This window comes from Rhizobium sp. R339, from assembly GCF_002211395.1.
Classification (GTDB): domain Bacteria; phylum Pseudomonadota; class Alphaproteobacteria; order Rhizobiales; family Rhizobiaceae; genus Rhizobium.
Window position 1 is genome coordinate 672,387 of record NZ_LOKV01000023.1, and the last position, 46,725, is coordinate 719,111.

39 protein-coding genes and 1 tRNA gene are annotated in these 46,725 nt (G+C 57.6%); 32 read left to right on the forward strand and 8 right to left on the reverse strand.

Features of this window, described 5'->3' with window-relative positions:
• Positions 1-126 precede the first annotated feature (126 nt).
• The 5 genes from ATY76_RS22545 (at position 127) to ATY76_RS33785 (ending at position 10,267) form a co-directional block, all read left to right on the forward strand.
• On the forward strand, positions 127-576 hold the full coding sequence (locus ATY76_RS22545; protein WP_088676901.1) for a phasin: 450 nt from the start codon (positions 127-129) through the stop codon (positions 574-576).
• Between the two features lie 131 nt (positions 577-707).
• Positions 708-784 (forward strand) — tRNA-His (locus ATY76_RS22550).
• Between the two features lie 677 nt (positions 785-1,461).
• Positions 1,462-9,408, forward strand: a complete 7,947-nt coding sequence (locus ATY76_RS22555; protein WP_088676902.1) for a M10 family metallopeptidase — start codon at positions 1,462-1,464, stop codon at positions 9,406-9,408.
• 205 nt (positions 9,409-9,613) lie between these two features.
• Positions 9,614-10,051: a DUF4174 domain-containing protein gene (locus tag ATY76_RS22560; protein WP_088676903.1), complete on the forward strand. Its 438-nt coding sequence runs from the start codon at positions 9,614-9,616 to the stop codon at positions 10,049-10,051.
• A gap of 48 nt (positions 10,052-10,099) precedes the next feature.
• A complete protein-coding gene (locus tag ATY76_RS33785) occupies positions 10,100-10,267 on the forward strand; it encodes a hypothetical protein (protein WP_088676904.1) in 168 nt (55 codons plus the stop codon).
• Here the strand turns inward: ATY76_RS33785 and ATY76_RS22570 are convergent.
• Both ATY76_RS22570 and ATY76_RS22575 read right to left on the reverse strand, forming a co-directional pair.
• Positions 10,264-11,145, reverse strand: coding sequence for a LysR family transcriptional regulator (locus tag ATY76_RS22570; RefSeq protein ID WP_088676905.1), 882 nt, complete (start codon positions 11,143-11,145; stop codon positions 10,264-10,266). The genes ATY76_RS33785 and ATY76_RS22570 overlap by 4 nt on opposite strands.
• Entirely contained in the window at positions 11,142-11,456 is a 315-nt protein-coding gene (locus ATY76_RS22575) for a putative quinol monooxygenase (protein ID WP_088676906.1), read from the reverse strand. The genes ATY76_RS22570 and ATY76_RS22575 overlap by 4 nt, the downstream gene beginning before the upstream one ends.
• Positions 11,457-11,625: 169 nt before the next feature.
• Here ATY76_RS22575 and ATY76_RS22580 point away from each other — a divergent pair, with 169 nt between their 5' ends.
• The 8 genes from ATY76_RS22580 (at position 11,626) to ATY76_RS22615 (ending at position 20,337) form a co-directional block, all read left to right on the forward strand.
• Positions 11,626-13,122 carry a CoA-acylating methylmalonate-semialdehyde dehydrogenase gene (locus tag ATY76_RS22580; RefSeq protein ID WP_088676907.1) on the forward strand — a complete coding sequence of 499 codons (1,497 nt, stop codon included), beginning with the start codon at positions 11,626-11,628 and terminating at the stop codon, positions 13,120-13,122.
• 273 nt (positions 13,123-13,395) lie between these two features.
• Positions 13,396-13,878 (forward strand): iron-responsive transcriptional regulator RirA, encoded by a 483-nt coding sequence (gene rirA / locus ATY76_RS22585; RefSeq protein WP_088676908.1) that lies wholly within the window; start codon positions 13,396-13,398, stop codon positions 13,876-13,878.
• Positions 13,879-14,215: 337 nt separating this feature from the next.
• Positions 14,216-15,811 carry an ABC transporter substrate-binding protein gene (locus ATY76_RS22590; protein WP_088676909.1) on the forward strand — a complete coding sequence of 532 codons (1,596 nt, stop codon included), beginning with the start codon at positions 14,216-14,218 and terminating at the stop codon, positions 15,809-15,811.
• An 88-nt stretch (positions 15,812-15,899) separates the two neighbouring features.
• Complete coding sequence (locus ATY76_RS22595) at positions 15,900-16,904, forward strand: ABC transporter permease subunit (RefSeq protein ID WP_088676910.1); 1,005 nt, start codon at positions 15,900-15,902, stop codon at positions 16,902-16,904.
• Between the two features lie 9 nt (positions 16,905-16,913).
• The gene (locus tag ATY76_RS22600) at positions 16,914-17,804 is read left to right on the forward strand and encodes an ABC transporter permease subunit (protein ID WP_088676911.1); all 891 of its coding nucleotides are present in this window, start codon (positions 16,914-16,916) and stop codon (positions 17,802-17,804) included.
• Entirely contained in the window at positions 17,804-18,820 is a 1,017-nt protein-coding gene (locus ATY76_RS22605) for an ABC transporter ATP-binding protein (protein ID WP_088676912.1), read from the forward strand. Before ATY76_RS22600 ends, ATY76_RS22605 begins: the two co-directional genes overlap by 1 nt.
• The gene (locus tag ATY76_RS22610; protein WP_088676913.1) at positions 18,817-19,770 is read left to right on the forward strand and encodes a peptide ABC transporter ATP-binding protein; all 954 of its coding nucleotides are present in this window, start codon (positions 18,817-18,819) and stop codon (positions 19,768-19,770) included. Before ATY76_RS22605 ends, ATY76_RS22610 begins: the two co-directional genes overlap by 4 nt.
• Positions 19,771-19,797: 27 nt before the next feature.
• The gene (locus tag ATY76_RS22615) at positions 19,798-20,337 is read left to right on the forward strand and encodes a gluconokinase (protein ID WP_088676914.1); all 540 of its coding nucleotides are present in this window, start codon (positions 19,798-19,800) and stop codon (positions 20,335-20,337) included.
• On the opposite strand, the gene ATY76_RS22620 is transcribed toward ATY76_RS22615, so the two are convergent.
• The 3 genes from ATY76_RS22620 to ATY76_RS22630 all read right to left on the reverse strand — a co-directional run bounded on the left by ATY76_RS22620 (position 20,327) and on the right by ATY76_RS22630 (position 23,200).
• Complete coding sequence (locus tag ATY76_RS22620; protein WP_088676915.1) at positions 20,327-21,574, reverse strand: FAD-binding oxidoreductase; 1,248 nt, start codon at positions 21,572-21,574, stop codon at positions 20,327-20,329. The genes ATY76_RS22615 and ATY76_RS22620 overlap by 11 nt on opposite strands.
• Before the next feature lie 73 nt (positions 21,575-21,647).
• A complete protein-coding gene (locus tag ATY76_RS22625; RefSeq protein WP_088676916.1) occupies positions 21,648-22,151 on the reverse strand; it encodes an isoprenylcysteine carboxylmethyltransferase family protein in 504 nt (167 codons plus the stop codon).
• Complete coding sequence (locus ATY76_RS22630) at positions 22,148-23,200, reverse strand: 3-oxoacyl-[acyl-carrier-protein] synthase III C-terminal domain-containing protein (protein WP_088676917.1); 1,053 nt, start codon at positions 23,198-23,200, stop codon at positions 22,148-22,150. Before ATY76_RS22630 ends, ATY76_RS22625 begins: the two co-directional genes overlap by 4 nt.
• A gap of 173 nt (positions 23,201-23,373) precedes the next feature.
• Here ATY76_RS22630 and ATY76_RS22635 point away from each other — a divergent pair, with 173 nt between their 5' ends.
• From ATY76_RS22635 to ATY76_RS22645, 3 genes are read left to right on the forward strand one after another with little or no spacing between them, the layout of a single operon-like run.
• Positions 23,374-23,910, forward strand: a complete 537-nt coding sequence (locus ATY76_RS22635) for a tetratricopeptide repeat protein (protein WP_088676918.1) — start codon at positions 23,374-23,376, stop codon at positions 23,908-23,910.
• A gap of 43 nt (positions 23,911-23,953) precedes the next feature.
• Positions 23,954-24,559: an RNA polymerase sigma factor gene (locus ATY76_RS22640; protein ID WP_088676919.1), complete on the forward strand. Its 606-nt coding sequence runs from the start codon at positions 23,954-23,956 to the stop codon at positions 24,557-24,559.
• Complete coding sequence (locus ATY76_RS22645; protein ID WP_088676920.1) at positions 24,556-25,359, forward strand: Fis family transcriptional regulator; 804 nt, start codon at positions 24,556-24,558, stop codon at positions 25,357-25,359. Before ATY76_RS22640 ends, ATY76_RS22645 begins: the two co-directional genes overlap by 4 nt.
• Positions 25,360-25,381: 22 nt before the next feature.
• Here the strand turns inward: ATY76_RS22645 and ATY76_RS22650 are convergent, their stop codons facing one another.
• Positions 25,382-27,307: an EAL domain-containing protein gene (locus tag ATY76_RS22650; protein ID WP_088676988.1), complete on the reverse strand. Its 1,926-nt coding sequence runs from the start codon at positions 27,305-27,307 to the stop codon at positions 25,382-25,384.
• Between the two features lie 676 nt (positions 27,308-27,983).
• Here ATY76_RS22650 and ATY76_RS22655 point away from each other — a divergent pair.
• The 16 genes from ATY76_RS22655 (at position 27,984) to ATY76_RS22725 (ending at position 45,150) form a co-directional block, all read left to right on the forward strand.
• The gene (locus tag ATY76_RS22655) at positions 27,984-29,084 is read left to right on the forward strand and encodes a galactose oxidase (RefSeq protein WP_141105034.1); all 1,101 of its coding nucleotides are present in this window, start codon (positions 27,984-27,986) and stop codon (positions 29,082-29,084) included.
• A gap of 1,148 nt (positions 29,085-30,232) precedes the next feature.
• Positions 30,233-30,943 (forward strand): hypothetical protein, encoded by a 711-nt coding sequence (locus ATY76_RS33365; protein ID WP_141105035.1) that lies wholly within the window; start codon positions 30,233-30,235, stop codon positions 30,941-30,943.
• Positions 30,944-31,087: 144 nt separating this feature from the next.
• A complete protein-coding gene (locus tag ATY76_RS22660; RefSeq protein WP_245310021.1) occupies positions 31,088-32,383 on the forward strand; it encodes a Gfo/Idh/MocA family oxidoreductase in 1,296 nt (431 codons plus the stop codon).
• Entirely contained in the window at positions 32,380-32,865 is a 486-nt protein-coding gene (locus tag ATY76_RS22665; protein WP_088676923.1) for an acyltransferase, read from the forward strand. Before ATY76_RS22660 ends, ATY76_RS22665 begins: the two co-directional genes overlap by 4 nt.
• A gap of 224 nt (positions 32,866-33,089) precedes the next feature.
• Entirely contained in the window at positions 33,090-34,193 is a 1,104-nt protein-coding gene (locus ATY76_RS22670; RefSeq protein ID WP_088676924.1) for a DegT/DnrJ/EryC1/StrS family aminotransferase, read from the forward strand.
• Entirely contained in the window at positions 34,190-35,785 is a 1,596-nt protein-coding gene (locus tag ATY76_RS22675; protein ID WP_088676925.1) for an oligosaccharide flippase family protein, read from the forward strand. Before ATY76_RS22670 ends, ATY76_RS22675 begins: the two co-directional genes overlap by 4 nt.
• Positions 35,786-36,397, forward strand: a complete 612-nt coding sequence (gene hisH / locus ATY76_RS22680; RefSeq protein ID WP_088676926.1) for an imidazole glycerol phosphate synthase subunit HisH — start codon at positions 35,786-35,788, stop codon at positions 36,395-36,397.
• The gene (locus ATY76_RS22685; RefSeq protein WP_245310023.1) at positions 36,397-37,152 is read left to right on the forward strand and encodes a HisA/HisF-related TIM barrel protein; all 756 of its coding nucleotides are present in this window, start codon (positions 36,397-36,399) and stop codon (positions 37,150-37,152) included. Before hisH ends, ATY76_RS22685 begins: the two co-directional genes overlap by 1 nt.
• The gene (locus ATY76_RS22690) at positions 37,145-38,305 is read left to right on the forward strand and encodes an N-acetyl sugar amidotransferase (protein WP_088676928.1); all 1,161 of its coding nucleotides are present in this window, start codon (positions 37,145-37,147) and stop codon (positions 38,303-38,305) included. The genes ATY76_RS22685 and ATY76_RS22690 overlap by 8 nt, the downstream gene beginning before the upstream one ends.
• Entirely contained in the window at positions 38,295-39,653 is a 1,359-nt protein-coding gene (locus ATY76_RS22695) for an oligosaccharide repeat unit polymerase (RefSeq protein ID WP_088676929.1), read from the forward strand. Before ATY76_RS22690 ends, ATY76_RS22695 begins: the two co-directional genes overlap by 11 nt.
• A gap of 8 nt (positions 39,654-39,661) precedes the next feature.
• Entirely contained in the window at positions 39,662-40,753 is a 1,092-nt protein-coding gene (locus tag ATY76_RS22700; RefSeq protein WP_088676930.1) for a glycosyltransferase, read from the forward strand.
• Positions 40,750-41,343: an acyltransferase gene (locus ATY76_RS22705; RefSeq protein ID WP_088676931.1), complete on the forward strand. Its 594-nt coding sequence runs from the start codon at positions 40,750-40,752 to the stop codon at positions 41,341-41,343. The genes ATY76_RS22700 and ATY76_RS22705 overlap by 4 nt, the downstream gene beginning before the upstream one ends.
• Positions 41,340-42,182: a class I SAM-dependent methyltransferase gene (locus ATY76_RS22710; RefSeq protein ID WP_039618038.1), complete on the forward strand. Its 843-nt coding sequence runs from the start codon at positions 41,340-41,342 to the stop codon at positions 42,180-42,182. The genes ATY76_RS22705 and ATY76_RS22710 overlap by 4 nt, the downstream gene beginning before the upstream one ends.
• 9 nt (positions 42,183-42,191) lie before the next feature.
• The gene (locus tag ATY76_RS22715) at positions 42,192-43,142 is read left to right on the forward strand and encodes an SDR family oxidoreductase (RefSeq protein ID WP_088676932.1); all 951 of its coding nucleotides are present in this window, start codon (positions 42,192-42,194) and stop codon (positions 43,140-43,142) included.
• Positions 43,139-44,311 carry a glycosyltransferase gene (locus ATY76_RS22720; RefSeq protein ID WP_088676933.1) on the forward strand — a complete coding sequence of 391 codons (1,173 nt, stop codon included), beginning with the start codon at positions 43,139-43,141 and terminating at the stop codon, positions 44,309-44,311. The genes ATY76_RS22715 and ATY76_RS22720 overlap by 4 nt, the downstream gene beginning before the upstream one ends.
• Positions 44,312-44,373: 62 nt before the next feature.
• Entirely contained in the window at positions 44,374-45,150 is a 777-nt protein-coding gene (locus ATY76_RS22725) for a glycosyltransferase family 2 protein (protein WP_039618044.1), read from the forward strand.
• A gap of 5 nt (positions 45,151-45,155) precedes the next feature.
• Here ATY76_RS22725 and ATY76_RS22730 read toward each other — a convergent pair whose 3' ends face one another.
• A complete protein-coding gene (locus ATY76_RS22730) occupies positions 45,156-45,980 on the reverse strand; it encodes a Wzz/FepE/Etk N-terminal domain-containing protein (protein ID WP_088676934.1) in 825 nt (274 codons plus the stop codon).
• Between the two features lie 212 nt (positions 45,981-46,192).
• Positions 46,193-46,725 (reverse strand): polysaccharide biosynthesis protein (locus ATY76_RS22735; RefSeq protein WP_141105036.1); only part of this gene is annotated, 533 nt, incomplete at its 5' end.

Here is a 46,725-nt window from a genome sequence, read left to right on the forward strand (position 1 = left end):
TTTCGGCCGGAAAGGTTAACGACTTGTGCGTCGCACAAAAAATGTTGCAATGCACAATAAACTATCCTATATAGACGTCATTCGATGATCACAGGCAGCGACTGCCTCAACCCAAAGGAATGCGACATGGCTACCATAAAGACCGATGACGTTTTTTCAATCGCTTCTTTCGACCCGTCCAAGCTCGCGGAATCCTTCCGTGAATTCGCCGAAAAGGGCGCCCAGCAGTCGAAGGACGCCTATGCCAAGCTGAAGACCGCTGGCGAAGAAGCCGGCAAGACCCTCGAGGCCACCGTGCAGACGGCACAGGCCGGCAGCGTCGAACTCGGCCTGAAGGCGATCGACATCCTGCGCGTCAATTCCGAGAACTCGCTGTCGCACTTCGAAGCGCTGCTCGGCGTCAAGTCTGCCGCCGAATTCTTCGAACTGCAGACCGCCTTCATCCGCAAGCAGGCCGAACTCACCGTCGAGCAGGCGAAGTCGATCCAGGAAACCACCAAGCAGGTTGCCGAAAAGCTCGCAAAGCCCTCCAAGGACGCCGCCGAAAAGGCCATGGCTTCCTTCAAGGTTGCCTGATCGGTCTTGACCGAGCAAAGACAAAAGGCTGGACCTCGCGTCCAGCCTTTTTGTATATTGGCGAGGAATTTGGACTTGAATTCATCGCCAAGTCCTCGTATGTGACCCCCATCGCGCCGAGCGCGGTTTATGCGGTTGTAGCTCAGTTGGTTAGAGCGCAGGTTTGTGGCACCTGAGGTCGGAGGTTCGAGACCCCCCAACCGTACCATTCTCCCCACGTCAGTTCCTTATCAGGCAGATCGTTTCAACGAATGTCATTTCGCACGCTAATCCTCTCTCTAGGTATTTAACTGTATCGGTAGCGATCCTGTCCCGAGGTTGGATTGTTTTGCCAAAGGGGGTGGGGCGCCTCTGAAAAGGAACGCCGTTTCAACGGCAAATTTGCTGCTTATTTGCCACATCCACTCGAACATTTGCGAAGTGCAACCCGCGCGTATGGTGCCATGCTGCGCTGTGGGCTAAATGTCCGGAAGCAGTAGCAATGAGGTCGACAATTGCGACAATCCACCCAGCAAAATCGCGGAAAATGCGAACAACGAAGCCGATCGCGCGGCATGAGAGACGGGACAACTTCGGCGGCGTCGAGCCAATGCGGGCCTGCCTTTCCGATATCACCGAGTCTCAGGCTTATTAAATTTCAGCAGATGACTGTAACCGCAATTTAAGTGCCGTCGTGGCAAGCAATTGGGGGGCGGATGCGAGATAAAGAATATTGGACTATGTTATCTGGCCTTCAGCATCGGTTGCATATGAAGCGATCCATCGGTGGTTGCGAACGTCAAACACCTGAAGCGGAATAAAGCTTTTAGTTGAATTATCCTCTGATTTGGAGCAGGGGAAATGGGCATTAGACGCGGCGGAATGAAATAGGCAAAAGGGGATTTTATGTCGGGCATTTTTACCGCCACGAAGAACGTGTACTTGACAGGGGATAAGAAAGTTGACGGGCTTTTCAGCGGTGTTGCCTGGGACGGTACGATAACCTATGCATTTCCCACAGTTTCGACTTCGTACTTCTATAGCGGAGAAAAAGATTACAGTTTCTCTGCGATTTCTTCGGATCAGCAGGCCACAGCCTTGTTTTTCATGGAGCAATCCTACGGGAACACGGCAAATGACGGCTTTTCGGTAGAAGGGTTTACAAACGCCAACTTTGAGGCCGGGAGCGCCGATACGGCAACTATCAGGTTCGCTCAGTCATCGGATCCCCTTCTTGATACAGCGTGGGCCTATTATCCGGATCCTGGCTTCAGCGGCGGCGATGTCTGGTTCGGGACAGGATATGCCGGCACGGAATCCGACTATCGCTATCCGGAGTTCGGCAACTATGCGGGACATACGTTGGCACATGAGTTGGGTCACGCTCTGGGGCTGAAACACGCTCACGAACCGGATTTTTTTTACAATCCGACGGTCGTTCCGAGCGCCTACGATTCAGTCGAATATACGATCATGACCTACCGCACATATGTCGGCGATAATACGAGCGGCGGGTACACGTATGAAGCTGACGGCGCGCCACAAACCTTTATGATGCTCGACATCGCCGCCTTGCAGAAAATGTATGGAGCGGATTACACCACGAACAGTGGCGATACCGTCTATAAGTGGAATCCGGACGAGGGCATCACCTATGTCGACGGGGTTGCGGCGATCACGCCCGATGCCAACCGGATCTTCGCGACAATCTGGGACGGCGGCGGCATCGACACCTATGATTTGAGCGCTTATACCACCGCCCTCAAAATCGACCTGCGAGCAGGCGGGTATTCGGTCTTTTCCCAGAGACAGTTGGCTGATCTGTGGGGCGGTCCGAACAACGGCTATGCCCGCGGCAATATTTTTAACGCACTCCTTTTCAATGGCAATGTTGCGTCCTTGATCGAGAATGTTCAGGCGGGCTCGGGCAACGACAACATTGTCGGCAACGAGGCGAACAATACGCTTTGGGGCAATGCGGGAGATGATTCGCTCTATGGTGGCATTGGCAACGACACGCTGATCGGGGGTGTTGGTTCCGACTGGATGGTGGGCGGAGCGGGCAACGACCTCTATGTCGTCGACGATAGCTTCGATTTTGTGATCGAGAGTTGGAATGAGGGGACGGACACCGTCGAGACGGCGCTTTCAGGCTATACGCTTCGCAGCAATGTCGAGACCCTGACCTATACGGGATCTGCCAGCTTCACCGGCACCGGCAATGCGCTCGCCAACACGATCACCGGCGGCGCAGGCGATGACACGCTGGATGGCGGGGCCGGTGCGGACAGCTTGATCGGTGGCGACGGCAACGACACCTATGTGGTCGACAATGCCGGCGACATCATTACAGAAGCTGCGGGCGTCGACACTGTTCGCACGACACTGGCGAACTATACGCTTGGCGGCGACCTCGAGAATCTTAACTACATCGGCACGGGAGCTTTCATCGGAACAGGCAATAGCCTCGCTAACACGATCAGGGGCGGTGCAGGTGCCGATACCCTGGACGGAAAGGCCGGAGCAGACATACTGATCGGTGGTGCGGGCAATGACACCTATATTGTCGATGACGTTGCCGACATTGTCACCGAAGGGCTGAACGAAGGAAGCGATCTGATCAAGACGGCGCTGTCTTCCTATGCCTTGACCAATATTGCCAATGTCGAAAACCTGACCTTCACCGGCACCGGCGATTTCCTCGGAACTGGAAACAACCTCACCAATACGATCACCGGCGCCGCCGGCAACGACACGCTGGACGGCGGCGCCGGTAACGACATGCTGATCGGTGGTGCTGGCAACGACCTCTATCTAGTCGACAGTGCGAGCGACGTGATCTACGAGGCGGTCAGCGCCGGCACCGACGAAATCCGCACGGCTCTTACAAGTTATATGCTCGGCAACAATGTCGAGATTCTGAGCTATACGGGATCCGCCAACTTCACCGGCATCGGCAACGCCCTGGCCAACACGATCATCAGCGGCGCCGGCAATGACTTTCTAAATGGCGGGGCAGGTGCGGACAGCTTGATCGGGGGGGCTGGCCACGACACCTATATCGTCGACAATGCCGGCGATATCGTCACCGAAGCTGCCGACGAGGGAACCGATACGGTTCGCACGACATTGGCAAGCTATACGCTTGGCAGCGATGTCGAGAATCTCACCTATACCGGCACGGTCGCCTTTGCCGGAACAGGCAATGATCTCGACAACACGATCCAGGGCGGGGCAGGTGCCGATACCCTGGACGGAAAGGCCGGGGCAGACATGCTGATCGGCGGTGCGGGCAACGACACCTATATTGTCGATAACATTGACGACGTGGTCACCGAAGGGCTGAATGCAGGCACCGATCTGATCAAGACGGTGCTTTCAAGCTATACGCTCGGCAACAATGTCGAGAACCTGCAATATACGGGATCGGCCAGCTTCACCGGCACCGGCAACGCGCTCCTCAACACGATCACCGGCGGTGTCGGCAACGACACGCTTGACGGCGGCATCGGCAATGACGCGCTGAACGGCGGCGCCGGCAACGACACACTGATCGGCGGGGCCGGTTCCGACACGATGTCGGGCGGGAAGGACGACGACATCTATGTGGTCGATATTGCGACCGACGTGGTGATCGAGAATGTGAATGAAGGGACGGACACGGTCCAGACGGCGCTTGCCAGCTATATGCTCGGCAACAATGTCGAGAACCTGACCTACATCGGCTCCGCCAGCTTCACCGGCACCGGCAATGCGCTCGTCAACACGATCACCGGCGGCGCCTTCAATGATACGCTGAATGGCGGGGCCGGTGCGGATACCCTGATCGGCGGTGAGGGCAACGACACCTACATCGTCGACAATGCCGGCGACATCGTCACCGAAGTTGCCGACGAGGGGATCGATACGGTTCGCACGACATTGGCAAGCTATACGCTTGGCAGCGACGTCGAGAACCTCACCTATACCGGCACGGTCGCCTTTGCCGGAACAGGCAATGATCTCGACAACATGATCACCGGTGGTGTTGCCGCCGATACGCTTTCCGGCGGCGTCGGCAACGATACGCTGAATGGCGGGGCCGGGGCCGATCGTTTGATCGGTAGTGATGGTGACGACATCTATATCGTCGACAATGCCGGGGACCTCGTCACCGAGAACGCCAATGCAGGGACCGACACGGTTCGCACGACCCTGAGCGCCCACACACTGGCGGCCAATGTCGAGAACCTCACCTACATCGGAACGGCAGCCTTTACCGGGGCAGGGAATCTGCTCGACAACGTTATCACAGGTGGTGTTGCTGCCGACAAGCTTATGGGCGCTGCGGGCAACGACACACTGATCGGTGGGGCCGGTTCCGACACGATGCTGGGTGGGATTGGCGACGACATCTATGTGGTCGACATCGCGACCGACGTGGTGATCGAGAATGTGAATGAAGGGACCGACACGGTCCGGACGGCGCTTTCAGGCTATACGCTCGGCAACAATGTCGAGAACCTGACCTATACCGGATCCGCCAACTTCACCGGCACTGGCAATGTGCTTGATAATACGATCACCGGCGGCGCCGGCAACGACACGCTGAATGGCGGGACCGGTGCGGACAGCTTGATCGGCAGAGCGGGCAACGACACCTATATCGTCGACAATGCCGGCGATACCGTCACCGAAGCTGCCAATGAGGGAACCGACACGGTTCGCACGAACCTGGCGAGCTATATGCTGGCCGACAATGTCGAGAACCTGACCTTTGCCGGCATAGGGACATTCGCTGGTACCGGTAATAGTCTCGACAACACGATCACGGGTGGGGCTGCCGCCGATACGCTTTCCGGCGGCGCCGGCAATGACACGCTGGATGGTGGAACCGGCGCGGACAGCTTCATCGGTGGTGATGGCGACGACACATATATCGTCGACAATGCCGGCGACCTCATCACCGAAGCCGCTGATGAAGGGACCGACACGGTTCGCACGACAGTGGTGAACTATACGCTTGCCGACAATGTCGAGAACCTTACCTTTACCGGCATGGCAGCCTTTACTGGGACAGGCAATAGCCTCGCTAACACGATCAGGGGCGGGGCAGGTGCCGATACCCTGGACGGAAAGGCCGGGGCAGACATGCTGATCGGCGGAGCGGGCAATGACACCTATATTGTCGATGACGTTGGCGATGTGGTCACCGAAGGGCTGAATGCGGGAGGCGACCTGATCAGGACGACGCTTTCTTCCTATGCCTTGACGAATATTGCCAATGTTGAAAACCTGACCTTCATCGGCACCGGCGATTTTAGCGGGACTGGAAACAGCCTCGTCAATACGATCACTGGCGGCAGCGGCAACGATCTTCTGGACGGCGGCGCCGGCAACGATACGCTCACCGGCGGTGCAGGCAATGACACGCTTGACGGCGGCGTCGGCAACGACACGTTGGACGGCGGCGCCGGCGACGATATCTATGTGGTCGACAGTGCGAGCGATGTGATCAAGGAGGCGGTCAGCGCCGGCACCGATGAGATCCGCACGGCGCTTGCAGCCTACTCGATCGCCTCATTGGTCAATGTCGAGAACCTGACCTATACGGGATCCGCCAACTTCACCGGCACCGGCAATGCGCTGGCCAACATCATCACAAGCGGTGACGGCAACGATATGCTGAACGGTGGGGTCGGTGCTGACAGCTTGATCGGCGGTGAAGGCAACGACACCTACATCGTCGATAATGCCGGCGACATCGTCACCGAAGCCGCCGACGAGGGAACCGATACGGTTCGCACGACACTGGCAATCTACACGCTTGGCAGCGATCTCGAGAACCTCGCCTATATCGGCACGACAGCCTTTGTCGGAACAGGCAATGATCTCGACAACGCGATCACCGGTGGCGCCGCCATCGATACGCTTTCCGGCGGCGCCGGCAATGATGTGCTGAATGGCGGGGGCGGGGCCGATCGTTTGATCGGCGGGGAAGGCGACGACACCTATATTGTCGACAATGCCGGCGACATCGTCACCGAGGCCGCTAATGAGGGAACCGACACGGTTCGCACGACGCTGGCAAGCTATACGCTTGGCAGCGATGTCGAAGATCTCACCTACATCGGCACGACAGTTTTTGTCGGGATAGGCAATAGCCTCGACAACACGATCACGGGTGGGGTTGCCGCCGATACGCTTTCCGGCGGTGTCGGCAACGATACGCTGAATGGCGGAGCGGGGGCCGATCGCTTGATCGGCGGGACGGGCGACGACACCTATATCGTCGACCATGTCGGCGACCTTGTCACCGAAGCCGCCGACGCGGGGACGGACACGATCCAGACGGCGCTTTCAGGCTATACGCTCGGCAACAATGTCGAGAACCTGACCTATACCGGATCCGCCAACTTCAGCGGTGCCGGCAATGCGCTTGATAATACGATCACCGGCGGCGTCGGCAATGACACGCTGAATGGCGCGGCCGGTGCGGATACCTTGATCGGCAGAGCGGGCAACGACACCTATATCGTCGACAATGCCGGCGATACCGTCACCGAAGCCGCCAATGAGGGAACCGATACAGTTCGCACGAACCTCGCGAGCTATATGCTGGCCGACAATGTCGAGAACCTGACCTTTGCCGGCACAGGCACATTCGCTTGTACCGGTAATAGTCTCGACAACACGATCACGGGTGGGGCTGCCACCGATACGCTTTCCGGCGACGCCGGCAATGATGTGTTGGATGGCGGGGTCGGTGCGGACAGCTTGATCGGCGGTGATGGCAACGACATCTATATCGTCGACAATGCCGGCGATATCGTCACCGAAGCGGCCGATGAGGGGACCGACACGGTTCGCACGACAGTGGTGAACTATACGCTTGCCGACAATGTCGAGAACCTTACCTTTACCGGCACGGCAACCTTTACCGGGACGGGCAATAGCCTTGCCAACACGATCAGGGGCGGGGCAGGTGCCGATACCTTGGACGGAAAGGCCGGCGCAGACATACTGATCGGCGCAGCCGGCAACGACACCTATATTGTCGATAACGTTGGCGACATGGTCACCGAAGGGCTGAACGAAGGGGTCGATTGGATCAAGACGACGCTTTCAAGCTATACGCTCGGCAACAATGTCGAGAACCTAATGTATACGGGATCTGTCAGCTTCACTGGTACCGGCAATGCGCTGATCAACACGATCAGCGGCGGCGCGGGCAACGACACGCTGGATGGCGGAGCCGGTTCGGACAGCTTGATCGGCGGTGGCGGCAATGATCTTCTGGACGGCGGCGTCGGCAACGACACTCTGGATGGCGGTGCCGGCGACGACATCTATGTGGTCGACAGCGCGAGCGATGTGATCAAGGAGGCGGTCAGCGCCGGCACCGACGAAATCCGCACGGCGCTTGCAGCCTATTCGATCGCCGCATTGGCCAATGTCGAGAACCTGACCTATACGGGATCCGCCAACTTCACCGGCACCGGCAATGCGCTGGCCAACATCATCACCGGCGGCGCCGGCAATGATGTGCTGAACGGTGGGGCCGGTGCGGACAGCTTGATCGGCGGTGATGGCAACGACACTTATATCGTCGACCATGCCGGTGACGTTGTCACCGAAGCCGCCGACGAGGGGACCGACACGGTTCGCACGACGCTGGCAAGCTATACGCTTGGCAGCGACCTCGAGAACCTCACCTATATCGGCACGGTGGCTTTTGTCGGGACAGGCAATGATCTCGACAACACGATCACCGGTGGCGCTGCCATCGATACGCTTTCGGGAGGCGCAGGCAATGATGTGCTGAATGGCGGGGGCGGGGCCGATCGTATGTTCGGTGAGGTGGGCGACGACATCTATGTTGTCGATCATGCCGGCGACATCGTCACCGAGGCCGCTAATGAGGGAACCGACACGGTTCGCACGACGCTGGCAAGCTATACGCTTGGCAGCGATGTCGAACATCTCACCTACATCGGCACGACAGTCTTTGTCGGGATAGGCAATAGCCTCGACAATACGATCACGGGTGGCGCTGCCGCCGATACGCTTTCCGGCGGTGTCGGCAACGATACGCTGAATGGCGGAGTGGGTGCCGATCGTTTGATCGGCGGGACGGGCGATGACACCTATATCGTCGACAATGCCGGCGACGTTGTCACCGAAGCGGCCGACGCGGGGACCGACTCGGTTCGCACGACATTGGCAGGCTACACGCTCGGCAACAATGTCGAGAGCCTGACCTATACCGGGTCCGCGAACTTCAGCGGCGCCGGCAATGCGCTGGCCAACACGATCACCGGCGGCGTCGGCAACGATATGCTGAACGGTGGGGCAGGTACGGACACCTTGATCGGCAAAGCGGGCAACGACACCTATATTGTCGACAATGCCGGCGATACCGTCACCGAAGCCGCCAATGAAGGAATCGACACGGTTCGCACGAACCTCGCGAGCTATATGCTGGCCGACAATGTCGAGAACCTGACCTTTGCCGGCATAGGGACATTCGCTGGTACCGGGAACGAGTTGAACAATATTATCGTCGGCGGCAGTAGCTCTAATACGCTAACGGGCGGCGCCGGCGATGATATCCTCACTGGCGGAGCGGCGGCTGACGTGTTCGTTTACTTGGCGAATTGGGGCCATGATACGATCACAAACTTTATAGCAACCGGCTCCGCACATGACGCGATCTCGATCGATAACAGCATTTTCGCTGACTGGGAGTCGCTTTTTGCGGCAACCGAGCAGGTCGGGAAGGATACAATCATTACTGCCGATGCCGACAACACCATAACGCTAAGGGATGTGGCTCTTTCAAGCCTTCAGTCGTGGGACTTCTTGTTTGCGTGATCGATGCTCGGACGACATCGCGGCACATTTTTGCCGGAAGGGGGCTAAACCCGTAACAGCGTGACGCGGATATTGACGCATGTTGTTGAGGGCGGAGCTCTTTAAATCACGGTAGGCGCTGTGCAGGAACGAAAAACCAGGATCCCGTCGATCAGATGGAACCCGCGCCATCCCGGGCCGTTCTCCAAGATGATGGAGAACATGCATGTCGAAAACCCTGCTATACGGCGCGATCAAGATCGACGAGACGAACAGCGCCTATTCGCCGGTTGAAAGTCTTGCGGCCTTCCAGTGGAAGAACCGGGTCTTCATCCTTTTCTCCGACGGGGACAATGCCCGCGCCGCCCGCCAGGAAAATCAACTGATTGCGGATCGAAGCGCGCTCGACGAGCGCGATCTGGTGGTGCTGAAGGTGTCGGGCGACACTGTGCGGTCGCTTTTCGGCGCGGCCGGGGATCTGGACGGGCAAGCGCTGCGTCGTGACCTGGAGGCGTCCGAACCGGGTGAATTTTCCGCCTTCCTTGTCGGCAAGGACGGTACGGTCAAGCTCAAGGTCAGCGAGCCGATTACCGGCGGTGAACTTTTCGCGATTATCGACAGCATGCCGATGCGCGCCGCAGAAGCGCTGAAGCCGGACAAATAATCCGACCGAACATCGTTTACGACGAACATCATGAAAGGAAGGGCGGCCATGTCCCTGCCGAACGAACCGATTCCCGATCAGCCGCCGATGCCGGCACCCGGCTGGAAGCCGGTACCTCCGATCAAGGAACCGGAGCCGGACCGGCTGCCCGACGAGGCGCCCGTCCCAAATCCCGACGAGAACGACGAGCCGGCAAAACATACGTTCCGGCGCTAAAGGAAGATGTGCCGCTCGGCGCTGACGAGTTCCTGGAGGAAGTCGGCGACGCTCCTGACGCGCAAGAGATCGCGCGCCGTTTCGTGATAGGTCGTCCAGTAGGCGCGACGAATCGAAATATCAGGCAGGATGCGCTGGAGTTCGGGATATTGCCGGGCGATGTAGTCATGCAGGATGCCGATGCCGGCCCCCGTGCGGACCGCCTCCGTCTGACCGATCGCAGTCGAGATTTCGAAGCCCGCATCCCAGCTGCGCATGACTTCGCCGGAAAAATTCAGCGACGCGGTGAAGATCAGGTCTTCGACATAGCCGATGCGCCGATGCGCCTTGAGCGCGTCGATATCCGCTGGTGCTCCCTGCGAAACCAGGTACTCCCGCGAGGCATAGAGGCCGAGCGTATAATCGGTCAGCTTCGAGGAAACGAGCCGGCCCTGCTCCGGCCGTTCCAGCGTGATGGCGATATCGGCCTCGCGCTGCGACAGCGAGAAGGAGCGCGGCACCGGCACGAGCTGGATTTTCAATTCCGGATGGCGCTCGATCAGCCTGCCCATTCGCGGCGCGAGAAATGAGACGCCGAAACCGTCGGGCGCGCCGACGCGCACCGTGCCGGCGATTGCCGTGTCGGTGTGGCCGAGATTGGCCTGCACTGCCAGCATTTCGGTTTCCATGCGCTCGGCAGCGTGCAGGAAGACCCCGCCTTCGGCCGTCAGCTCGCAGCCATTCGTGCGGCGGATGAAAAGCCGCGTCTTCAGCGCCTCTTCGAGCGACGTCAGTCGCCGTGAAAGCGTGGCGTGATTGAGCCCCAATCGCTTCGAAGCGGCAAGAATTTGCCCGGTGCGGGCGACGGCGAGGAAAATGCGGACATCGTCCCAGTTCATGGCTTGGCACGCATGGCAATTGGATCGACGTCCATCAGCGTCAGCGATGTCACCATGTCGGCCGTCTCACGCTTATATTTGAGGAAATGCGGCGTCTGCAGATGGGCCTCGTAGGCTTCCTGATCGGCGTAGACCTCGAGGATACGGATCTGGTTTGGATTGTCTCGGATGGAAACGGCGTCGAGTGAGAGGACACCGTCTTCCAGCGCAAGCGACGCCTCGATTTCTTCCTTGAGCGAGGCTCGATAGGCTTCGAGCGTCTCCGGATCAATCTCCAGCTCCGCCATTCTGACAACAGGTTTCCGGTTCATCGGCTCGACCTTCCCTGGGGTTTGACTTGTCCTTGCGCCGGACCAAGTTTGAGGCAGCAATATGTGTCATCGGACTACAATATGCGCACAACGGTTCCTTATATCAGCGCATTGATTTGTGCAAATTGAAGTGCCATTGTAGGGCATCCCAAGAACAGGAGGAACACCCATGCGTGAGATCGGTCATTTCATCGGCGGCAAGCATGTTGCCGGCACCAGCGGCCGCGTCAGCAACGTCTACAATCCGGCGACCGGCGAAGTGCAAGCGACTGTGGCGCTGGCAAGCGTTGAGGAGCTGCGCGCCGCAGTCGAAAACGCCAAGGCCGCGCAGCCGAAATGGGCTGCCACCAATCCGCAGCGCCGCGCCCGCGTGTTCTTCAAGTTCGTCGAACTCCTGAACCTGCACATGGACGAGCTGGCCGAAATGCTCTCCAAGGAGCATGGCAAGACGATCGAGGACGCCAAGGGCGACGTCATTCGCGGCCTCGAGGTCTGCGAATTCGTCTGCGGCATCCCGCATCTCGCCAAGGGCGAATTCACCGAGGGTGCGGGTCCGGCGATCGACATGTATTCGATCCGCCAGCCGGTCGGCATCGGCGCCGGCATCACCCCCTTCAACTTCCCCGGCATGATCCCGATGTGGATGTTCGCGCCGGCGATCGCCTGCGGCAACGCCTTCATCCTGAAGCCGTCCGAGCGGGATCCGTCCCTGCCGATCCGCCTCGCCGAACTGATGATCGAAGCTGGCCTGCCCGCCGGCATTCTCAACGTCGTCAACGGCGACAAGGGCGCGGTCGACGCCATCCTCACCGATCCCGATATCGGCGCCGTTTCTTTCGTCGGCTCGACGCCGATCGCCCGCTACGTCTATGGCACGGCGGCGATGAACGGCAAGCGCGCCCAGTGCTTCGGCGGCGCCAAGAACCACATGATCATCATGCCGGATGCCGACATGGATCAGGCTGTCAACGCACTGATGGGCGCAGGCTACGGTTCTGCCGGCGAGCGCTGCATGGCGATCTCGGTTGCCGTTCCGGTCGGTGAAGAGACTGCCAACCGCCTCGTCGAAAAGCTGACGCCGAAGATCGAATCGCTGCGCATCGGCCCTTACACCGACGACAAGGCCGACATGGGCCCGCTCGTCACCAAGGAAGCCTATACCCGCGTTCGCGGCCTCATCGACCGCGGCGTCGAAGAAGGCGCCAAGCTCGTGGTCGACGGCCGCGATTTCAAGCTCCAGGGTTATGAAGACGGCTATTTCGTCGGTGGCTGCCTGTTCGATCATGTCACGCCCGAGATGGATATCTACAAGACCGAGATCTTTGGACCTGTCCTCTCTGTCGTTCGCGCCAACAATTACGAAGAAGCGCTGTCGCTGCCGATGAAGCACGAATATGGCAATGGCGTTGCGATTTACACCCGTGACGGCGATGCCGCCCGCGATTTCGCTTCGCGCATCAATATCGGCATGATCGGCATCAACGTTCCGATCCCGGTTCCGCTCGCCTACCACTCCTTCGGCGGCTGGAAGGCATCGAGCTTCGGCGACCTCAACCAGCACGGCACCGATTCGATCAAGTTCTGGACGAAGACCAAGACCGTCACCGCCCGCTGGCCGTCCGGCATCAAGAGCGGCGCAGAATTCGTCATGCCGACGATGAAGTGATCTGCACGATCGATAGACTTGCAATTCGGGGGCCTCGTGGCCCCCGTTTTATTTGCTGTCTTGGAAACCGCCGCACCGCAGCGATATGCTCCTCCGTCCCGGCACGCGCCGGGCGCAGGGATGGCGTTCTGGATTGCAACCAGAAGATTTCGGCGCAGGATTGACGACGCGGCAATTGGCCTCATAAGCTGAATGCGAATTTCATATTTTGGAATTGTTCAAAACTAGCAAACCGCCTATATAGGTCTAAATAGCACGAGTCGGGAGATCGGCATGCGGTTGACGAAGCAGACCAACTATGCGGTTCGCATGTTGATGTATTGTGCTGCCAATGAAGGGCACTTGAGCCGGATTCCGGAAATTGCCAAGGCTTACGGGGTTTCCGAACTCTTTCTTTTCAAGATCCTCCAGCCGCTGAACAAGGCGGGTCTGGTCGAGACCGTGCGCGGCCGCAACGGCGGCGTGCGCCTGGGCAAGCCGGCGGCTGAAATCACGCTCTTTGATGTCGTACGGGTGACGGAAGACAGTTTCGCCATGGCCGAATGCTTCGAGGACGACGGCATGGTCGAATGCCCGCTGGTCGACAGCTGCGGCCTGAACTCGGCTTTGCGCAAGGCGCTCAATGCCTTCTTCGGCGTGCTTTCGGAATATACGATCGACGACCTGGTCAAGGCGCGTCCGCAGATCAATTTCCTTCTCGGCTTGACCGGCGAACAGGAATACCGCAAGCCCGCGATCGTGGCGCCGGCTGCCTGAATTTAAAGAGCAGCGCAGACTTCTTGAACCGCGGTTGCCTGGGCAGCCGCGGTTTTTGTTTTGCGGCGGCGAACCGCTCCGAAAGCCCAGCAATGTCGGCCAGATGTCGCCTCTGGCGGCGTTTTTATACCAAATGCGACAAAATTCCGGTCGTTTTTGTGCGAATATTTCCAATTGAGGCTGATTTTTGACTGAAAATTTCTAAAATTGTCCAACTGGAAAAATTTTCTCCTTAGCCCGTTGCTTTCAGTAGATAAATGTCGTTCCATCGACCGTCGATCGGGATGCCTATCTGCGGTCTCCAGACATCAAAAAAGAACAACCGGGAAACAATACTATGAAAAAGATCTCTGTCATGCTGGCAGCGACGGCCCTGATTTCGGTCATGGCGACGTCGGCCTGGTCCAAGACCCTTGTTTATTGCTCCGAGGGCTCGCCGGAAGGCTTCGACCCGAGCCTCTACACGGCAGGGACGACCTTCGACGCGTCGTCGCGCACCGTCTACAGCCGCCTCGTCGAATTCAAGCACGGCGGCACCGAGATCGAACCCGGCCTGGCCGACAGCTGGAGCGTTTCGGACGACGGCAAGGAATACACCTTCAAGCTTCATCCCGGCGTCAAGTTCCAGACTACCGACTTCTTCACCCCGACGCGCGATTTCAACGCCGACGACGTCGTGTTCTCTTTTGAGCGCCAGCTGAAGTCCGACAATCCGTGGAACAAGTATGTCGAGGGCGGCTCCTACGAATATGCCGCCGGCATGGGCTTCCCTGACCTCATCAAGTCGGTCGAGAAGGTCGATGACCTCACGGTCAAGTTCACGCTCAACCACCCGGAAGCGCCGTTCCTTGCCGACCTCGCCATGGATTTCGCTTCGATCGTTTCCAAGGAATATGCCGACAAGCTTGCCGCCGACGGCAAGATGGCGCAGCTGAATCAGCAGCCGCTCGGCACCGGCCCCTTCACCTTCGTCGCCTATCAGCCGGATGCTGTCATCCGCTACAAGGCGAACGAAACCTATTTCAAGGGCAAGGAAAAGATCGACGATCTGGTTTTCGCCATCACCTCTGATGCGGCTGTCCGCGCTCAGAAGCTGAAGGCCGGCGAATGCCACCTGATCCCCTATCCGAATGCCGCCGACGTTCCGGAACTGAAGAAGGATGGAAATCTGGTCGTTCAGGAGCAGGCCGGCCTCAACGTCAGCTACCTCGCCTACAACACGCAGATGGCGCCCTTCGACAAGCCGGAGGTTCGCCGCGCGCTCAACATGGCGATCAACAAGCAGGCGATCGTCGATGCCGTCTTCCAGGGTGCGGCCACCGTTGCCAAGAACCCGATCCCGCCGACCATGTGGTCCTATAACGACGCCGTTCAGGACGAAAAATACGATCCGGATGCAGCCAAGAAGGCGCTTGCCGATGCCGGCGTCAAGGATCTCAGCATGAAGGTCTGGGCGATGCCCGTGTCGCGTCCCTACATGCTGAACGCGCGCCGCGCCGCCGAACTGATCCAGGCCGATTTCGCCAAGGTCGGCGTCAAGGTCGAGATCGTCACCCATGAATGGGCCGAATATCTGAAGCTCTCCTCCGACGTGAAGCGCGACGGCGCCGTCATCCTCGGCTGGACCGGCGACAACGGCGACCCGGACAACTTCATGGATACGCTGCTCGGCTGCGATGCCGTCGGCGGCAACAACCGCGCCCAGTGGTGCAACAAGGAATATGACGACCTGATGACCAAGGCCAAGATGACCGCCGATGTCGGCGAGCGCACCAAGGCCTATGAGCAGGCCCAGCTGATCTTCAAGAAGGAAGCCCCATGGGCGACCCTCGATCACTCGCTCGTCTTCGTTCCGATGAGCAAGAAGGTCTCCGGCTTCCAGATGGACCCGCTCGGCATTCACCGTTTCGACGGCGTCGACGTATCCGAATAACAAGAATAATGTAAGAATGCCCGGCAGAGCTGGGCGCAGCCGGCGGTCAGGCACCCCCTTGACCGCCGGAAACTATTGGACATCTGCCATGTTGCGTTTTTTCCTCGGCCGCTTCGCGGTGCTGATACCGACATTCCTCGGCGTTTCCCTGATAGCCTTTTCGTTCATCCGCCTGCTTCCCGGCGATCCCGTCATGCTGCTGTCGGGTGAACGTGTCATGGCGCCGGAACGGCACGCCCAGATCATGCACGATCTCGGTTTCGACCGGCCCATGTATGTGCAGTATTTCGATTATCTCGGAAAAGTGCTGCAAGGCGATCTCGGCACCTCGATCGTCACCAAGCGGCCGGTGCTCGGCGAGTTCCTGACGCTGTTTCCGGCGACGCTGGAACTTTCCTTTTGCGCCATCATCCTCGCGGTCTGTCTTGGCGTGCCCGCCGGCGTCTTTGCGGCCGTCAAGCGAGGCACGTGGTTCGATCAAAGCGTGATGGGCATTGCCCTCGTCGGTTATTCCATGCCGATTTTCTGGTGGGGCCTGCTGCTCATCATCTTCTTCTCCGGTTATCTCGGCTGGACTCCGGTATCCGGGCGCATCTCGCTGATGTATTTCTTCAAGCCGGTGACTGGCTTCATGCTGATCGACAGCCTGCTGTCGGGCCAGAAGGGCGCCTTCGCCTCGGCCGTCAGCTATCTCATCCTGCCGACCATCGTGCTGGCGACCATCCCCCTTGCCGTCATCGCGCGCCAGACGCGCTCGGCGATGCTCGAGGTTCTGGGCGAGGACTATGTCCGCACAGCGCGCTCGAAGGGCCTGAAGCCGTTGCGTGTCGTCGGCGTGCATGCGCTGCGCAATGCGATGATCCCGGTCATCACCACGATCGGCCTCCAGATCGGCGTTCTCCTTGCAGGCGCTATCCTCACCGAGACTATCTTTTCCTGGCCAGGCATCGGCAAGTGGATGGTGGATTCGGTGTTCAAGCGCGACTACGCCGTGGTCCAGGGCGGTCTTCTGCTGATCGCCGGCGTCATCATGCTGGTCAATCTGATTGTTGACGTTCTCTACGGCTTCATCAATCCGCGTATTCGTCACTAGGAGCGGTCCATGAGCACGGTCACCGTCAAAACCGGCCAGCCATCCGCTCTTGCGGAGTTCTGGCATTACTTCTCCCGCAACAAGGGCGCCGTCATCGGCCTCGTTGTTTTCGTCATCATTCTCGTTGTCGCGATCTTCGCGCCGGTCTTTGCGCCGCATGCGCCGAACGAGCAGAACCGTGAGGTACTGCTCGCCGTACCCGCCTGGATGGAGGGTGGCCGCGCCTCCTTTCCGCTCGGAACGGATGCCGTCGGCCGCGACATCCTCTCGCGGCTGATTTATGGCGCGCGGTTCTCGCTGTTCATCGGCGTCGTGGTCGTGACGCTTTCGGTCGTCTGCGGCGTTCTGATCGGCCTCGTCGCCGGCTATTTCCGCGGCAAGATCGATACGGCGATCATGCGCCTGATGGATATCATCCTGGCCTTCCCGTCGCTGCTGCTGGCCCTCGTGCTGGTCGCCGTGCTCGGGCCGGGCCTGACCAATGCGATGATCGCGATTTCGCTGGTCAACCAGCCGCATTTCGTGCGGTTGACGCGCGCCTCGGTCATCACGGAGCGTGAGAAGGAATATGTGATCGCCTCGCGCGTCGCCGGCGCCGGCACCCTGCGCCTGATGTTCAAGACGATCCTGCCGAACTGTCTTGGGCCGCTGATCGTCCAGGCGACGCTCGCCTTTTCGGCGGCGATCCTCGATGCCGCCGCCCTCGGCTTCCTCGGCATGGGCGCCCAGCCGCCGACACCCGAATGGGGAACCATGCTCGCCGAATCCCGCGAGTTCATCTCCCGCGCCTGGTGGGTTGTGACATTTCCGGGTCTGGCCATCCTCATCACCGTTCTCGCCATCAATCTGATGGGTGACGGCCTGCGCGATGCGCTCGACCCCAAGCTGAAGAGGTCGTGATGCCACTTCTCGAAATCGAAAATCTGACCGTCGAGTTCCAAACTTCATCCGGTCTCTTCCGCGCCGTCGACGGCGTCTCGCTCACCTGTGACAAGGGAGAAATTCTTTCCGTCGTCGGTGAATCCGGCTCGGGCAAATCCGTCGCCATGCTGGCCCTGATGGGGCTTCTGCCGTGGACGGCGAAGATCACCGCCGACCGCCTGCAGTTCGACGGCCAGGATCTGCGCGGCATTTCCGCCCGCCAGCGCCGCAGGATCGTCGGCAAGGACATGGCGATGATCTTCCAGGAGCCGATGTCGAGCCTCAATCCGTGCTTCACGGTCGGTTTCCAGCTTGGCGAGACCCTGCGCGTCCATATGGGCCTCAACCGGAAGGAGCGCCGCGAACGCTCGATCGAACTCCTGAACCTTGTCGGCATTCCGGCGCCGGAAGACCGCCTGTCGAACTTCCCGCATCAGATGTCGGGCGGCATGAGCCAGCGCGTCATGATCGCCATGGCGCTCGCCTGTAATCCGAAGCTCCTGATCGCCGACGAGCCGACGACTGCGCTCGACGTGACGATTCAGGCGCAGATCCTCGACCTGCTCGTGCGCCTGCAGAAGGAGCAGGGCATGGCGCTGGTGCTGATCACCCATGACATGGGTGTCGTCGCCGAAACCGCCGAGCGCGTGCAGGTGCAATATGCCGGCCAGAAGGTCGAGGAGCAGCCGGTAAAGGCGCTGTTCCGCGATCCGCATCATCCCTATACGGCAGCCCTGCTCGCCGCCCTGCCGGAACGCGCCGAAGTCGGCCAGCGGCTTCCTTCCATCGCCGGCGTCGTTCCCGGTCAGCACGGCCGCCCGACGGGCTGTCTTTTCGCGCCACGCTGCGGCTATGCCACCGTCGAGTGCGAACGCGGCGTCGTCCGCCAGGGGCCGGAGCTAGGTCTGGCGCTCTGCAATTACCCTTTGAAGGACGGCAAGCCGCTCGGACATCCCGGTGTCATGGCCACTGAAACTGCAGGAGACCTGGTATGACGGGCGCTGTTCTCGAGGGCAGGGATCTCGCCCGCTTCTACACCGTCAGCCGCGGCCTCTTCAAAGCCGATGCGACCGTCAAGGCGCTGAACGGCGTCAGCTTCAGTCTCCACTCCGGCAAGACGCTCGCCGTCGTCGGCGAATCCGGCTGCGGCAAGTCGACGCTTGCCCGTCTGGTCACGATGATCGAGGATCCGACGGCCGGGCAATTGCTGATCGACGGCAAGCCCGCTGAGGTCGGCGACCGCAGCCTGCGCAGCCAGGTGCAGATCGTCTTCCAGAATCCCTACGGCTCGCTGAACCCGCGCCAGAAGGTCGGCGCCATCCTCGAGGAGCCGCTGAAGATCAACACCGACCTCGATGCCGCCGCCCGCCGCCGCAAGGTGGAGGAGATGATGGCCCGCGTCGGCCTGCGCCCGGAGCATCATGGCCGCTATCCCCATATGTTCTCCGGCGGCCAGCGCCAGCGTATTGCCATTGCCCGCGCCCTGATGCTGCGGCCGAAGGTGTTGGTGCTTGACGAACCCGTTTCGGCTCTGGATCTTTCGATCCAGGCACAGGTCCTGAACCTCTTGATGGATCTGCAGAAGGAAATGGGCCTTGCCTATCTCTTCATCTCGCACGGCCTCTCCGTCGTCCATCACATCGCCGATGAGGTAATGGTGATGTATCTCGGCCGCCCGGTCGAAACCGGTCCCGCCGCCGAGGTCTTTGCGCGGCCGCGCCATCCCTACACGGCAGCCTTGCTGTCAGCGACACCGATCGCCGATCCGGAGCGCGCCAAGAACCGCATCCGCCTGCAGGGAGAGCTGCCGTCGCCGCTGAAGCCGCCGTCTGGCTGTCACTTCAATCCGCGCTGCTGGAAGGCGCAGGACTATTGCCGTCAGGTTTCTCCCCAACTAAGTGGGGAAGGTGCGCAAAAATATGCCTGTCACTTCCCGCTCGACTGAGCGGGAAGCCGGAGTCTCGGAGGGATCATGCCGGAAGAGCGGTTGAACGAGCCCCATGCGATCATCGTCATGGGGGTCAGCGGTTGCGGCAAGTCCTCTGTCGGCGAGAGGCTGGCGGGAGCCCTGCATCTGCCTTTCGTCGAAGGCGATGCGCTCCATCCTGCCGCCAATGTCGAGAAAATGTCGAAGGGCATTCCGCTGACCGATGAGGATCGCATGCCCTGGCTCGACCTTATCGGTGAACGAATGAAGGCTTCGCTGGAGAAGGGCGAAGGCATCATCGTCTCCTGCTCGGCGCTGAAGCGTCTCTATCGCGACAGGCTGCGCGCTGCCGGCGGCGGCAATCTGTTCTTCGTCTATCTCGAAGGCTCCAAGGCGCTCCTGACAAAGCGTATGGGCGAGCGCAAGGGCCATTTCATGCCAGTCTCCCTGCTCGAAAGCCAGCTGGCGACGCTTGAGATGCCCAGAGGCGAACAAGGCGTCGTCACCGTCGATATCGGCGATACGATCGAAGGCATTGCGGCAACGGCGCTGAAGGGCCTCGCGACCCTCGGCGTCACGGCTTGAAGCGCTGCGGCGAATAGGCCGCGATATCGATCAACGGCGTCTCGCCGGTAATGACCTCTGCCAGCACGCGGCCGGTCACCGGCCCAAGCGTCAGCCCGTGATGGGCATGGCCGAAGGCGAACCACAGGCCCTGATGGCGCGGCGCCTTGCCGATAACAGGCATCATGTCCGGCGTGCACGGGCGCGAACCCATCCAGGGCTCCGGATCGAGCCTTTTGCCGAGCGGGAAGATCGTGCGGGCCACGGCTTCGGCCCGGTCGAGCTGGACCGGCGTCTTCGGCGCATCGAGCGTTGCGAACTCCGCTCCCGTCGTCAGGCGGATGCCGCGGCTCATCGGCGCCAGGAGATAGCCGCGCTCCGCATCGAGCGTCCAGTTGTTGAGAACGGCATCGCCCTCAACGCCATAATGCATGTGATAGCCGCGCTTGACGCCGAGCGGAAAGCGATAGCCGAGCCGGCGGGTTGCGACGGCCGCCCAGGGGCCGAGCGCAATCACCGCATCATCCGCCTCGAGCGGGCCTTCCCCGGTCATGATCTTCCAGCCGGAGCCGAACTGGCCGAGCGAGGCGGCGTCGCCTGTCACAAACCTTCCGCCGAGGCTCTCGAAATAGCGGCGATAGGCCGATGTCAGCGCATGCGGGTCGAGCACCGACCAGGGATCGCGCCAGCGCAGGCCGCCGACGAAATCGCCGCTGATATCCGGCTCCATGCGGGCCAAATCTTCCGCGCTCAGGCGATCATACCCGACTCCGAATTCGTTCCGCCAGAGTGCTGCTTCCGAAAAGGCCTCGTCGCGCCTGGCCTCCGTCCGGAAAATCTTTATCCAGCCATCCTTGCGGATCAGTGCCTGCGACTGCGAGGCCTCGATCAGGTCCTTATGTTCCGCAATCGAGTTCTCGATCAGCGGCGCATAGGCGCGGGTGATGGCTGCGTGGCGCCGGGCATTGGAATTCCACCAGTAGCGGGCAAGGAAGGCGACCTGGCGCGGCAGCGTGCGCAGGTGATAATGCGCGTCGATGCGATTGTTGAGAGCATAGCGCAGCAGGAGGCCGAGCTGCTGGGGAAAACCATAGGGGACGACGCCTTCGCGCTGGATCAGCCCGGCATTGCCGAAGGAGGTTTCCCGGCCCGGATCCTTGCGGTCGATCAGCGTCACCTGCCGGCCGCGCCGCTGGAGATGGATGGCCGTGGAAACCCCGACGATGCCGGCGCCGAGCACGATTGTGTTCTTCGTCATTTCCCCTGAATTCCGCTTTGTTATCGGCTGAAAATGCCCCTGCCGTCACTGCCGCGCAAACAAAAAATCGCATTCATTTCAAAATCATTGTGCTTTCCAGTGCGGTATTTTCGGCTCTCATACGGATGAGCAGGATGAAGGCGTTGAGAAACGAAAAGACGAGTGCATAAAGCGGCAGGCCGAAGGCGAGCGGAAGCGCGGCGATCTCGCCGACGACGATCGCGTAATTCGGATGCCGCAGGAACCGATAGGGGCCTGAACTGACGAGCGGCGCGCCCGTCAGGATGATAATGCGCGTCGTCCAGCGCTCCTTCAGCGTTGCCAGCACCCAGAGCCGCAGCGCCTGCAGCGCCACGAAGACCAGGAACCAGAAGAGCCCGACCGGCCTGCCCGGCGCGAGCAGCCAGAGGCCGATGATCCAGCCGGCGTGCAGCGCCACCATGGCCGGATAGTGCTCCGGCGCCACTTCTCTGGCGCCCCTGGCGAGAAGGACTGTGGTGTTGCGCCGGGCAAGCGCGAGCTCCCCCAGCCGCTGCAGCGTCACGAATGTAAGAAGCGCGACTGCCGGCCACATCACGCGGCCCTCCTCAGCGTCACGCAGCTGGCCGAAAAGCCCGGCCCCATGGCAATCATCGCCGCCCGTTCAGGCAATCCGGCGCGGATCGCCCGCTCCAGCACGAAGAGTACGGTCGGCGAGGACATGTTGCCATATTCGGCAAGCACGGCGCGTTCGTGATCGAGCGTGCCCGGCGCCATCGAGAAGGCGCTCTCCATCGCGGCCAACACCTTGGTACCGCCGGGATGGCAGATGAAGCGGCCGATATCTTCCCGCTTCAGCCCGTTGCGTGCCAAAATCGCCGTCACCGCCGGGCCGAGCTCCTTTTCGGCAAACGGCGGCAGTGATTGCGCCAGCACGATGCCGAAGCCGCGGTCGTCGATCCTCCAGCCCATGATATCGAGTGTGTCGGGAAAGAGATGCTCACCGGTCGATTCCACCTCCGCCAGCCCGCCTTCGCCCGATCGCAGCACGCAGGCCGCCGCACCGTCGCCGAAAAGCGCCGTCACGATGATGTTCGGCCGCGTCAGCTCGTCCAGCCGGAAGGCGAGCGTGCAGAGCTCGACCGAGACGAAGAGCACGACGGCGCCCGGCCGGCTGCGCGCCAGCCCCGAGGCGATCGCAAAACCGGAGACGCCGGCCGCACAGCCGAGCCCGAAGACAGGCACGCGCTCGATATCGGCCCTGAAGCCCATGCGGCGGGCAAGCTGCGCATCGAGGCTCGGCGTCGTAAAACCGGTGGATGAAACCGTGACGACACAATCGACATCGCCGGCATCAAGCCCCGCCTGGCGCAGTGCCGAGGTGGCGGTCTCGACGAAGAGCCCGCCCGCGACCTCCGAATAGGCCTGCATCCGGTCCTGCCAGCCATGCGGCTCGTCAAACCAGGAAAGCGGCCGCGCCGCATGGCGCTTGTTGATGCCGGCGCTCTCGAAGACACGGGCAAGGTGGCGGAAATCCTCGAAACGATCTGCAAACAGCCGGGCCGAGGCTTCGGCCGCCTGTGCTTGAGAAATGACGTGTTCGGGTGCGGCGACGGCGAGGCTTATGAGATGTACGGCATGGGTCACGGAATTCTCCTTGTCGCTCCCGGCGCAACGATGGAGAAAACACGCGGTCCCGATGATTTATTCGGCCACAGGCTCTTCACGAAGCAGTGATGACGAAAAATGGAAAGGCCGCCGAATAAAGCCTGATGCAGCGGTGTTCTCTCCTCGCAACGTCACTCTCGAGGAGTTTTCCCATGACGAACATGACAACTCGCGCCGCTTCCATCCTTCTCGGCGGCTGCCTCGCCGCTTCCTTCTTCTGCGGCCCGGTCTTTGCGATCGGTGACGACAGCAGCACCATGCCGACCTGCAAGAAGGGCGAGATCTACGACCAGAAGACCAAGAAATGCGTCAAGCAGCAGAGCGCCAACGTCTCGGACGATAACCGCACTGATTATGCCTATTCGCTCGCCAAGGCCGGTCGCTACGAAGAGGCGCTTGCCATGCTCGATACGGTCAAGGACCAGAATACGGCCGAAGTGCTGAATTATCGCGGCTATGCCACCCGCAAGCTCGGCCGCACCGACGAAGGCATTTCCTATTACCTGAGATCGGTGAAGATCGACCCGCAATATGCCAAGGTCCGCGAATATCTCGGCGAAGCCTATGTCGTCAAAGGCCAGCTCGATCTTGCCAGGGAGCAATTGAGCACCATCAAGGCGATTTGCGGTACCGGTTGCGAGGAGTATCAGGATCTGAACGCCGCAATCCTCGATCCGTCGAAGATCTGATCGGCCGGCAAGGGCAGGATAGGGAACGGGAAGGGATATCCGAATGTCGGTCGCGCGCACCCCATTTCCTGCCTATAGTCGCGCAACAGTGGAATCGCCGGTTCACTCGGCGATTCCCACGGACACAGGACTGGCGGAGGCGGCCATCGCGAGCGAAGCGGATATCAGGAGCGGCCTGACGGAAAATCTGGCGCGGCTCTGGCGTTATGGCCTCGTTCTCTCGCATCAGCGCGACGTCGCCGACGATCTGGTGCAGGCGACCTGCCTTCGCGCGCTGGAGCGCGCCGGCCAGTTCGTTCCCGGCACCCGGCTCGACCGCTGGCTGTTTTCCATCCTGCATTCGATCTGGCTGAACGAGATCCGTTCGCGCCGGGTGCGCCAGGGCCAGGGGTTCGTCGATGCCGGGGAGACGCTGACATTCGACGGCGCCCACGACACCGAAACGCATGTGATGGCGGGACAACTGCTGAAGCAGGTCAATGCGCTGCCCGAGGCGCAAAGGACGGTGGTTTTCCTCGCTTATGTGGAAGGACTTTCCTATCGCGAGGTCGCAGGCATACTGGATATTCCGATCGGAACCGTGATGAGCCGGCTGGCGGCCGCCCGCGCCAAGCTCTCCGGCGCCGGAGCGGAAGGGGGACGGCAATGAACGAGAAACACACCATTCCCTCCGACGAGGACCTGACCGCCTTCATCGACGGCGAGTTGACGGCCGAAGAGGCTGCGCGCATCGAAACGATGGTGAATGAAGACGAGGCCGTCGCCGAAAGGCTGGAATTCCTGTCGCGCGCCAGCCTGCCCTTCGAACAGGCCTTCGCCCCGTTGCTCGCCGAAGCGCCACGCCAAAAGCTGGAGGCGATGCTCGCCGCAATTCCGCCTCGCGACAGACCAAAGCCCGTTTTCGCGCCCTCGATCCTTACCCGCCGCCGCTTCCTCGGCGCGCTCGCCGCCTCGCTTGTCGCCGGCATCGCCATCGACCGCGCCGTCATCGGCATCGGCCGGAGCTTTTCGGCCAAGGACGAAAACAGCGAATGGCGCGCCGTGGTCGCCGAATATATCTCGCTCTACACCCCGGAAACGCTGGCCGGCCCCGTGCCCGCGACAGAGGACCAGGCCGCCCAGCTTGCCCCGCTTGACGAGAAACTTGGCCTGTCGCTCTCCCCCGAAGCCGTCGCGCTTCCCGGCATCGATTTCAAGCGCGCTCTGATGCTGCAATATGACGGCAAACCGCTCGCCCAGATCGCCTATCTCGACCCCGAAACCGGCCCGATGGCGCTCTGCATCGTCAGGTCCGACGCGGGGTCGAAAGCCCCGGACCTCGAGAGCCGCAAGGGCATGAACGTCGTCTACTGGTCGAACGCAACGCACGCCTTCATGCTGATCGGCCATGCGGCGGCCGATCGGATGGCGGCGATTGCGGATGGGGTGCGGGGGAGGATGGATGCGTAAGCGGTATCTTACGCGCGGTGGGTTAGTGAAGGCGAGCGCGATTTTGAAACGGCAGGCTGGACCGTAAATTCAGAAACGCTGATATGTCGGCCTCACGCATCGGCCGCGAATAGAAATATCCCTGGATCAGGAAACCGCCGAGCTCTCTGAGGGCTGTCACCTCTTCCTGCGTTTCGACACCTTCGATGACGCAGTCGAGACCCATGTCGCGACCGAGCGCCAGCAGCGATTTGACGATCTTGTATCTGGCCGGCTTCCGATGCAGGTCGGTCACGAAAGTGCGGTCGATCTTGATCTTGGTGAGCGGCAGGGCATGAAGCCGCGAAAGGCTCGAATAGCCGATCCCGAAATCGTCAAGCGATATGCCGCAGCCGAGCGCCTTCAAGGTGGTGATCGCGCTTTGAATTTGGCCGAAATCGGCAGCGAAGGCTGTCTCGGTCATCTCGAGATCGAGACGTTTGGGATCGAAACGGCTTGCGTGGATAATGCTGATGATATGCAGCAAGCCTTCCGGCGAGGTCAGGTCCTGCGCCGACAAATTGAAGGAAAGACGAATACCGGCCGGCCAATTGGACGCGACAGTGAGGGCTTTTTCGAGAAGCGGTCGCGTCAGGCGATTGATGAAGCCCGCCCTTTCGGCGACAGGAATGAACTGAACCGGCGAGACGCTGCCGAGAACGGGGCTCGTCCAGCGCGCCAGCGCCTCGAAGCCGATCGTTTCGTCCAACCGCACATCGACGATCGGTTGAAACACGACGCTCAGTTCCTCCTGCAGATCAGCCATCTGCAGGACCTGTTCGATCCGCGCATCACGGCGGATTTCCGCATCGTGGTCCGACGAGAAGAGAACGGCTTTGCCGCGAATGGTCCGCTTGCCGTGATAGAGCGCGTAATCGGCACGCTCGAAAAGATCGGCCGCGCTCCCGGCGTTATCGGGATATACCGCAAAGCCGATGGAGCACGAAATCTGGACGGCGGCTTCGGCAAAAATGAATGGCACCCGCAGCGCGTTGCACAGGCGTTCTCCGAGGGCGAGCAGTTCGGGCTCACTCGAAGGTCTTGAAATGATCAGTGCGAATTCATCGCCGCCAAGTCTCGCGAGATGGATATTCTGAGCGCAGAGCCCGGCCAGACGCTGGCCAACCTCGTAGAGCAGTTTGTCGCCGATGCCGTGGCCATAGAGGTCGTTGACCGGCTTGAAGCCATCGAGATCGATGATGCCGACTGCAAGGCTTTGCCCACTGGCCTCTGCTTGGCTGAATGCTTCCCCGAGATGGGAGAAGAACGCGCGGCGATTGGGAAGCTCGGTGAGGCTGTCGAGATTGGCGAGGCGAAAGTTCTCGTTGCTGAGCGCCTCGGTCTCTATCTTCGCCTCGATCAGCCGGGTGAAATCCCGGTACTGAATGAGAAGGGTGATCAGCATAGTGCCGGAAACTAGACCGGTATTGATGGCGATGGCAATGAAGACGGCATTGCCCGACAGGGCGAAAAAGATGAAGAACACGCCGTTGACGATGGCAGCGACGGTAAAGGCTGCCGGGCGCAGATGCATCAGGCAGAAAATGACGCCGATAACGGTAATCGCCATGTAGAAGGCCACGTGGCTCTTGGCATAGGCGTCGCCGTAAGGAAACAACAGCAGAGCCCAGCCGGTGAAGGCGACGGCAATAATACTGGCGAGGCGATTGGTGCGCGAGAGCGCCCGCGCGGCGACCTCATGGGTCGGTGTAACCCGCAGGGAGCGCGACCAGGCCATAAGGCGAACCGCGCAGACCAATGTCAGCACAATCGGGATATAGACGGCCAACCAGGCTGGCGCGACCGACATATGGGTCGCCGCCAGCACCCATGTATTGGTCAGCAGGATCACATACATGAGCGGCAGCTGATAGGAAAAGGCCCGGTATTGCGCCTTGAGCAATTCCGGCTTGTCCGGAGGTATGGACATGAATGCCCGAACCTTCGCGAGCCTGCTCGTCGACGGGATCGGATCTGCTTTCATGTTTTCGCGCTCTGCTCGACGTTTGTGTAAGCCATGGTGTCCTCTGACCAGCCTGCCACGACGGTCCCCATCGGCCTTAGGATCATTGTTTGAAAAGATACAATCGAGTCATTCGATTGCATTCGGGCCTCTCGACAGACCGATCAGCTGTGCCGCCGACGTAAGTCTCGGGCACAGGCAGCCAGTTAGGCGTTTGGATTTCCACGACCAAACTAAGCATCCAATGCGTTAACGCTTCTGCACCGCAAGCCGATTGCGTGGCGGGATTATTCGCAAAGTGGATATTCAGTTCGCGAGACGGCTCGATGCCGCGTAAGGGCAGGAATGTCGTCCGCCGGTCGAGCGCGATGCACGCCCCGATGCTGATCGGCCGCATCACCGTCTAGCCGGGTGCAGGAGCTGGCGGAGAGCGTTCGGAGCAAGCTTTCAGCCCAACTTTCGTCTTCCGTCGCCGCTCAGGATGTGATGATTTGCATTTGCTGCGGCGATAGAATATTGGCCCTCGAGCCTCGACCTTCATCCTGCCATGAAGTGGTACCGGTCTGACCAGGTCGCTCTCAACACAGCGATGCTTGTGCGGTCATAAGTGCCTGCTCTCCATTAAGTGATCCGGGATGAAATCATGAATTCAAGAGTCAAAAGGCTTTTATTTTTCTGCATACTTCCACTGGTCGTTTTTTGTCTTGTTCTCGGGTGGGTTTATAGCGGGGCACCGGGGCTCCCCAAACCCAGTTTGAAGCGGGTCGCCGTTGCCGATTGGCCGCCGCGCGATTCAGCTGGAGAATTCGTGTATCACAACAAGCTTTGGCTCTTGGGGGGCTGGAAAACAAAGCCGACAGAGTTGCTTCGGGATGTCTGGAATTCGGCCGATGGCGTCAAGTGGGATCTAGTCCAGTCGGAGCTACCTTTCTATTATACCGACCTACCGATGACGATCGTTTTCAAGGACCGAATGTGGGTACTCGGCGGCACCACACTCTCGGATCCGGAGCACCCCGCCACGAATTCAGTGTGGAACTCCGATGATGGAATCCACTGGAGCAACGTGCAAGCAGCGGCTTCATGGAGCCCAAGAACAGCCACGCCAATTGTCACGCTAAATGGCAAGCTGTGGATTCTTGGGGGCCTCGAGTGGGTTGATGGCAAGCAGACCCTTAAGAACGACGTGTGGAACTCCAGCGATGGTATCAATTGGACCAAGGTGACAGAGCACGCGGCATGGCAGCCGCGAGCGTATCACGCAGCGGTCGCTTATCACGGAAAACTATGGGTTCTTGGAGGCGGGTCGTATCACCCAGACTACATCGCCCTGAACGATGTCTGGAATTCTGAAGATGGTCTCCATTGGAAAAAAGTTTCCGATGCGCCGTGGAGCGGGCGGATCTGGTTCTCGGCGGCAGAGTATCGAGACCGTATGTGGGTCATTGGTGGCTGGAGTAAAAGCACGCTGAACGTCGGCGGAATTTGGTTCACGGACAACGGCATTGATTGGACGCGATTGCCTTTATCTGACAGCTGGCGACCAAGGCATGAACAATCGACTTATGTCGTGGGCGATAAGATGATCATCGCTGCTGGGCATGCCGACCCAATCACAAATGAGGTGTGGGAGTTGAAAGTTCCTCCGTTATGGTTGAAATTCGATCGCCTCGTCCATCAGGTGCTGCCTTTTGTGAACGGGCGGACGGATGGCAGGGCAGCTAGCCCCGATAGTGGTCGTTAAAGACCAACCTGATGCATCAAGCCCTTGCAGATCCGCGGTCGACATTGTGTCTACCTTGGGTAGTCGATAGGAATAAACTGGATGTGCTTCTTGGCGCGACGACTATGATCTCAACATTTCGTCCCAAAATCATGCCTGAGTTGGCTCCCTGCGTGTATTCGGAAAACCAGAGAAATTCGATCAAATTTTGAGGATCACAGTTCGATCGATCGAGTTGAAGAAGTTGCTGCCGCAGAGCCTGGAATTGGTCTGTAAGGCAATTCCAGAAGGTGGAGGCATGAATGTTCTCGCAGAACCGAATGACAAGCGGCCTAATAATCAAGGTGGATCGATTGTCGCGAGTTGAGTTGTTCACTTACCCTCTCATTATTTGTATCCATGCCTATGCCTTAGTAGTCTTCGGTGCGACGTATTGGATCGATTCACGCGACTATATATCATTGGCCACTGCCATGTCTTCGCCTAGCGGACTGCAGCTGTTTTACCAAACAACAGGTCAATGGATATTTAGCCATCTCGGGCCTGGCGTGCCGGGAGCCTGGCTCTTGCTCAGCGAGTTGCCGGTCTCCTGGCAATGGCCGGCGCTCGCAATATTCCAGCACATGGTGGCTGCAGGGGCGCTCATTTTCGCATTTCGGACGGTTTATCGCCTTTGGCCATCGCCCGTGCACATGATTTTTGTCCTATTGCTGTTACTGCTGCCAGCGTATCAGGCATTTCATAATTCACTTCTGACCGAATCGTGCACTTCATCTTTCGTTCTGATTGGCTTTTCGTGTTGTTTAAGGATAGCGCGGGGGAATCGGTCTGTCAGTAGTTGTGTTGTTGGGGCACTTATAGTGATCGCGTGCGTGACCCAGTTTAGAAGTTACTGGGGAGCTATAGTCGCGTTAATGTTATTCTACGCAGTTATTTCCCGGGCATTTCTTATTTCTAGATGGATGGTTGTCCTTTTCGCTGTGTCGGCTGGCTCGGCCCTAGCGTTTCCCACATACAGATATCTGCAGGACGGACAATTTTTTCTGCCAGCTGGCGGTATCAACCTTCTAGTATCGGCGTCGCAGGCTAATCCGCACCCCTCGTCGACAGTGAATACGCTCCTTAACGTGGCAGGGTTTCCGGATACTTTGACGCATAACGGTATCACAATGTCCGACGCGCTATTAATCGCTGAAAAGTGGAGAGCTGAGGGACGCTCCAATAGCGAGATCAACGAAAAGGCAGAGGAACTCGCCAGTGCGCTACGCTCGGATGGGGCGAGTGTTCAATTGAACCGGTTCTTATACGCCATGGCCTCAATCGGAGCGATCTTGCCGTCGGCGGTAGTTCCGCAAACGCATGAAGTCTTTCCGGGATACTCTCCCAGGAATTTTCTCGATCATCTTTACGGCTATTATCGTTGGCAAAGCTGGGCATCATCGGAGGACTATCGGTCTGCATTCGACCGTTTTTTTGGACCGCAAGCAGCCTCGGACGCGGCAGTTTTTCCGTTCGCGGTTCTATCAAACGCTAAGATCCATGCAGCATTCAATCCGTACATTTCGACCTTCGGGGTGGCGCTTCGTGACCCAATAAATATAGGTGTTCTGCCGCCCGACCTTTGGCTTTTGTTGGCTTTGCTGGCTGCTGCATTTTTGACGGTACAAGCAAAGGAGGTAACAATGTTGCTTCTTTGTTCGTTGGCGCCAGCCTTTGCTGTCGCGTATGCGTTTCCTCTCGGAAACCCACGCTACTCAGTACCATTGCTTCCATTATATTTTTTCGTCATTTCGATTGGGGCGGCTCACCTCATCGCACGGTCGCGACTTTCGAGAGTCCATCAAAGGAGAGCCGCAAAAATATCATCCCATGTAAACTAGCGCTTTCAATTCCACCCCGTGTCAGCGTGGCCGCGTGAGTTTGGAAAACTAAGAGTAGGTGGGTTTGCTGCCAGTGATGAAGATTGACTTTTTTGGCGAGAACACCCAATGAGGCCTAATCATTCCTGTCTGCGCGAGTCCCACATGGCAATTGTGCGGTCGCCGATAAAACCGGGTGCTTCCGGTCATGCCACGGGTGCACAAGCAAATATGAGAAGTCTTCCAAAAAAAATCATTGCTGGCCATACCGGTATGGTGGGTTCGACCGTTGAACGACGCTTGATCGCGGAAGGGTGTCCGGCTAGCTCAGGGGATGTCAATGTGAATCGCCCAGATTATTTTGGGCGGCGGATACTGTCGCGCGGGGAGAAGCTCTTGATAAAATTCGCTATTGTTGGATGCGGACGCATTGCTAAAAGACATTCCGAACTGTTGGGCTTTTCACAGATAACCGGGGCGTCGCTAGTCGCAGTTTGTGACGTAGTGGAAGAAAGGGCAAAGGAGTTCGGAGAAAGATTCGGCGTTCCTCACTATCAGTCCATCGACGAAATGCTCCAGAACACGGACGCCGATGTCGTATCGATATTGACGCCAAGTGGCATGCATGCAGAGCACGTCATAACTGCTGCAAAATATAAACGGCACATCGTGGTCGAAAAGCCAATGGCGCTGACTTTGACCGACGCTGAAGCGATGATCAAGGCGTGTGATGACAACAACATTCGCCTTTTTGTCGTCAAACAAAACCGGTTTAACGTCCCGGTCCTGAAAGCGCGCGAAGCTCTTGATGCGGGCCGCTTCGGAAAGCTCGTGCTCGGGACGGTTAGGGTACGATGGTGCCGCGATCAGAGTTACTATGATCAGGATAACTGGCGCGGTACCTGGCAATATGACGGCGGTGTTCTTGCCAATCAGGCAAGTCATCATATCGACATGTTAACTTGGTTCATGGGTGATGTCGAAAGTGTTCACGCGCGCGCGGCGACAGCGTTGGTGGATATTGAGGCGGAAGACACTGCCGTAGCCACACTGAAGTTCCGCAACGGTGCTCTCGGCATTATAGAAGCCACCGCAGCAACGCGACCCAAGGACATTGAAGGATCGATTTCGATACTTGGTGCTGGGGGCTCTGTTGAGATTGCGGGCTTTGCGGTGAACAAGATCCGCACCTGGCAGTTCGGCGACCATGACTTAGGCGATGAGCAAGTTATGGAGAAGTACTCTGTTAATCCTCCGAACGTTTATGGTTTTGGTCATCAGGCTTATTACGAACATGTCGTCGATTGCCTAGTGAACGATATAAAAGCCATCGTGGATGGTCATGAGGGACGTCAGAGTCTTGAGCTGATCTCCGCACTTTACGAATCAATCGCTTCCAATCAGGAAGTGAAATTGCCTTTGGAAGTGAAGCATTCGAAACTGGGACGATCTTCCCAGTGACCGACGACTCCCCCACGCTCTGGAAGGCGCAGGTCAGAAACGTCGTTTGCGGCGCTCGGGTGAAAATAGTTGAGCCCGTCAATGTCTATGAGTGCGAACTTGCGGATGATTGTTTCGTCGGTCCGTTCGTCGAAATCCAGAAGGGCGTGAAGATCGGGCCGCGCACAAAGATACAGTCACACAGTTTCATATGCGAACTTGTGGAGATTGGTGAGGATTGTTTCATCGGACATGGGGTTGTTTTTGTGAACGACCTTTTTTCGGGAGGTGGGCCTGCGCGGGGAAATCGCGCGCTCTGGAAGGAGACACGGATCGGCAACCGAGTTTCGATCGGCTCAAACGCTACGGTCCTGGCCGTTCGGATATGCGACGATGTCGTCATCGGCGCAGGCGCGGTTGTAACCCGGGATATCACTATTTCTGGCACCTATGCCGGCAACCCCGCCCGGCCTTTACCTCGTTCAGCAAGGAGTGAGGTTTAGGTTTGTCCCGGGAGGATCGTCGTTGGTGGACAACGTCGGTACATGCCCCAGGCTTTGCAGCTTCTCGCCGTCAACTCCCGTGGGAAGGGGTGTTGGCCTCAGCCTTTCGCGAAGGGTTGTTTCAGTGTTAAGCCGATGCTTGGCTGAATGTTATTTTTGGTTGGCGCATATGGCGGCGCCGGCGCACACACGGAAATCATCGCAATTTACCGAGAGCAGGTTTCATGAAAGTTCCTTTCGCTGATCTTCATCTCCAATATCTCTCGCTAAAGGAGGAGATCGATGCTGCAATTGCTTCAGTCATCCGCTCGTCCTCGTTTATCAGGGGGCCATTCGTTCAGAAGTTCGAGGACGAATTTGCCGCCGCCGTCGGCGCCCCTTATTGCATCTCATGTGCGAATGGAACGGATTCGCTCTTCATCGCCATGCGCGCGCTAGACGTCAAACCCGGGGATGAAGTTATTACGACTGCCCATTCGTGGATTTCAACTACCGAGACCATTTCACAGGCCGGCGGCAATGTTGTCTTCTGCGACACCGACGCTTCGACATACACCATCGATCCTGTTCAAATCGAAGCGAAGATCACGCCTAGAACGGTTGGCATCATCCCGGTTCATCTCTATGGCCAACCGGCCGATATGACTGCGATCATGGCTATCGCCCGGAAGCACGGTCTCTGGGTCATAGAGGATTGTGCCCAATCCCATCTGGCTGAGATTGATGGGCAGGTCGTCGGAAGTTTCGGGGATGTCGCTTCCTATTCTTTCTACCCGGGAAAGAACCTTGGTGCGATGGGCGACGCAGGCGCCATTACCTGCAAGGACAAATCACTTGCCGATCGGATGGCAATGTTTGCGCGGCATGGCGGGCTTTCAAAGGGCGACCACCAGATCGAGGGCATAAATAGCCGCCTCGACGGACTGCAGGCCGCGATCCTGTCGGTGAAGCTGCCGCGTCTGCCGGAATGGACTGCAAAGCGGCAGGAATGGGCGAGACGCTATGTGCGCGCCCTCGAAGATATTGGTGGGCTGGAACTGCCTGAAACGGCAGCCGGGCGAAATCACGTCTATCACCTGTTTGTGATCAAGCACGAGCGGCGCGATGCCCTGGCAACCCACCTCAATCATGCCGGCATCCAAACCGTGGTAAACTATCCGATATCGCTGCCGTTCCTGCCGGCTTACGAACGCCTTGGGCATCGGCCGGAGGATTTTCCCAACGCGTTTGGAAATCAATCCAAGATTCTTTCAATTCCGATTTTCCCTGAAATGACAGAAGCTCAACTCTTGTACGTCGCAGATATGATCAGGGGCTTCGCCGAGTGAGTGACGAACGCCCGGAGAGCCATGGAAGGCGCAGCAATCTTCTTGGAAACTCAGGCTGGAATTTGGCGGGTTTCCTTTTTACGCTGATTGCTAATCTTGCCACGGTGCCGTTCGTCGTGCGCTGGATTGGACTGCAGGCACTGGGAAGCGCAGGCATAGTGATCGCTATCGCAGCTCCCGTGACGCTGATCGGCACGGTGCTCGGGCAGGCCGTTGTCAGGGAAATTTCCGCGCGGATTGGACGTGGCGAGGAGCATGCCGCCGCCCGTATTGCTATCGTCGGATTAAAAATCTGCCTGATCGCTTCGGCGGTGGCTTGGCTGGGGATCGTGCTTGCCGGTCCATGGATCATGACCGGCATCGTCGGTGCGTCTCTTCCATTACAGAATCTCACCGTCTCCTTCCTCATTGTCGCAACCGGCACCGTGGCGCAGCAGTTCTCGTTTGTCCTGCAAGGTATTTCCGTGGGAAAGCAAAATTTTCGATTGGTGGCCAAAGCATCAGCGTGGAGTTCATTCGCAACCATCATCGTGACCTTGGGATGCACGTGGTCATTTCCAGTGCTGAATGGCTATTTGCTCGGATTTGCTGGAAGTCTTGTATTCTCGACTGCAGGATGGATATGGGTTACATCCTCGGAATTCCGTGAGAGCGGCAGATTGATCTCGTCGTCTCCCGACGAACTGAAATCATTGCTTCATTTTGGAAAATGGCAAAGCCTCTCTCAGCTTGCCGGAATCTTTGGCAACCAGATTGACCGCTACGTTCTGGCTTCGCTCGCGCCGTCTGCCGTTGTCGGCCAATATAACGTGTGCAATCGCCTCCAGGAGGCCGCTTACATCGCGGTCATACGTATCTGTGAAGTCCAGTTTCCTCGATTTGGCAACATGTCGAACAGCCGCGAAGAGGAGCGGCGTGATTTCTTCATGCTCGCCTCATGGGGCAATTCGGCTTTCGGAGCCATCGTACTCTCGCCAATCGCGGTACTCTCTAGGCCGCTGTTGACGGTTTGGGTCGGCGAAGAAACCGCTGCAGGCGGCACGCATCTGCTCCAGATACTCATTCTCGGCGGCATCGTCGGGTGCGGGTCGAATGTATTCCAGTATTACGCCATGGGAATGGGCAGAAACGCACCGGCTGCATATACTTCGCTTGCCTATTCGGTGATGACGGTTGTTTTTTCTTTTGTTTCCATCTGGTTTTACGGTCCATACGCTGCCGGAGCAGGCTTGCTTGCTGCGAGCCTTGTAAGAGTGCCTCTCGCGCTTTTGGTGACTCGCAATTGCTTCTTTCGCACTTTCAGCGCGGAGCAAATGTTCGCCTGTACAGTTGCTCCTATCTTGGTTGGCATCTGCATAGTTGTCGGATCTTTAGGCCTGAATTTCACCTGGATCAATGGCTGGTTGTCCCTCGCTTTCGCGTATGTCTGTTCTGTCTGCGTTGTCTCCGCCGCGATCGCAGCCGTGGCGATGACGACGAAAACCGGGAGCATTATCTTGTCCCGTATCTATGGGTCCGTTAGAACGGCTTTGTCCGAGAGACGCCTGATTGGATGGAATAACCATCTTGTGAAACGCAAGAGAGGGTTTTGAGTGATCACTGTGGTAGACTATGGCGTCGGGAATATCGGCGCAATTACCAATATGGCGGAGTATCTGGGGATCGATGCTCGGCCAAGCGGTGATCCCAAGGAGATCGAAAGTGCTGCGAAGCTCATTCTTCCAGGGGTCGGTGCGTTTGACAAAGCAATGGCCACGTTGAGAAACAGAAAATTAGTCGATCCACTGAATCACGCTGTGCGCGATCGGAGGGTTCCTGTTCTCGGCATATGTCTCGGTATGCAGCTGTTGGCGCGATCCAGCGAGGAAGGCTCGGAACCGGGACTCGGCTGGATAAATGCGGATGTGAAGCGCATCAGGCTGCCGGCAACATCATCCCTTAAAGTTCCTCATATCGGCTGGCTTGAGATAAGGCCGTGCCGAGAAAGCGCCCTGTTCGACAGGTCCAACCGGAGGGAGCGCTTTTATTTCGACCACACGTATTTTGTCGATTGCGATGATCCGAATGACGTTACCGCCGTCATCGACTACGGCGAGGAGCTATGTTGCGCAATGAGTTCGAACAATGTCAGCGGCGTGCAATTTCATCCTGAAAAAAGCCACCGCTTCGGGATGCGAGTTCTTGAAGCATTCGGGAAGCTTTGATGAGAAAAAGGCTTATACCCGTCCTGCTGGTCGATCAGAAGCGTCGGCTGGTGAAAACGATAGAGTTTGGTGAGCGCACCTACGTCGGCGATCCCTTCAATGTTGTGCGCCTTTTCAACGAAAAGGAAGTCGACGAGATCTGCATTCTCGATATCGACGCCACGCGTACGGGCCGAGGTCCTGACCTCGGCTTCGTTCGCGAACTCGCAACCGAATGTTTCATGCCTTTGGCATATGGCGGCGGCATCACCGAGCTTAAGCAGTGCGAGGAACTTAACCGCTCCGGCGTCGAGAAGTTTGTACTCGGTCAAGGCGCGCGCAATTCGCAACTGGTGGGAGCGATCGCTGCCGATATGGGCAGCCAGGCTCTGGTTGCCTGTGTCGACGTTGAGGGTCGCGGTGCGGCGGCGAGCTGCTACGCTTCAAGCGGTGCGAGGCAAGAGCCGATAGAATTCTGCCTGAGGCTGCAGGATGCCGGCGTCGGTGAAATAATTCTTCAGTCGAAAACTCTCGACGGCACGCGCAACGGGTATGATCTTGAGTTGATCCAGTCGATTAGCCGAAAGCTGAGCATTCCGGTCGTTGCCTTGGGTGGCGCCGGAAACGTCGCCCACATGGAGGAGGGCCTTCATGCCGGCGCTTCCGCCGCGGCCTCGGGGAGCGCCTTCACCTTTATCGGCCGGCTAAGGGCAGTCCTTATAAGCTACCCTGCACCAGAAATTTTGGAGGAGGCGGAGCAAGGTGCTCATGGATAACGCGTCGCGAGTTTGCTCATTTTGCGCCATGGACAATTCCAACCCGTCGATCGTGTTTGACGCAAACGGCCAATGTAACTGCTGTCGGGATGCGCTGAATCGCAAGCCGCACGAGTGGTGGACTGGCCCGGAAGGCGATATTCGAATGCGGCGGTTGATCGCCACATTGAAGGAAGAAGGCGCAGGTAAGCCATATGACGCAATGGTCGGGCTTAGCGGTGGAATTGACAGCGCGTTTCTTGCGCATCTCGCCGCCCGAAAGCATGGTCTTCGTCTTCTGGCGGTCCATGTTGACGGCGGTTGGAATTCCGAGCCCGCCGTCCACAATATTGAAATTCTTGTCCGAAAACTCGATCTCGACCTTCACACGTATGTAATCGAGTGGCAGGAGATGCGCGATCTGCAGATTGCGTTTATGAAGGCTTCTGTCCTCAATCAGGACATCCCGCAAGATCATGCATTCTTTTCCACCCTCTATAGGACAGCAGCTAAATTCGGCATTCGTCACTTCCTCAGCGGCGTAAACTTCGCGTCAGAATCGGTGATACCCCGCGGCTTTGGCTATCCGTCGATTGACGGAACGCATGCAAGCGCGATTCAAAAACGCTTCGGCTCCTTGAAGCTCACGACCTATCCCTTCATGAGCCCTCTTGAGTATATTTGGCTTACCCGCGTCCGCCGGCAACTCACCATTCACCGTCCGCTCAATTACATCGACTACAATAAGGAAGAGGCGCGCACTGAGCTTCAGCGCGAATATGGGTGGCGTGACTACGGCGGCAAACACAGTGAATCCAGATTCACAAAATTCTACCAGGATATCTATCTTCCGAGAAAATTTAACTTTGACAAAAGACGGCTTCACCTTTCAAGTTTGATTGTTGCCGGACAAATGACACGGGAGGAGGCGCTGCGCGAAATTTCAAAGCCCATCATCTCCGTTCAGGATGCCCGCAGGGAAACAAAGTTCGTGGCCAAAAAACTGGGATTGAAGCCGGAAGAGCTCCAATCGTATATCGAGGCACCGCCAGTCCCGCACAGCAATTATCCGAACGGCATGTGGCTTCATAAAGCGCTATTGCGCCTGCGTAACATGACACGGACACTCCTGCCGACACGTAACGCAGCCGCAGAGGCAGCAGATGTCGACTAGCCTCGTCTTTGCCATGGCTGTTACATGGTCGGTGGCGTTCTACATCTGGAGGGTGGGGATCAATCTGACGCTTTCGTCAGTTTTTTTAGGTCTCATGCTCGCGCTTCATGGGCCCGTGTATCTCTATTACACTCGAATATGGGGTATCCAGACTAAGTTTTTTGAGACAATTTTGTCTTCTGCTCCGTATACTGATGCTATCGGCGCACTGGATCTCTCCCTTGCCCTTTCATTTGTTTGCATCACTATCGGCATAGCAGGAGCGGATTTCGCGTTCGGCGTTAACCATCAACAGATCCAGGCGGCACTGCATTCCTGGCGCACTCAGCCTGTCCGGATAGCCAGCGGTGTCGCTCAACGACTCAAAATAATCTCGACCATCGGCTTCTTTATCATTCTCGTCTTTATTATTGTTGAAAACAAAATCCCCCAAATTATTGTCTACTTCATTTCCGATGCAAGCGAAGTCGCGAAGATTGCGATGCGGCGTGAGTCGGGTGGAAGCCGCTTTTATCTTTTCAATCTCCTCGTCTCCAACCTATTTCCCTTCTCTGCTATTTGCTGTTTTATAGCTTTAAGACAGCGGTCAATGAAACTGCCAGCGATCGCGTGGGCTTTTATCGTTGCCGTCATGGTGGCCAAGGCCTCGACTTTGAGCAAGGCGCCATTGGCGATATTTGTACTGCAGTTGATAGTCGTGGAACATCTTCGCAAATCTTTGGATCTGCCATTGGGGATGGCGATTAAATTTATTTCCCTTTGTGTTCTTTTGTTTGGTGCGATGGTACTTGTTGCCATTCGTGAACTGCATGGTGTCGGCGACGCGCTCGATTTTCTATTTTATCGGATATTCATGATCGCAAACGAAAGTTTGCTTGAGTATTATGCCGCAATTCCAAGTGTTCTCCCCTATGGTTGGGGTAGTAAGTTCAGTTGGCTGGTAGGCTCTCTGACCGGTCAACCCAGTCAACCAACCTATGTACTGGTCGGCGCCGTCCATCGCGGCATGGAAGGTTCCACCTCGACAGCGATGTTTATCGCCGATGCCTGGGCCGACTTCTCTTGGGTGGGTGTGTTTCTATTTTCGCTATTCGCCGGATTTTTTATCCGCTTGCTAGATATCCAGCTAATAGTGAAACGAGGGAAGACCGTCGCAACGATTGCGGGGCTGGCTCTCGGCCACTATGGAATATTCGTGATGCTTTCGACCGCACTTCAAACTGCGATGATGACCGGCGGTTTGTTTTTGATTGTTCCATTCGTGCTGGCGCTGTCCAGTTCGCTGAAGTGGGTGTCAGATAAGAACGACGGTGGACAAGAGCATCTTGTCCAACTCGGACGGGTATAGAATCCAATATGCGCGTTTTTCAAAATTCCGGGGTATATGCTGCTTATATGCGGCGGCTTAATATACTCGCAGTTGATGCGAGAAGTTTTTCAGACAGATTATCTATTTTTCTGGATGATCGCTATGGCGCTTGCCACATACTGAACCCGGTGATGGAGGCCTCTCCAGACACCTTCTTTACGAACGGCGATGACGAGATACTTCAACGATACTGGGCGGTAGAAAATGGTTTGCCCGCCATCTCCGACATGGAGCAGATCCTGCTGAGCCAGATCGAACATCACCGCACCGAGATATTTTATAATTCGGATCCGATGCGATACGGGAACGATTTCGTCCGCAAACTTCCTGGTTGCGTGCGGAAGTCAATCATGTGGCGAGCGGCGCCTTCCGGCAATACCGACTTCGGCGCCTACGATTTGATCGTCTGCAACTTTCCTACCATATTGGAAGGTTATCGGAAGCTTGGCTGGCCCGCGGAATATCTTGCACCAGCCCATGATCCGGCAATGGATAGCTATGCCGAAAATCGAGACCGGCCAATCGATGTGCTTTTTGTCGGAGGCTATAGCCGTCACCATCGTCGGCGTGCAGAGATACTGCAAGCCGTGTCGGCAATTCGAAGGGATTTCAAAGTTTGCTACCACCTTGATCGGTCGCGATTGACTAGACTTGCTGAGAGCCCGATTGGCTGGCTTCTGCCGCTTGGGAAGCACAGACGTCCGAAGAATATTCGCGCAGTGTCCCGTACCCCTCTTTTCGGACGCGAGCTTTATGAAGCGATTTCGCAGGCGAAAATTGTTCTAAACGGCGCCGTGGATATGGCGGGAACGGACAGGGGAAATATGCGATGCTGGGAGGCGCTAGGATGCGGTGCGCTAATGGTCTCGGACTCCGGTGTTTATCCCGAGGGGATGGTCAATAATATCAGCATGGTAACATATGAAGATGCGGAATCCGCGGCGCGGACAATTGTAAATCTGCTTCGGGAACCGGGGCGCCTCCAGGCGTTAGCCAACGAGGGAACCCGTACTGTACGAACCGTGTACAACAAGCGTGCCCAATGGCTTAACTTCCAACGGCTGGCTGCAAGCGCATGAAGCTTAGCCTGACCACGATCGCAAACATGGCGGCGGGATGGTTGGCCCGCAAGCGGAGCAAATTTCTCGTCGGGAGTGGTAGCAATGTCCGTTGGCTGGCGTTGCGATCCATTCGCGGAGGCAATGTGAAGGTCGGCGAGAACTGTATCATCAATTGCAATATCAGCTTCGATGATCCCCGCGGCCGCATCAGCATTGGGCATCGCTGCTATATTGGTGCCAGTCACCTGGTATGCCATTCCGGAATTACGATTGGAAACGACGTCATCATCTCATGGGGAGTGACAATCGTCGATCATGATTCTCATTCTCTCGACTGGGAATTGCGCAAGAACGATGTGACCGATTGGGGCTTAGGAAAGAAGGATTGGACGGGGGTTTCCATCAAGCCAGTGTTTATTCAGGACAAGGTGTGGATTGGTTTTGGCGTGAGTATCCTGAAGGGGGTGACAGTCGGCGACGGGGCAGTTATTGGAGCCCATGCTGTTGTCACGCGCGATGTCCCCCCTTACACCGTCGTCGCCGGTAACCCCGCTCGCATAATTCGGAATCTCAAGCGGACGCAAAAAGAGACAGAAGGTCAACCATGACGGCAACAAAGTTGGACACGTGGGAAGCAGCCGTCCAGTGGCTTCGGCAACAGCCTGACCAGCAAAAGCTGGTGCTCGATGCCTATTACGACGATCCGATTCTGCAGGCAGCCGAGCGGTATTGGCGGAGCGGCGAATGGGGTGCCATTCGCGAATTTCTCCCGCGGGCGCCAGGAACTGCAGTCGATATCGGCGCCGGTCGTGGTATTGCCAGCTATGCTCTGGCGAAGGAAGGTTTTGAGGTAACGGCCCTGGAGCCCGACGCGAGCGACCTCGTGGGGGCTGGTGCAATTCGTGCCCTCTTCAATGAAGTTCATCTTCCCATTTCGATCGCCGAGGAGTTTTCCGAAAAGCTCCCATTCTCCGACAATGCCTTCGATGTGGTCTTTGCTAGAGCCGTTCTGCATCACACCTCCGATCTGTCAGCCGCGTGTCGCGAATTCTTTCGAGTGCTCAAGCCCGGCGGGCGCTTCATCGCAGTTCGCGAACATGTGATATCGAGCGAACGCGATTTGCCGATCTTTCTCGATCGCCATCCCCTGCACAAACTCTATGGAGGGGAAAACGCCTTTCTTCTGAAGGAGTATCAGAACTCTATTGTTTCGGCCGGTTTCAAGATGGAAAAGCTCCTTATGCCGCTGGAGAGCGAGATCAACTTCGCCCCCTACACTCCGGCGGAGTTGAAGGCGCAGATTGCCATGCGATTGCCGTTCTTCGCCAGAGCCGTTCCAGCGCTTTTGAATTCTCGGTCGGTCTGGACGATCTTCTCGCATATCGCAGCAAAGTTCGATCGGCGGCCGGGTCGGCTATATTCGTTCATCGCCACGCGGCCCCAATAAAGAAAAAGAATGGCTCGTATATTAATCACAGGCGCTCACGGATTTATCGGAAGATATCTGGCAAAGTCACTTGCACTTGCCGGGAACTCCGTATTCGGCCTTGGGCACGGTACCTGGTCACCGCTTCACGCCCAGCGCTGGGGGCTAGTCTCTTGGCATAACGGCGAGGTCGATATCCCCAATCTTCGGTTGATTCAACAGCAGTTTGGGACGGTGGACATTGTGTACCATCTTGCGGGGGGCTCGTCGGTCGGAGCAGCAATCGCAAATCCTCGCGAAGATTTCCACCGCACGGTCAGCTCGAGCATTGAACTCCTTGAATGGATGAGACTGGAGGCCCCTAAAAGCAGCTTAGTGGCGGTTTCTAGCGCTGCTGTTTACGGGGCAGGGCACACAGGTCAGATAGCTGAAACGGCGAAACCCAACCCCTTCTCTCCCTACGGTCATCACAAGCATATAATGGAATCTCTCTGCATCTCCTATTGTGAGAGTTACGAGTTAAAGGTCGTGATCGGTCGGCTGTTTTCAGTTTATGGGGAGGGATTACGCAAGCAATTGCTCTGGGACGTTTGCTCCCAGCTCGAGGTTCACCCTGAGCGACTCCTTCTCGGTGGCAGTGGCAACGAGCTTAGAGACTGGACGGCGGTGACCGACGTCGCGCGCGCGCTGTCGCTGATCCACACGGAGGCGAGCCCCTCGCCAAAAGTTATCAATATCGGCACCGGCCGCGGCACCAATGTTCGCGCGATCGTTGAAGGTATTGCCCAAGCATGGGCGGTCGATACTAATTTGGAAGCCAGGATTGAATTTTCGGGTAAAGCACGAGCTGGCGACCCTCAAAGCCTAATAGCCCAATCCGAGCAGCTCGCGGCCCTCGGGTTCGAGTGGCAACAGGATTTGATGGAAGGCCTCTCAGACTATGTCAGGTGGTTTCGATCGGAATCCGGTGTGAGATCATGACCCGTATTGCCTTTACGATGATCGGCGGGAAAGACTGGACCGGCGGTTATAACTATCTGATAAATCTCGCCAGGCTGCTGTCCGCTGATCAGAGCAGAGCTCTTACGCCTGTTATGTTCTTTGGAACCGACGTCGATGAAGAAGATATAACTCCATTTGCGGCTCTCAATTGCGTTGAGGTGGTCCGTAGCCCGCTCTTTAACAGATCCAGGAGCTTTAGATCTCTGCTCACCGGTCTTGTCACCGGCGCCGACTGGCGTGTGCGTAAGCTGTTTAGAACTCATCAGATAGATGTCGTATTTGAGGTGGCACAATTTTTTGGTTTCAATCTCGGCATCCCCGCTATTGCCTGGATCCCAGATTTCCAGCACCGCTTCCTCCCCCATCTCTTCAGTAAGCTTGGCTACTGGAAACGCGATATAGGGTTTAGAATTCAGGTCCTGGGAAAACGCGAGATCATGTTGAGCAGCGAAGACTCGCGCGTCTCGTGCGAAGTTTTCTATCCGTCCTCCCGGGGGCGCACACACGTCGTCAGGTTTGCGGTGCCGCCCAAGGTCGTGATTGTTCCTGCGGCTGCTCGTGCTCTTGCCGACAAATATGGACTGCCTGAGCGATATGTCTTCCTTCCCAACCAGTTCTGGCAGCACAAGAACCATCTTCTTGTCGTGGAGGCATTGACGATCCTCCGTGACCGCGGTCAAGACGTTACTATCGTGGCATGTGGCAGCCAGTCTGATCCGCGCGACCCCTCTTATTTTCCGCGTGTGAAGGCTGCTATCGACACTTCCGGTCTCTCCTCAAACTTCATTCTTCTCGGTCTTATCCCATATGGCGATCTTGCTCCACTCGCAACCGCTAGTATGGCCTTGCTGAATCCATCTCTCTTCGAAGGATGGAGCACGACAGTCGAAGAGGCTCTGTCGTGGGGCGTGCCGTTGATTTTGTCGGATTTGGACGTCAACAGGGAACAGGCGGGCGAAGTGGCCGTATTTTTCGATCGCCATGACGCGCAGGCGCTTGCAGACGCACTTGCTTCGGCAAATCTGTCTTCGCCTGATATTCTGTTCGAACGGGTGGCGAAGGCACAGGCCATCGCTAATGAACGCGTCAACCGCTTCATCACTGATTTCCATGCGCTTGTTCAACGGGCTGCCACCAAACGCCGGTAGCAAACCACGGACGAAGGCCGGGGGACCTCGCCTCTACCCACCAGCTATGAAAGTAAGTGTGAATGCGCGAACCGAAAATTTCAATCATCACCGTTGTCTTCAACAACGAAGCCACGATCGCTGAGACGATCGAATCCGTTCGCGCTCAAAACTATCCGAATATGGAGTATATCGTCGTCGACGGACTCTCAAAGGACCGCACGCTTGATCGGATCAACGAACGTCGCGAGGTTATTACGCGCCTAGTTTCCGAAGAGGACTTCGGCATCTATGATGCCATGAATAAAGGAATAAGTCTTGCGACCGGCGATGTTATCGGCTTCATCAATGGCGACGATTTTTACATGCCGGGCGCTCTAGCAAAGGTCGCGGAGGCGTTCCGGGATCCGGCCTTGGAAGCATGTTACGGGGATCTCTGCTATGTTCGGCAAGATGATACCTCAACGATCGTGCGCGACTGGCGCTCTTCGCCTTTTGTACCTCGGGCTTTCGAAAAGGGCTGGTGCCCGCCTCATCCAACCTTCTTTGTTCGGCGCGAGGTCTACAAGCGCCTTGGGTCGTTTGACCTCTGTTATAGGATTGCTGCTGATGTAGAATTAATGATGCGCTTTCTAGAACGCCACCGTATCAAGTCGAAATACCTGCCCGGCATTATGGTGAAGATGCGAATGGGCGGCACGACAAATCGCAGCTGGAAGAATATCCTGCAGCAAAACAAAGAAATTCTACTTGCGCTTGAAACTCACGGGTTGAGAGCCAGCCCAGTAAATTTCTTCTCTAAGAAGCTTGTATCGCGGGGCATGCAGGTAATTCGTGCGGCCTTGCTCAAGGTGCGCTAAACGCATTAGCCGTTCGACCGGCTACGGCGATTTCGCTGCATGAGGTATGCGCTTTTAAGGAGGTTGATTAGAAGTCCGATAACGAACCCGACAAAGAGACCTGCAGTCAGAATAGTTATCTTGGTCGGAGAGGCGGCATTTGATGGAGCGTAAATTGGGGAAAGCAGAGTTGCAGATTTGCTTAATTCAAGTTTACCCGTCAAGTCGGCAATGTCCTTACGCAATGCGATCGCATCGTCGCGTGTCGCGAGATATATTGCCTGCTGCCATCCGGAATCCTGCGCCTCCTTCAGGAGCTTCGAATTTTCCACGAGTTGATCCTGCAGTGACCTGATTTGAGATTTCAGATGTTCCGAGCCGGTGGACGCAACCAACGTCTGCTGTTCTTGAACCCCCCGCACGATCGCGGCGACGCACTGCCGCGCCAATTCAGCGGCTGGGGCGGTAAAGGAAATTTCGATGACGTCACTGGGAACTGATGGTGCCGTCACCCTCACGTTTTGCGAAATCTGTTCGGCGGTTACCGGGCCGCCGTCGGAGCACGCGGAGACGGTCTGCTGATCGAAAGCTGATGGAGATCGCAGACGAAAAGTAACATGTTCACGAGGCTCCACAAGAGCGACGGCATCAGGGTCGAGCTGTGTCGGAGCTGATGCGCTTGCAAGCACCAGTTGTGCGGAAGCTTGATAGTAAGGTTGGCTACGCCAGAGGAAAATGCCTGCTAGTGCAATTCCAATGAAGCAGCACACAATAATGATGGCCATGCCACGTCTTAGAAAGGAAACAACAGAGAATAGATTAATTTCCTCGTCAAATGATCTTTGTTCCATGACCGCAGCTTTCAGAATCCGTCATAGGCTCAAATTTAGCAAAGAATTTCATAACAGCTCGGAGCCTAATGACGCTTCAATCCTATCGGACCTTCAATGTCAATCATCAAAAGACCGCAACCTGGGCCTATCACGATGCCCCCGTTAACCGCGCGGCTATGCAGATCTTCGCCTGCCTCGTCGCGGTGATTTTACGGACGCTGCAGCCACGTTCACGCCGCCGTATTGGTTTCTACGCCGACCAAAGCCAGATCCGAGACCTCGCCCGTCGACGAGTAGCCGGAAACGAGCTCAGCCAATGTTGCACGGGCAGCGATCATATCGTTGCGATCCAATGCCGCATTGAGCGCGTTGAGCTTTTTCATAAGCTCCGGCCAGGACAGGAAATCCTCACGCGCCTTCATGATCCTGGGATGTTCCGTCGTTTCGGGATTGTCGCCGATCAGCAGTTCTTCATAGAGCTTCTCGCCGGGCCTGAGGCCGGTAACGGCAAGCTCGATATCCCCTTCGGGATTATCCTCGTGGCGCACTGTCAGGCCGGAAAGCTCCACCATCTTGCGGGCAAGATCGGCGATGCGGACAGGCTCTCCCATATCCAGCAGGAAAACATCCCCGCCATCCGCCATTGCGCCCGCCTGGATGACGAGCTGCGAGGCCTCCGAAATCGTCATGAAGTAGCGGGTGATATCGGGATGCGTCAGCGTCACCGGGCCGCCTTCCTTGATCTGCTGCCGGAACAGCGGCA

What these genes read in the sequence shown, in the direction of transcription:
- ATY76_RS22650 (WP_088676988.1), bottom strand. Translation starts at nt 27,307, where the DNA reads ATGTCCATACCTCCGGACAAGCCGGAATTGCTCAAGGCGCAATACCGG.
- ATY76_RS22695 (WP_088676929.1), top strand. Translation starts at nt 38,295, where the DNA reads ATGTCGACTAGCCTCGTCTTTGCCATGGCTGTTACATGGTCGGTGGCG.
- ATY76_RS22715 (WP_088676932.1), top strand. Translation starts at nt 42,192, where the DNA reads ATGGCTCGTATATTAATCACAGGCGCTCACGGATTTATCGGAAGATAT.
- ATY76_RS22605 (WP_088676912.1), top strand. Translation starts at nt 17,804, where the DNA reads ATGCCACTTCTCGAAATCGAAAATCTGACCGTCGAGTTCCAAACTTCA.
- ATY76_RS22655 (WP_141105034.1), top strand. Translation starts at nt 27,984, where the DNA reads ATGAATTCAAGAGTCAAAAGGCTTTTATTTTTCTGCATACTTCCACTG.
- ATY76_RS33785 (WP_088676904.1), top strand. Translation starts at nt 10,100, where the DNA reads ATGTCCCTGCCGAACGAACCGATTCCCGATCAGCCGCCGATGCCGGCA.
- ATY76_RS22610 (WP_088676913.1), top strand. Translation starts at nt 18,817, where the DNA reads ATGACGGGCGCTGTTCTCGAGGGCAGGGATCTCGCCCGCTTCTACACC.
- ATY76_RS22635 (WP_088676918.1), top strand. Translation starts at nt 23,374, where the DNA reads ATGACGAACATGACAACTCGCGCCGCTTCCATCCTTCTCGGCGGCTGC.
- ATY76_RS22595 (WP_088676910.1), top strand. Translation starts at nt 15,900, where the DNA reads ATGTTGCGTTTTTTCCTCGGCCGCTTCGCGGTGCTGATACCGACATTC.
- ATY76_RS22690 (WP_088676928.1), top strand. Translation starts at nt 37,145, where the DNA reads ATGGATAACGCGTCGCGAGTTTGCTCATTTTGCGCCATGGACAATTCC.
- ATY76_RS22660 (WP_245310021.1), top strand. Translation starts at nt 31,088, where the DNA reads ATGGCAATTGTGCGGTCGCCGATAAAACCGGGTGCTTCCGGTCATGCC.
- ATY76_RS22570 (WP_088676905.1), bottom strand. Translation starts at nt 11,145, where the DNA reads ATGAACTGGGACGATGTCCGCATTTTCCTCGCCGTCGCCCGCACCGGG.
- ATY76_RS33365 (WP_141105035.1), top strand. Translation starts at nt 30,233, where the DNA reads ATGTCCGACGCGCTATTAATCGCTGAAAAGTGGAGAGCTGAGGGACGC.
- ATY76_RS22720 (WP_088676933.1), top strand. Translation starts at nt 43,139, where the DNA reads ATGACCCGTATTGCCTTTACGATGATCGGCGGGAAAGACTGGACCGGC.
- rirA (WP_088676908.1), top strand. Translation starts at nt 13,396, where the DNA reads ATGCGGTTGACGAAGCAGACCAACTATGCGGTTCGCATGTTGATGTAT.
- ATY76_RS22580 (WP_088676907.1), top strand. Translation starts at nt 11,626, where the DNA reads ATGCGTGAGATCGGTCATTTCATCGGCGGCAAGCATGTTGCCGGCACC.
- ATY76_RS22620 (WP_088676915.1), bottom strand. Translation starts at nt 21,574, where the DNA reads ATGACGAAGAACACAATCGTGCTCGGCGCCGGCATCGTCGGGGTTTCC.
- ATY76_RS22600 (WP_088676911.1), top strand. Translation starts at nt 16,914, where the DNA reads ATGAGCACGGTCACCGTCAAAACCGGCCAGCCATCCGCTCTTGCGGAG.
- ATY76_RS22555 (WP_088676902.1), top strand. Translation starts at nt 1,462, where the DNA reads ATGTCGGGCATTTTTACCGCCACGAAGAACGTGTACTTGACAGGGGAT.
- ATY76_RS22615 (WP_088676914.1), top strand. Translation starts at nt 19,798, where the DNA reads ATGCCGGAAGAGCGGTTGAACGAGCCCCATGCGATCATCGTCATGGGG.
- ATY76_RS22685 (WP_245310023.1), top strand. Translation starts at nt 36,397, where the DNA reads ATGAGAAAAAGGCTTATACCCGTCCTGCTGGTCGATCAGAAGCGTCGG.
- ATY76_RS22725 (WP_039618044.1), top strand. Translation starts at nt 44,374, where the DNA reads ATGCGCGAACCGAAAATTTCAATCATCACCGTTGTCTTCAACAACGAA.
- ATY76_RS22545 (WP_088676901.1), top strand. Translation starts at nt 127, where the DNA reads ATGGCTACCATAAAGACCGATGACGTTTTTTCAATCGCTTCTTTCGAC.
- ATY76_RS22710 (WP_039618038.1), top strand. Translation starts at nt 41,340, where the DNA reads ATGACGGCAACAAAGTTGGACACGTGGGAAGCAGCCGTCCAGTGGCTT.
- ATY76_RS22700 (WP_088676930.1), top strand. Translation starts at nt 39,662, where the DNA reads ATGCGCGTTTTTCAAAATTCCGGGGTATATGCTGCTTATATGCGGCGG.
- ATY76_RS22575 (WP_088676906.1), bottom strand. Translation starts at nt 11,456, where the DNA reads ATGAACCGGAAACCTGTTGTCAGAATGGCGGAGCTGGAGATTGATCCG.
- ATY76_RS22705 (WP_088676931.1), top strand. Translation starts at nt 40,750, where the DNA reads ATGAAGCTTAGCCTGACCACGATCGCAAACATGGCGGCGGGATGGTTG.
- ATY76_RS22670 (WP_088676924.1), top strand. Translation starts at nt 33,090, where the DNA reads ATGAAAGTTCCTTTCGCTGATCTTCATCTCCAATATCTCTCGCTAAAG.
- ATY76_RS22645 (WP_088676920.1), top strand. Translation starts at nt 24,556, where the DNA reads ATGAACGAGAAACACACCATTCCCTCCGACGAGGACCTGACCGCCTTC.
- ATY76_RS22730 (WP_088676934.1), bottom strand. Translation starts at nt 45,980, where the DNA reads ATGGAACAAAGATCATTTGACGAGGAAATTAATCTATTCTCTGTTGTT.
- ATY76_RS22560 (WP_088676903.1), top strand. Translation starts at nt 9,614, where the DNA reads ATGTCGAAAACCCTGCTATACGGCGCGATCAAGATCGACGAGACGAAC.
- ATY76_RS22640 (WP_088676919.1), top strand. Translation starts at nt 23,954, where the DNA reads ATGTCGGTCGCGCGCACCCCATTTCCTGCCTATAGTCGCGCAACAGTG.
- ATY76_RS22590 (WP_088676909.1), top strand. Translation starts at nt 14,216, where the DNA reads ATGAAAAAGATCTCTGTCATGCTGGCAGCGACGGCCCTGATTTCGGTC.